This window comes from Mesobacillus subterraneus (assembly GCF_000934845.1).
Taxonomy (GTDB): Bacteria; Bacillota; Bacilli; order Bacillales; family Cytobacillaceae; genus Mesobacillus; species Mesobacillus stamsii.
The window spans coordinates 1-57671 of record NZ_JXIQ01000012.1; the positions used below are offsets into that span (position 1 = coordinate 1).

59 protein-coding genes, 1 tRNA gene, 1 other RNA gene, 2 pseudogenes and 3 riboswitches (1 of these 66 running past the window's edge) are annotated in these 57671 nt (G+C 42.6%); of the genes and pseudogenes, 47 read left to right on the plus strand and 16 right to left on the minus strand.

Annotation, left to right across the window (positions count from 1 at the left end; genetic code table 11):
- Nucleotides 1-107: 107 nt before the first annotated feature.
- The 12 genes from lgt to hisIE all read left to right on the plus strand — a co-directional run bounded on the left by lgt (nt 108) and on the right by hisIE (nt 9787).
- Complete coding sequence (gene lgt / locus UB32_RS00995; protein ID WP_044390579.1) at nt 108-920, plus strand: prolipoprotein diacylglyceryl transferase; 813 nt, start codon at nt 108-110, stop codon at nt 918-920.
- Between the two features lie 40 nt (nt 921-960).
- Entirely contained in the window at nt 961-1905 is a 945-nt protein-coding gene (locus UB32_RS01000; RefSeq protein ID WP_044390485.1) for a nucleoside recognition domain-containing protein, read from the plus strand.
- On the plus strand, nt 1895-2539 hold the full coding sequence (gene ppaX / locus UB32_RS01005) for a pyrophosphatase PpaX (protein WP_044390486.1): 645 nt from the start codon (nt 1895-1897) through the stop codon (nt 2537-2539). The genes UB32_RS01000 and ppaX overlap by 11 nt, the downstream gene beginning before the upstream one ends.
- Nucleotide 2540: 1 nt before the next feature.
- Nucleotides 2541-3083, plus strand: coding sequence for an acyltransferase (locus UB32_RS01010; protein WP_044390487.1), 543 nt, complete (start codon nt 2541-2543; stop codon nt 3081-3083).
- Between the two features lie 197 nt (nt 3084-3280).
- Nucleotides 3281-4456 (plus strand): ATP phosphoribosyltransferase regulatory subunit, encoded by a 1176-nt coding sequence (locus UB32_RS01015; RefSeq protein WP_044390488.1) that lies wholly within the window; start codon nt 3281-3283, stop codon nt 4454-4456.
- Nucleotides 4453-5079 (plus strand): ATP phosphoribosyltransferase, encoded by a 627-nt coding sequence (gene hisG / locus UB32_RS01020; protein ID WP_044390489.1) that lies wholly within the window; start codon nt 4453-4455, stop codon nt 5077-5079. Before UB32_RS01015 ends, hisG begins: the two co-directional genes overlap by 4 nt.
- 26 nt (nt 5080-5105) lie before the next feature.
- On the plus strand, nt 5106-6371 hold the full coding sequence (hisD, locus tag UB32_RS01025; RefSeq protein ID WP_044390492.1) for a histidinol dehydrogenase: 1266 nt from the start codon (nt 5106-5108) through the stop codon (nt 6369-6371).
- Nucleotides 6372-6395: 24 nt separating this feature from the next.
- Complete coding sequence (hisB, locus tag UB32_RS01030; protein ID WP_044390493.1) at nt 6396-6983, plus strand: imidazoleglycerol-phosphate dehydratase HisB; 588 nt, start codon at nt 6396-6398, stop codon at nt 6981-6983.
- A gap of 29 nt (nt 6984-7012) precedes the next feature.
- Nucleotides 7013-7654: an imidazole glycerol phosphate synthase subunit HisH gene (gene hisH / locus UB32_RS01035; protein WP_044390495.1), complete on the plus strand. Its 642-nt coding sequence runs from the start codon at nt 7013-7015 to the stop codon at nt 7652-7654.
- Nucleotides 7651-8382 carry a 1-(5-phosphoribosyl)-5-[(5-phosphoribosylamino)methylideneamino]imidazole-4-carboxamide isomerase gene (gene hisA / locus UB32_RS01040; protein ID WP_044390497.1) on the plus strand — a complete coding sequence of 244 codons (732 nt, stop codon included), beginning with the start codon at nt 7651-7653 and terminating at the stop codon, nt 8380-8382. The genes hisH and hisA overlap by 4 nt, the downstream gene beginning before the upstream one ends.
- Nucleotides 8382-9140 (plus strand): imidazole glycerol phosphate synthase subunit HisF, encoded by a 759-nt coding sequence (hisF, locus tag UB32_RS01045; protein ID WP_044390499.1) that lies wholly within the window; start codon nt 8382-8384, stop codon nt 9138-9140. The genes hisA and hisF overlap by 1 nt, the downstream gene beginning before the upstream one ends.
- Complete coding sequence (hisIE, locus tag UB32_RS01050; protein WP_044390501.1) at nt 9137-9787, plus strand: bifunctional phosphoribosyl-AMP cyclohydrolase/phosphoribosyl-ATP diphosphatase HisIE; 651 nt, start codon at nt 9137-9139, stop codon at nt 9785-9787. The genes hisF and hisIE overlap by 4 nt, the downstream gene beginning before the upstream one ends.
- 652 nt (nt 9788-10439) lie before the next feature.
- Here the strand turns inward: hisIE and UB32_RS19715 are convergent.
- Complete coding sequence (locus UB32_RS19715; RefSeq protein ID WP_128721462.1) at nt 10440-10742, minus strand: hypothetical protein; 303 nt, start codon at nt 10740-10742, stop codon at nt 10440-10442.
- A 318-nt stretch (nt 10743-11060) separates the two neighbouring features.
- Between UB32_RS19715 and UB32_RS01060 the strand changes: the two genes are divergently transcribed.
- On the plus strand, nt 11061-12569 hold the full coding sequence (locus tag UB32_RS01060; protein WP_044390503.1) for a tetratricopeptide repeat protein: 1509 nt from the start codon (nt 11061-11063) through the stop codon (nt 12567-12569).
- A 104-nt stretch (nt 12570-12673) separates the two neighbouring features.
- On the opposite strand, the gene UB32_RS01065 is transcribed toward UB32_RS01060, so the two are convergent.
- The 8 genes from UB32_RS01065 to tenA are packed head-to-tail and all read right to left on the minus strand — an operon-like array spanning nt 12674 to nt 18877.
- A complete protein-coding gene (locus UB32_RS01065) occupies nt 12674-13693 on the minus strand; it encodes a thiazole biosynthesis adenylyltransferase ThiF (RefSeq protein ID WP_044390504.1) in 1020 nt (339 codons plus the stop codon).
- Complete coding sequence (locus UB32_RS01070; RefSeq protein ID WP_044390505.1) at nt 13690-14457, minus strand: thiazole synthase; 768 nt, start codon at nt 14455-14457, stop codon at nt 13690-13692. The genes UB32_RS01065 and UB32_RS01070 overlap by 4 nt, the downstream gene beginning before the upstream one ends.
- A 2-nt stretch (nt 14458-14459) precedes the next feature.
- Nucleotides 14460-14663 carry a sulfur carrier protein ThiS gene (gene thiS / locus UB32_RS01075; RefSeq protein ID WP_044390506.1) on the minus strand — a complete coding sequence of 68 codons (204 nt, stop codon included), beginning with the start codon at nt 14661-14663 and terminating at the stop codon, nt 14460-14462.
- A 13-nt stretch (nt 14664-14676) separates the two neighbouring features.
- A complete protein-coding gene (locus UB32_RS01080; protein ID WP_044390508.1) occupies nt 14677-15276 on the minus strand; it encodes a thiamine phosphate synthase in 600 nt (199 codons plus the stop codon).
- A 56-nt stretch (nt 15277-15332) separates the two neighbouring features.
- Nucleotides 15333-16133, minus strand: a complete 801-nt coding sequence (locus UB32_RS01085) for an energy-coupling factor transporter transmembrane component T family protein (RefSeq protein ID WP_044390510.1) — start codon at nt 16131-16133, stop codon at nt 15333-15335.
- Nucleotides 16117-17577: an ABC transporter ATP-binding protein gene (locus tag UB32_RS01090; protein WP_044390511.1), complete on the minus strand. Its 1461-nt coding sequence runs from the start codon at nt 17575-17577 to the stop codon at nt 16117-16119. Before UB32_RS01090 ends, UB32_RS01085 begins: the two co-directional genes overlap by 17 nt.
- Before the next feature lie 13 nt (nt 17578-17590).
- Complete coding sequence (locus UB32_RS01095; RefSeq protein WP_044390513.1) at nt 17591-18172, minus strand: ECF transporter S component; 582 nt, start codon at nt 18170-18172, stop codon at nt 17591-17593.
- Between the two features lie 15 nt (nt 18173-18187).
- The gene (tenA, locus tag UB32_RS01100) at nt 18188-18877 is read right to left on the minus strand and encodes a thiaminase II (RefSeq protein ID WP_044390581.1); all 690 of its coding nucleotides are present in this window, start codon (nt 18875-18877) and stop codon (nt 18188-18190) included.
- Between the two features lie 108 nt (nt 18878-18985).
- A riboswitch (TPP riboswitch) is annotated at nt 18986-19093 on the minus strand.
- Nucleotides 19094-19369: 276 nt separating this feature from the next.
- Here tenA and trxB point away from each other — a divergent pair.
- The 6 genes from trxB to UB32_RS01130 all read left to right on the plus strand — a co-directional run bounded on the left by trxB (nt 19370) and on the right by UB32_RS01130 (nt 24415).
- Nucleotides 19370-20320, plus strand: a complete 951-nt coding sequence (gene trxB / locus UB32_RS01105) for a thioredoxin-disulfide reductase (protein ID WP_044390515.1) — start codon at nt 19370-19372, stop codon at nt 20318-20320.
- A gap of 412 nt (nt 20321-20732) precedes the next feature.
- A complete protein-coding gene (locus UB32_RS01110) occupies nt 20733-21191 on the plus strand; it encodes an NUDIX hydrolase (RefSeq protein ID WP_044390517.1) in 459 nt (152 codons plus the stop codon).
- Nucleotides 21192-21230: 39 nt separating this feature from the next.
- On the plus strand, nt 21231-22124 hold the full coding sequence (rapZ, locus tag UB32_RS01115) for an RNase adapter RapZ (protein WP_044390519.1): 894 nt from the start codon (nt 21231-21233) through the stop codon (nt 22122-22124).
- A complete protein-coding gene (locus UB32_RS01120; protein ID WP_044390521.1) occupies nt 22121-23104 on the plus strand; it encodes a gluconeogenesis factor YvcK family protein in 984 nt (327 codons plus the stop codon). Before rapZ ends, UB32_RS01120 begins: the two co-directional genes overlap by 4 nt.
- Before the next feature lie 87 nt (nt 23105-23191).
- On the plus strand, nt 23192-24139 hold the full coding sequence (whiA, locus tag UB32_RS01125) for a DNA-binding protein WhiA (protein WP_044390523.1): 948 nt from the start codon (nt 23192-23194) through the stop codon (nt 24137-24139).
- A gap of 18 nt (nt 24140-24157) precedes the next feature.
- Nucleotides 24158-24415: an HPr family phosphocarrier protein gene (locus tag UB32_RS01130; protein ID WP_044390525.1), complete on the plus strand. Its 258-nt coding sequence runs from the start codon at nt 24158-24160 to the stop codon at nt 24413-24415.
- Between the two features lie 46 nt (nt 24416-24461).
- Here UB32_RS01130 and clpP read toward each other — a convergent pair whose 3' ends face one another.
- Nucleotides 24462-25067 carry an ATP-dependent Clp endopeptidase proteolytic subunit ClpP gene (gene clpP / locus UB32_RS01135; protein ID WP_044390527.1) on the minus strand — a complete coding sequence of 202 codons (606 nt, stop codon included), beginning with the start codon at nt 25065-25067 and terminating at the stop codon, nt 24462-24464.
- A gap of 295 nt (nt 25068-25362) precedes the next feature.
- Between clpP and UB32_RS01140 the strand changes: the two genes are divergently transcribed.
- Both UB32_RS01140 and UB32_RS01145 read left to right on the plus strand, forming a co-directional pair.
- On the plus strand, nt 25363-26022 hold the full coding sequence (locus tag UB32_RS01140) for a Fic family protein (protein ID WP_044390528.1): 660 nt from the start codon (nt 25363-25365) through the stop codon (nt 26020-26022).
- 81 nt (nt 26023-26103) lie between these two features.
- Nucleotides 26104-26175, plus strand: a tRNA-Arg gene (locus tag UB32_RS01145).
- Nucleotides 26176-26271: 96 nt separating this feature from the next.
- On the opposite strand, the gene UB32_RS01150 is transcribed toward UB32_RS01145, so the two are convergent.
- A complete protein-coding gene (locus UB32_RS01150; RefSeq protein ID WP_052806903.1) occupies nt 26272-26964 on the minus strand; it encodes an Ltp family lipoprotein in 693 nt (230 codons plus the stop codon).
- Between the two features lie 266 nt (nt 26965-27230).
- Nucleotides 27231-27313, plus strand: a riboswitch (cyclic di-GMP riboswitch).
- A gap of 76 nt (nt 27314-27389) precedes the next feature.
- Between UB32_RS01150 and UB32_RS01155 the strand changes: the two genes are divergently transcribed.
- From UB32_RS01155 to UB32_RS01225, 16 genes are all read left to right on the plus strand, one after another.
- The gene (locus tag UB32_RS01155; protein ID WP_044390531.1) at nt 27390-28106 is read left to right on the plus strand and encodes an EAL domain-containing protein; all 717 of its coding nucleotides are present in this window, start codon (nt 27390-27392) and stop codon (nt 28104-28106) included.
- Nucleotides 28106-28672 (plus strand): PilZ domain-containing protein, encoded by a 567-nt coding sequence (locus UB32_RS18900; RefSeq protein ID WP_052806904.1) that lies wholly within the window; start codon nt 28106-28108, stop codon nt 28670-28672. Before UB32_RS01155 ends, UB32_RS18900 begins: the two co-directional genes overlap by 1 nt.
- Nucleotides 28673-29036: 364 nt before the next feature.
- Nucleotides 29037-30380, plus strand: coding sequence for an RNA polymerase factor sigma-54 (gene rpoN / locus UB32_RS01165; protein WP_044390532.1), 1344 nt, complete (start codon nt 29037-29039; stop codon nt 30378-30380).
- A gap of 19 nt (nt 30381-30399) precedes the next feature.
- Nucleotides 30400-30660, plus strand: a complete 261-nt coding sequence (locus UB32_RS01170; protein WP_044390534.1) for a glutaredoxin family protein — start codon at nt 30400-30402, stop codon at nt 30658-30660.
- Between the two features lie 123 nt (nt 30661-30783).
- Nucleotides 30784-31812, plus strand: coding sequence for a sugar-binding transcriptional regulator (locus tag UB32_RS01175; protein ID WP_044390536.1), 1029 nt, complete (start codon nt 30784-30786; stop codon nt 31810-31812).
- 50 nt (nt 31813-31862) lie between these two features.
- Complete coding sequence (gene gap / locus UB32_RS01180) at nt 31863-32870, plus strand: type I glyceraldehyde-3-phosphate dehydrogenase (protein ID WP_044390538.1); 1008 nt, start codon at nt 31863-31865, stop codon at nt 32868-32870.
- A 186-nt stretch (nt 32871-33056) separates the two neighbouring features.
- Nucleotides 33057-34241 carry a phosphoglycerate kinase gene (locus UB32_RS01185; RefSeq protein WP_044390539.1) on the plus strand — a complete coding sequence of 395 codons (1185 nt, stop codon included), beginning with the start codon at nt 33057-33059 and terminating at the stop codon, nt 34239-34241.
- Between the two features lie 65 nt (nt 34242-34306).
- The gene (tpiA, locus tag UB32_RS01190; protein WP_044390541.1) at nt 34307-35068 is read left to right on the plus strand and encodes a triose-phosphate isomerase; all 762 of its coding nucleotides are present in this window, start codon (nt 34307-34309) and stop codon (nt 35066-35068) included.
- Nucleotides 35061-36608, plus strand: a complete 1548-nt coding sequence (gene gpmI / locus UB32_RS01195) for a 2,3-bisphosphoglycerate-independent phosphoglycerate mutase (RefSeq protein WP_044390543.1) — start codon at nt 35061-35063, stop codon at nt 36606-36608. The genes tpiA and gpmI overlap by 8 nt, the downstream gene beginning before the upstream one ends.
- Before the next feature lie 48 nt (nt 36609-36656).
- Complete coding sequence (gene eno, locus UB32_RS01200; RefSeq protein ID WP_044390545.1) at nt 36657-37955, plus strand: phosphopyruvate hydratase; 1299 nt, start codon at nt 36657-36659, stop codon at nt 37953-37955.
- 125 nt (nt 37956-38080) lie between these two features.
- Nucleotides 38081-38314 carry a preprotein translocase subunit SecG gene (gene secG, locus UB32_RS01205; RefSeq protein ID WP_044390547.1) on the plus strand — a complete coding sequence of 78 codons (234 nt, stop codon included), beginning with the start codon at nt 38081-38083 and terminating at the stop codon, nt 38312-38314.
- Between the two features lie 166 nt (nt 38315-38480).
- Complete coding sequence (locus tag UB32_RS01210; RefSeq protein ID WP_044390549.1) at nt 38481-39227, plus strand: alpha/beta hydrolase; 747 nt, start codon at nt 38481-38483, stop codon at nt 39225-39227.
- 34 nt (nt 39228-39261) lie between these two features.
- Complete coding sequence (gene rnr, locus UB32_RS01215; protein ID WP_044390550.1) at nt 39262-41616, plus strand: ribonuclease R; 2355 nt, start codon at nt 39262-39264, stop codon at nt 41614-41616.
- 117 nt (nt 41617-41733) lie between these two features.
- Nucleotides 41734-42201 (plus strand): SsrA-binding protein SmpB, encoded by a 468-nt coding sequence (gene smpB, locus UB32_RS01220; RefSeq protein WP_044390551.1) that lies wholly within the window; start codon nt 41734-41736, stop codon nt 42199-42201.
- Nucleotides 42202-42351: 150 nt separating this feature from the next.
- Nucleotides 42352-42710, plus strand: a transfer-messenger RNA (tmRNA) gene (gene ssrA, locus UB32_RS19190).
- An 895-nt stretch (nt 42711-43605) separates the two neighbouring features.
- Complete coding sequence (locus UB32_RS01225; protein ID WP_052806905.1) at nt 43606-43854, plus strand: hypothetical protein; 249 nt, start codon at nt 43606-43608, stop codon at nt 43852-43854.
- Nucleotides 43855-43988: 134 nt separating this feature from the next.
- Here UB32_RS01225 and UB32_RS20635 read toward each other — a convergent pair.
- Nucleotides 43989-44828: pseudogene (locus tag UB32_RS20635) on the minus strand (tyrosine-type recombinase/integrase).
- A 609-nt stretch (nt 44829-45437) separates the two neighbouring features.
- Here UB32_RS20635 and UB32_RS01240 point away from each other — a divergent pair.
- Both UB32_RS01240 and UB32_RS01245 read left to right on the plus strand, forming a co-directional pair.
- On the plus strand, nt 45438-46064 hold the full coding sequence (locus tag UB32_RS01240) for a tetratricopeptide repeat protein (protein ID WP_128721464.1): 627 nt from the start codon (nt 45438-45440) through the stop codon (nt 46062-46064).
- 139 nt (nt 46065-46203) lie between these two features.
- A complete protein-coding gene (locus UB32_RS01245; protein ID WP_044390554.1) occupies nt 46204-46443 on the plus strand; it encodes a hypothetical protein in 240 nt (79 codons plus the stop codon).
- A 632-nt stretch (nt 46444-47075) separates the two neighbouring features.
- On the opposite strand, the pseudogene UB32_RS01250 reads toward UB32_RS01245, so the two are convergent.
- Nucleotides 47076-48386 (minus strand): annotated as a pseudogene (locus UB32_RS01250) (IS1380 family transposase).
- A 133-nt stretch (nt 48387-48519) separates the two neighbouring features.
- Nucleotides 48520-48705, minus strand: a complete 186-nt coding sequence (locus UB32_RS01255) for a hypothetical protein (protein ID WP_044390586.1) — start codon at nt 48703-48705, stop codon at nt 48520-48522.
- Between the two features lie 142 nt (nt 48706-48847).
- On the opposite strand from UB32_RS01255, the gene UB32_RS01260 reads away from it, so the two are divergent.
- The 5 genes from UB32_RS01260 (at nt 48848) to UB32_RS19935 (ending at nt 53274) form a co-directional block, all read left to right on the plus strand.
- Entirely contained in the window at nt 48848-49702 is an 855-nt protein-coding gene (locus tag UB32_RS01260) for an alpha/beta fold hydrolase (RefSeq protein WP_044390555.1), read from the plus strand.
- 407 nt (nt 49703-50109) lie between these two features.
- Complete coding sequence (locus UB32_RS01265) at nt 50110-51324, plus strand: MFS transporter (protein ID WP_044390556.1); 1215 nt, start codon at nt 50110-50112, stop codon at nt 51322-51324.
- 73 nt (nt 51325-51397) lie between these two features.
- Complete coding sequence (locus UB32_RS01270) at nt 51398-52144, plus strand: GNAT family N-acetyltransferase (protein ID WP_052806906.1); 747 nt, start codon at nt 51398-51400, stop codon at nt 52142-52144.
- Between the two features lie 103 nt (nt 52145-52247).
- On the plus strand, nt 52248-52847 hold the full coding sequence (locus UB32_RS01275) for a hypothetical protein (protein ID WP_044390557.1): 600 nt from the start codon (nt 52248-52250) through the stop codon (nt 52845-52847).
- 262 nt (nt 52848-53109) lie between these two features.
- Nucleotides 53110-53274 (plus strand): hypothetical protein, encoded by a 165-nt coding sequence (locus tag UB32_RS19935; RefSeq protein ID WP_157841603.1) that lies wholly within the window; start codon nt 53110-53112, stop codon nt 53272-53274.
- A 258-nt stretch (nt 53275-53532) separates the two neighbouring features.
- Here UB32_RS19935 and UB32_RS01285 read toward each other — a convergent pair whose 3' ends face one another.
- Nucleotides 53533-55350 (minus strand): APC family permease, encoded by a 1818-nt coding sequence (locus UB32_RS01285; protein WP_431305954.1) that lies wholly within the window; start codon nt 55348-55350, stop codon nt 53533-53535.
- Nucleotides 55351-55507: 157 nt separating this feature from the next.
- Nucleotides 55508-55649: riboswitch (cyclic di-AMP (ydaO/yuaA leader) on the minus strand.
- A gap of 149 nt (nt 55650-55798) precedes the next feature.
- On the opposite strand from UB32_RS01285, the gene UB32_RS19720 reads away from it, so the two are divergent.
- A complete protein-coding gene (locus UB32_RS19720; protein ID WP_128721466.1) occupies nt 55799-55918 on the plus strand; it encodes a hypothetical protein in 120 nt (39 codons plus the stop codon).
- A 97-nt stretch (nt 55919-56015) separates the two neighbouring features.
- Here the strand turns inward: UB32_RS19720 and UB32_RS19940 are convergent, their stop codons facing one another.
- Entirely contained in the window at nt 56016-56177 is a 162-nt protein-coding gene (locus UB32_RS19940; protein WP_157841604.1) for a hypothetical protein, read from the minus strand.
- A gap of 208 nt (nt 56178-56385) precedes the next feature.
- Between UB32_RS19940 and UB32_RS01290 the strand changes: the two genes are divergently transcribed.
- Complete coding sequence (locus tag UB32_RS01290) at nt 56386-56751, plus strand: hypothetical protein (RefSeq protein ID WP_044390560.1); 366 nt, start codon at nt 56386-56388, stop codon at nt 56749-56751.
- A 370-nt stretch (nt 56752-57121) separates the two neighbouring features.
- Nucleotides 57122-57671 carry the 5' portion of a peroxiredoxin gene (locus tag UB32_RS01295; RefSeq protein WP_044390561.1) on the plus strand. Its footprint extends 110 nt past the window's final position, so the window shows 550 of its 660 coding nt (coding positions 1-550); it begins with the start codon at nt 57122-57124; the stop codon falls past the right edge of the window.

Below are 57671 nucleotides of genomic sequence, written 5' to 3' on the forward strand. Positions count from 1 at the left end.
CAGGACGTGCTGGACCCGACAGCCACAGGACGTGGCGTTTTAGGCGGGCAGCGCTTGTCGGGGCTGACCAAGGGGCTTACGCTTTTCTACATGAAAGGGGAAATGATATGGAACAGAATATTCAGCCGCTTGATCCGATTGCTTTTTCGCTTGGTCCGATTCAGGTGCACTGGTACGGGATCATTATTGGACTTGGAATTGCTCTCGCGTTATGGATTGCTATACGGGAAGCGGATCGTCGCGGTCTGCCAAAAGACATATTTGCAGATTTAATGCTTTGGGCGATTCCGATCGCCATCATCTCAGCAAGAATTTATTACGTTCTCTTCCAGTGGGAGTATTACGCACAGTATCCTGGGGAGATTTTTAAGATCTGGAATGGCGGAATTGCGATTCATGGCGCTTTGATCGGTGCTGTTATCACGACGTATTTCTTTACGAAGGCTAGAAATGTGTCGTTCTGGAAACTTGCGGATATCGCTGCTCCGAGCATTATTCTTGGCCAGGCCATCGGTCGCTGGGGCAATTTCATGAACCAGGAAGCACATGGTCGGGAGGTTACTCGGGCCTTTTTGGAGAATCTCCATCTGCCAGAATTCATCATCAACCAAATGTATATCAATGGCGTCTACTACCATCCTACCTTCCTGTATGAATCCGTCTGGAACTTGCTCGGATTCATCCTGCTTATGTCCTTGCGCAGGATCAATTTGGGCCGCGGGGAAATGTTCCTTAGCTATATCATTTGGTATTCAATTGGCCGCTTCTTTGTTGAAGGCATGCGAACAGACAGTCTGATGCTGACGGACACGCTTAGAATCGCCCAGACGATCTCGATCGTGCTGATAGCTTTGGCAATTGGCTTATGGATCTACAGGAGAGTCAAGGGATACTCGAAGGTAAGATATTTGGAAAACTAGAAAAAGATCGGATTACGGAAAAAGTGGGAGAGATGCTTCGATGGGTTCTTCATTGTCAAAAGGGTTAATGGTTGGTTTGAAAACTACATGGGCACTTGGCAAAGTCATTTTTCCAGTGACCGTGATTGTTTCGATTCTCCAATATACTTCTGTCTTGCCGTGGGTCATCGACTTGATCACACCGCTGATGGCGATGATCGGCTTGTCAGGTGATGCGGCCATTCCGCTTGTTATCGGCAACTTCCTTAATCTTTACGCAGCAATTGGGGCGATATTGACACTCGATTTGACGGTAAAAGAAGTATTTCTCATCGCGGTGATGCTTAGCTTTTCGCACAATTTGCTGGTGGAATCAAGCGTGGCCGTTAAGGTTGGTGTTAAGCTTTGGACGATCGTGCTTGTCCGGCTTGGCCTTGCCTTCTCATCAGCGATCATTATCAATCTTGTCTGGAATGGCGGATCTGAACTTGCAAAATATGGGATGGTTCCGGCAAAGGGAGAACAAATTTCAGGCTGGGGATCCATTCTGCTTGAAAGTGTCACCAAAGCCAGTTTCGGCATTTTCCAGCTGGCAATCATCGTAATCCCGCTAATGGTAGCCGTTCAGATTATGAAGGATAAGCAATGGCTTGCTGTTTTTTCCAGATGGATGGCGCCGGCAACAAAAGCGCTAGGCATGAAGGAAAACACCTCGACGACGATGGCTGCTGGACTGCTGATCGGTCTCGCATACGGTGCAGGCGTAATGATCCAGGCAGTTCAGGAGGATGGAGTCAGCAAAAAGGATGTCACGTTGGCGTTCATTTTTCTTGTTGCCTGCCACGCAGTCGTGGAAGATACATTAATTTTTGTTCCGCTTGGAATCCCGGTGCTGCCGCTGCTATTGATTCGTCTAGGAGTGGCGATCGTATTGACGGCAGCAGTTGCGTTCCTCTGGAATCGGGCAGATCTTGCCAAAAGAAAGGAAACAGCATATGAGCATTAAAATAGATACGGTCCTGTTCGATCTTGACGGGACTTTGATAGATACGAATGAATTGATCATTTCTTCCTTCCTTCACACGATGGAAACTTATTTTCCGGGTCAGTACGAACGGGAGGATGTCCTGCCGTTTCTTGGGCCTTCGTTAAAGGATACGTTCGAGAAATTGAATCCTGAAGGCTACGAGGATATGATCAAAACCTACCGCGCCTATAATCTGGCAAACCACGACCTGCTGGTAAAGAGCTTCGAGGGTGTGTACGAAACGGTTAGGACGCTAAAAGAAAATGGCTTCCAGCTTGGAATCGTTACGACAAAGCTTTCAGATGTTGTGCAAATGGGTTTGAAGCTGACTGGGCTTGATGAGTTTTTTGAAGTGATCGTCGCCCTGGACCATGTCGAAAAAGCTAAGCCAGATCCAGAGCCGCTTTTAAAAGCATTGGATTTGCTTGATTCCTCACCAGACCGTGCTATCATGGTTGGCGATAACCACCATGATATCCTTGGCGGCAAAAATGCCGGTACAAAGACGGCTGCGGTAGCCTGGTCCATCAAAGGCAGAGCGCATTTGGAGCAATACCATCCGGATTATATGCTGGAAAAAATGGCGGATATCCTGCCAATCCTCGGGGTGTAGCATGAGACGGACGACACGCTATCGTGTTGAAGGCGCCAATTCACTGTGGCATGTTTATAAGACCGTCCCGTTCTGGAAGGTCGTCAAGAATTTTATCGTTATCCAGATAGCGCGCTACACGCCATTTCTTGGAATGAAAAACTGGCTTTACCGAACATTTTTACGGATGAAGATTGGTGAACAGACATCATTTGCGCTGATGGTCATGCTCGACGTCATGTTCCCGGAAAAAATATCGGTCGGACGCAATACCGTCATCGGCTATAACACCACGATTCTCGCACACGAATATTTGATCAAAGAGTATCGTCTTGGAGACGTGGAAATCGGCAATGAAGTCATGATCGGAGCCAATTCAACGATCATGCCTGGCATCAAAATCGGGGACGGTGCGATCGTCTCTGCCGGGACACTCGTCCATAAAGACGTCCCCGAGGGTACCTTCGTCGGAGGAAACCCAATGCGCGTCATCTATACGAAAGAAGAACTGGCTGAACGCTCGGCGGTCGATGAAATGTATGCAACAAAAAGCGAACGGAATTGATTCCGCTTCGCTTTTTGTTGTTGCTTGACAGGGAAGCTAATATTTCTTAAGGTTTGAATGAACAAATGGTTGACGAATAATAGAATGAGCGGTACACTACCTATAACTTCAACTTGTTACCATATTAGCGAACTAAAGGATTTCGATAATTTGATGAAAAGCAAACCAACCACATCGGCAACGAGAGGGTGATCATATTGAGTCGATTATTTATGTTCGAAAAACCGCTTGGCATGCGGGATACACTTCCGGAGCTGCATGATGCGAAGGAAAGTGTCCGAAGCTCCATTGAAATGGAAATGAAACGCTGGGGGTTCCAGTTTATTGAAACACCAGCATTGGAATATTACGAAACGGTTGGAATGGCATCGGCGATACAGGATCAGCAATTGTTCAAGCTGCTGGACCAGCAAGGGCATACACTCGTGCTGCGCCCAGATATGACGGCGCCAATCGCCAGAATTGCGGCCTCCAAGCTTTACAAAGAACAGATACCGTTAAGATTAGCTTATTCGGCGAATGTCTACCGTGCGCAGCAGCGTGAAGGAGGCAGGCCGGCTGAGTTTGAACAAATTGGAGTCGAGTGCATCGGTGATGACTCTGTCAGTGCGGACGGTGAGATGATTGCGCTGGCCATTTCTTCGCTGAAAAAAGCTGGATTGGAACCGTTCCAGCTTTCAGTTGGCCATGTTGGCTTCGTTAACGAATTGTTCTTGCAAATCCTTGGCAATGAGGAACGCGCCAGAGAATTAACGAAATTTTTATACGAGAAAAATTATGTCGGCTATCGGGAGCATGTCCATTCATTGCCGCTGTCATCGATTGATTCACAGAGGCTACTAGCCTTTCTGGACTTGCGCGGTGGCCCGGAAGTGATCGGCAAAGCGCTGGAATTAGTTGAAAACGGCAAGGGCAGGGATGCACTGGACGAATTGAAAATTCTCTGGGAGATTATCGAGGATTTTGGAGAGAGCAGCCGAATCAAATTTGATCTGACGATTGTCAGTCATATGAGCTACTATACAGGGATTTTATTCGAGGTATATGCGGGCATGATCGGGTTTGCAATCGGCAATGGCGGCCGCTATGACAAATTGCTCGAGAAATTCGGCAAAACAACTGGCGCGACGGGTTTTGCCATTAGACTCGACCGCCTGCTTGAAAGTCTTGGCGACCTCGAACCACCTGAACCTGTTACCTGCATTCTTTTCAGTCCGGAACGAAGGAAGGAAGCCTATCAAATGGCAGCGGAAAAACGGGAAAATCATGAGCGAATCGTGCTGCAGGATATTCGCGCAGTCCGGAATCTGGATGCCTGTTCCGATGCTTTTGCCAATGTCGTTTTTCTTGTTGGGAAGGAGGGAACGCAATGAATAAACAGCTGACGATCGCGATGCCGAAGGGCAGGATTTTTACTGAAGCAGTCGAGCTGTTGCGCAACGCGGGTTTTGAGCTACCTCCTGAATTCGATGACTCACGGAAGCTGATTATCGATGTCGACGAAGAAGATTTCCGCTTTATCCTCGCGAAGCCAATGGATGTGGCGACATATGTGGAGCATGGCGTTGCCGATCTCGGAATTGCCGGGAAGGACGTCCTGCTTGAGGAAGAACGAGATGTGTACGAGCTGCTCGATTTAAAAATCAGCAGCTGCTACCTTGCCGTCGCAGGGTTGCCTGGTACAAAAATCAATGATGTCGCTCCGAAAATAGCGACGAAATACCCGAACATCGCTGCTGCTTATTTCCGGGAACAGGGCGAGCAAGTGGAGATCATCAAATTGAACGGTTCCATTGAGCTTGCGCCAATGATCGGTCTAGCCGACCGAATCGTTGATATTGTTTCAACCGGCAGGACCCTTAAGGAGAACGGGCTAGTCGAATACGAAACGATTGCTGGCGTGACCTCAAGGCTAATCGTGAATCCGGTTAGCTACCGGATCAAGGACGAGCGCATCAGCGAATTGATCAAAAGGTTGAATGAAGTCATTTACTAGTGGAAACTGAAAGGATTTGATTTTCGGTGGAAATTTTACAGATAGACGATACTTTGTCATTGAAACGAACGGTAGATGGCGGAACGGAAGAACAGCGAAAGGCCGTAAAGGCAATCATCTCCGAGGTCAGGGCGGCGGGAGACCAAGCATTAAGGGCCTTTACCGAAAAATTCGACGCCGTCAAGCTAGATGATTTCCGTGTAACGGAAGAAGAAATTCTGGAAGCTTATCATGCAGTCAGCAGTGCAGTCGTAGAGATCATCACCGAAGCAGCTGCCAATATTCGTACCTACCATGAAAAACAGCTGCGACCTTCCTGGATGACGACTGCAGAAAATGGAACGATGCTCGGCCAGAAGGTGACGCCGCTCGATTCTGTCGGTGTTTATGTCCCAGGAGGAACAGCTGCCTATCCTTCCTCTGTCTTAATGAACGTTATTCCCGCTATCACGGCTGGTGTCGAGCGGATCGTCATGGTGTCCCCGCCCGGGCAAGATGGAAAGCTTCCGCCAGGTGTACTGGTAGCGGCCGACATCGCTGGGGTAAAAGAGATCTATAAAGTTGGCGGAGCTCAGGCAATTGCCGCTCTCGCTTATGGTACGGAAACGATAAAGCCAGTCGATAAAATCACTGGTCCAGGCAATATTTTTGTCGCCCTTGCCAAACGGGAGGTGTTTGGGGATGTCGCGATCGATATGATCGCCGGCCCAAGCGAAATTGGCATCCTTGCCGACGATACAGCGCGCGCCAATGAGATTGCAGCGGATCTGCTCTCACAGGCAGAGCATGATCCGCGTGCGTGCGCAGTCCTAGTAACCACCTCCCGAACTCTGGCCGAAAATGTACTGGACGAGGTGTACAAACAGCTGCCGCACTTGCCGCGAAAGGATATTGCGACTGAGGCGATTGAGAATTTCGGGGCGATTTATGTTGCCGATGATCTCGAGGAAGCGGTCGGAGCGATCAATCAGCTTGCTCCAGAGCACCTGGAGATTGTCACAGAAAATCCAGTTGGATTGCTTGGGAAAATCAAGCACGCAGGCGCGATTTTTCTTGGCAGATATAGTTCGGAACCTGTTGGGGATTATTTTGCTGGACCGAACCATGTCCTGCCGACGAACGGAACAGCGCGGTTTTCCAGTCCGTTAAGCGTCGAGGATTTCCAGAAAAAATCAAGCATCATTTTATACAGCGAGCAGGCAATGAACGAGAACGGAGCAAAAATAGCCGAATTTGCAAGGCTTGAGGGGCTTGAAGCACATGCCCGTGCAGTAGAAGCGCGGCTGAAATAAGACTTTTTCTGGGAGGTATCATTCATGGAACGGATTGCAACAGTGAACAGATATACAAATGAAACAAAAATAGATTTAACGTTTGGCATCGATGGGGAGGGGAAATCATCGCTCGAAACAGGAGTGCCTTTTCTCTCTCACATGCTCGATTTATTCGCGAAGCACGGACAGTTCGACTTGACTGTGGACGCAAAGGGGGATGTTGAGGTGGACGGCCATCACACAACAGAAGACATCGGCATCTGCATCGGCCAGGCACTCCGAGAAGCGCTCGGCGATAAAAAAGGAATCAAACGCTATGGAAACGCATTTGTGCCGATGGATGAGGCCCTTGCACAGGTTGTCATCGATTTAAGCAACCGTCCGCACCTCGAAATGCGCGCAGAATTCCCGGCGCAGCAGGTCGGTACTTTCGATGTCGAGCTTGTCCATGAATTCCTCTGGAAGCTTGCACTTGAAGCGAGGATGAACCTGCATGTGATCGTTCCTTACGGGAAAAACACTCATCATATGATCGAGGCCGTCTTTAAAGCTCTTGGCCGCGCTCTTGATGAAGCAACGACCATCGACCCGCGCGTAAAAGGCGTTCCATCAACAAAGGGGATGCTGTAAAGGCTCTCCACACGAAAGGAAGGGAAACGATGATTGGCATCGTCGATTACGGCATGGGCAATTTGTTCAGCGTCAGCAAAGCGCTGGAACGGCTGGATGCGCCCTATTTCATTTCACAGTCTAAAGAAGAATTAATGGAAGCAGATGCATTGCTTGTCCCCGGCGTTGGTTCCTTTCGTGACGCAATGGACGTGTTGAACCAGACGGGTCTGGCAGAAATGATTCGTGATTTCGCGGCTACTGGCAAGCCTTTGCTAGGCATCTGCCTTGGCATGCAGCTGCTGTTTGAAGAAAGTTCAGAGAATGGCCTGACAGCAGGTTTAAAGCTTTTGCCTGGAAAAGTGGACCGTTTCAGCGGAAAGACAGCAGATGGAGAGTCCTATAAAGTGCCGCATATGGGGTGGAATAAGCTACGGTTTACTGGAGATTCCCCTTTGCTGACTTCGCTTCAGGAAGAGTATGTGTACTTCGTCCATTCTTATTATGTAAAAACGGATGACCAGGACGTGCTTGTTGCAGTCGGAGACTATTATGATATGGAAGTGCCGGCTATCGTTGGCAGAGGGAATATTTACGGCATGCAGTTCCATCCGGAAAAAAGCAGTGACATGGGCATGGGGCTGCTCCGCAACTTTACGAAACTTGCAGCAGAAAGGAAGTCTGAGCAATGAAATTCATAGTCTATCCGGCAATCGACATGCGCGGCGGAAAATGTGTTCGGCTGCTGCAAGGCGATTATGATCAGGAAACAGTGTATGGGGACTCTCCGTTTGAAATGGCGAAAACCTTCGCAGCAGAAGGAGCGGAATGGATACACATGGTGGATCTGGACGGTGCGCGGGATGGCAAGCGCGTCAATGATCCGTTTGTCATTCAAGCAGCTCAGGAGCTTGGCGTGAACGTACAGATTGGCGGCGGAATTCGCAGCGAATCGGATATCAACCATTATCTTGAAAATGGCGTTAACCGGGTGATCATCGGCAGCATCGTTGTTTCCAATCCTGAATTTGCCGAGAAGATGGTCAGAAAGTACGGCACGAAAATCGCAATTGGTCTGGACGCGAAAAACGGCTTTGTCGCAACACATGGCTGGCTGAATACTTCGGAAGTGAGCGCTCTTGAGCTTGGCAAAAGATTCGCTGATGCTGGAGCGGAGACGTTTATTTTTACCGATATTGCAACGGACGGAACGCTCGGCGGACCAAATGTGGAGGCAACCCGCCAGTTGGCATTGGAAACAGGCAAAAGTGTCATCGCTTCCGGTGGTGTCAGCACACTTGACGACTTGGCTGCACTCCGCCAGCTTCGAAAAGATGGCGTCAGCGGTGCAATTGTTGGCAAAGCGATCTATGAAGGGCGTTTCTCGGTATCAGCTGCGCTAGAAATGGGGAATGCCTAATGTTGAGCAAACGAATCATTCCATGCCTTGATGTGAAGGATGGTCGCGTGGTAAAAGGAATTCAGTTCGTCCAGCTCCGCGATGCCGGCGATCCAGTAGAACTTGCCAGATTTTATGATGAGCAGGGGGCTGATGAGCTCGTTTTCCTTGATATTTCCGCATCTGTCGAAGGCAGAAAAACGATGGTCGAGGTGGTCAGGGACGTAGCCTCCGAATTGGCGATTCCTTTTACAGTAGGTGGCGGAATCGATACTCTTGAGGATATGAAGAAAATGCTCCGCTCTGGTGCCGATAAAGTATCACTGAATACCGCAGCTGTAAACAATCCAAAATTGATCACACAAGGGTCTGATTTCTTTGGCGCCCAGTGCATTGTGGTTGCCATTGATGCAAAGTTCGATCCAGAGCTTGGTTCATGGCGAGTGTATACCCATGGCGGCCGCACGCCGACAGATTGGGAAGTCATTGAATGGGCAAAAGAAGCCGTCCGTCTCGGCGCAGGGGAAATTCTCCTTACGAGCATGGACAGCGACGGCGAAAAGAATGGTTTCGACCTGGCATTGACGCGTGCCGTCAGTGAAGCGGTATCCGTACCGGTGATTGCCTCAGGCGGCGCTGGCAATGCGGATCATTTTGTCGATGCTTTTATAGAAGGAAAAGCTGATGCCGCCCTTGCTGCTTCGATTTTCCACTACCGTGAAACATCTGTAACAGAAGTGAAATCCCATCTTCGTGAAAAAGGAGTGACAGTACGATGAAAATAGAAAACTTGAAATTTGCTGCCGATGGACTGATTCCCGCGGTTGTTCAGGACGCTTCCACTCGTGAAGTCCTGACGGTCGCCTACATGAATAAAGACTCACTCGCCAAATCACTGGAAACACGCGAAACCTGGTTTTACAGCCGTTCTCGCCAGGAGCTGTGGCATAAAGGCGCAACAAGCGGCAATACCCAGAAAATTGTCGAAATCAAATATGATTGTGACGGTGACGCCCTCGTCGTTCTGGTAGATCCCGCCGGACCTGCATGTCATACCGGTGCAATCAGCTGTTTTGCCGAGAGTCTCATCAGTGAAAAGTTCACAGAAAAAACCGTGCTAACTGATTTCGCCGTCATGCTAGAATTAGAAAAGACAATCCGCGAGCGAGAACAGGACATGCCAGAAGGCGCCTATACCACTTATCTGTTCGAAAAAGGCGTCGATAAGATTTTGAAAAAAGTCGGCGAAGAAGCTGCAGAAGTCATCATCGCCGCCAAAAACCGCGACCCCGAAGAATTAAAATGGGAAGCAGCCGATTTATTGTATCACCTGCTAGTTTTGCTGCAAGAACAAAAGCTGCCACTAAAAGAAGTACTCGGTGTATTGAATAAAAGGAAGAAACCAAGCGCTGGAGAGAAGTTTTAATAACTACTTGATTATAATCTCACACATTTTTGGAAGAAATGAACTTCAAAAAAATGCGATTCAGATGATTCATACGGACTGTAAGAAAGATGTATGAGCGACTATAGGCTTTATCAACGGTTAGAGAGAAAATATCAACGGTTGTGGCGGTTTTATCGACGGTTAGAGAGAAAATATCAACGGTTGTGGCATTTTTATCGACGGTTGGAGTGGGTTGATCACTTTAACAATAAGAGCCACAGGACAAAATAAAATTGGGATAAAACAACTTGAAAATATTAGGATGTAGATGGAGCTTCTTAGGTGATTTTTCTAAAATTCCAGCGCGTTTTGTAAATGAGTACTAAAAAAGGACATGGAAATCCCGTCGTCAGTTTTCTGTTTTCCAGCTACTGGTAATGATATGTAGATACTATTATATAGATTGTCTTGTCCAACCTTGATAGGGTTGACCTGTTTCTTGAACGGACATATAAGCTAAGGAGTGTGCAGTTAAAATACATCGATCTACGTGAGCCTCATCTGCTACACGTCCTCGTTTGTGAACTCTACACATACTAAGCGGATGCAAACTTGACGTATAAATCCATATTTACATTTATTACCAAATTTACTTTTGTAGTAGGTTTATTTTGTAATGCCCATTTTTCATTTATGATGTGCTTTTACCTTCTTTCAAACTAAGCCATTCTTTTGCCTGTGAGTTGACCCGTTCAATGGCCGTTCTTTCCGCATATTTGGTTTTAAACGATGGAAGATGTTGCGGAAATTCAGGATCTATTTGAGGAGATCGTGTTTGTTGAATCCGAACGGTTCTACCCATTTGGGCTCCACTACAACATTGAATGTGGCAAGCTTCCGTACATGAAAGCCCATCTTGCTTATACTTTGGATCAAATACTGGACATGTCCAAACATATTGTTTTTTGGTTTCATCAAGTCCTTTTAATTTCAATTTATGCCCTCTTAAAAAGAGGAAAAGCAGTCCGAACAAGGGTCAACTTCGGACCGGTTTTGCGGGAAAAGGGGAAAAGCAGTCCGAACTAGGGCCAACTTCGGACAGGTTTTTGGATGAATAAAGATCATTATCAACCGTCTCTAATCATTACTGGCAGAAAATGAAATACACTCCAACCTACAATTTCCCTTCCACACCTTCTCGAATACTCTGTCTGTATGATATAATAAATTAGTTACGGTTGTTTCGATAAAATACGGTATGTGTATTCTTATATAGACTACTTTTTTTACTACAATATAAACGGAGGATCACATGGGTAAAGACTCTAAAGCAACGAAGCAAAAAGGCCAATTGCTGTCTTTCGTTCCTACTGGTGAGTATTATTTCACTAAAGGGGTCAAGGCTTTCCACAGGCAGGATTTAAAAAAGGCGGAGAAGTATTTTCAGCGTGCGATGCATCTAGAACCGGGCGAGCCAATGATTATTTGCCAGCTGGCGATCGTGCAGTCGGAATTGGGAGAATATCAGCCATCTAACCGTCTCTTGCACATGATCCTTGAAGAATTGGATGAAAACATGGTTGATTGCCATTATTTTCTTGCCAATAATTACGCTCATATGGGTTTGTTCCGTGATGCGTTCAGGCATGCGAACCTTTACATGGAAGAAAATGAAGATGGCGAGTTTGCCGAGGATGCACTCGATCTTCTTGAACTTTTAACTATGGAAGCGGAAGAAATGGATGAGGATTATTACGAAGAGGATGACCTGATCGTCAAGCAAGAGGAAGCGCGCAATCACCTCGAAACAGGAGAGTTTCCACTGGCGATTGAAATTTTCACAGAGGTGATCGAGGAGTATCCGGAATACTGGTCCGCATATAACAATCTTGCGCTCGCCTATTTTTACCTCGGAGAAACGAAAAAGGCCAGTGATATCCTGAACGATGTTCTGAAGCGAAATCCCGGCAACCTGCATGCTCTCTGCAATTGGCTTGTATTTATACATTACGAAGGGCAGGAAAAGGAAGGCCAAAAGCTTAAGGAAGCACTGGAAAAAATCTATCCGATTCACGTGGAGCACCAGTTCAAGCTTGGTGCGACATTCGCGCTGATCGGCGAATATGAACTTGCTTACCGCTGGCTGAAGAAGCTGCAAAAATCAGGCTTTGAAGGGGATGGTGCCTTTTATTACTGGCTAGCGAATGCTTCTTACTTTACCGGCCGGGAAAATATGGCACGTTCAGCCTGGAAAAAGGTTCTCGAGCACAATCCAGAAAAAGATGGAATGGAACCGTGGTCGGAAAAGTCCGGCATGAAGTTTGAAGCACAGGTTTCGGTCATCCTCAGCCAGCTGAACAGCGATTACCCGGAGGAACGCCTTTTTGCGCTATTTCTTACATCAGTTTCCGCGAAAAAGAAAGAAATACTTGCAGCGGAAAAGTCGATAGATAAACTGACAGAAATGGAAAAATCCTATTTTGCTTATGTTAGCTCAGGCAATCTGAGCAGTAAGGAAGAAGAAGTAAAAGGCGCGCATGAAACGGCGAAACTATTGTACGATCACCACCAGCCGATTGGCAAAAATGAAGCCGGCGTCTACATTATGTGGTTTTCGGTATTTGAGCAGGCAGCAAAGGCAGGCTACGATTTTAAAAACAAAAAAGCATGGGCAGCGGCAGTCGATTACCTCTGGGATAAACTGAGGAATATCAGAACTACGAAAGCAGCAGTCGCAAAAAAATACGGCTTGTCCGCAGCCACGTTATCCAAATATATCAATTTGGCAAGCGAATTTCTTCATGAAGAAGACAGCATTTAAGGAAGAGCAAGAAGATGCAAGTTAGCATTTTTGATTGGCAAGAATGATAGAGGATCAATACAGAAAAGTCATTGCCAGTGCCCTGGCAATGACTTTTCTTAATATTACCCCAGATAACGATGGTAAAGTGTTTTTGCTTCGGAAATATCTTTGATTCCATGTACGAACACTCTTCCGTCCTTAAAAATTACCAATCTTGCGGTTTCGACCTGAAAAGATAGCAAATATGGGTTGCGCTTAGTCTTTAATCCTTGTCCAGACAGGCACTTCTCTAAATGGTCGAGATTCCTTGTTTGGATTGTCCCCGGCCTGATTTGGACTGTATCCCTTCCGCAGAGCACAGCGGTCTTCGTCTGGTTATCATATGATAGGAACGGGTAAGTCTGTTCTTCTCCGCAGGAAGGGCAGGATGCTTTTTTCAGTGAGGAGACGTTGATGGCTCGAAACTGATTTTTCCATACATCGAATGAGACAAGTTTGCTGTTCAGAGAATCGAAGGCACCTGTCAATATCTTTAGCGCTTCTGCTGATTGATGGGCGGCTACCATCTGGATGGCAGGCTGTATCACTCCGGCGGTGTCACAAGTGATTCCCCCCATTGGCATGGACTCCAATAAGCAGTTCATGCAAGGTGTAGTTCCAGGCAGGATCGTAAAGCTCAGGCCGTAGCTGCCGACACTGCCACCGTAAATCCAGGGAATCTTATGTTTTTGTGAAATATCGTTGATCATCAGGCGAATATCGAAATTATCAGTACCGTCTATGATCAAATCCACCCCCGTGATGAACTGTTCCAGCTCCTGAGCTCCGACATCAGCTATGTGGGGGATGATTTCCACTTGTGAATTTATCGTCCTTAACCTTCGAGCTGCTGCCACTGCTTTTGGCATTCGTTCGCGAGCATCTGTTTCACTAAAAAGCTGTTGCCGCTGAAGATTGCTCCATTCTACATAATCCCTGTCGGCAATGGTCAGTTTCCCAATTCCTGCTCTGACAAGAAGCTCAGCATTTGCAGAACCAAGTGCACCTGCACCGATCATTAAAACATGCTTGCTGCGAAGTCTTTTTTGACCTTCCTTGCCGATTGGCGCAAATAATTCCTGGCGGGAGTATCTGCTTGTCAACTAAAAATCATTCCTTCCGCAGGACTGCTTGCAGCAGCGTAATCCTTTTTCGCGATTCTTCCGGCTTCAAATCCCAATCTCCCCGCATCGACTGCGAGCTTCATAGCTTTTGCCATTTTTACCGGATCCTTTGCGGAGGAAACGGCAGTATTCAACAATACACCGTCCGCTCCTAGTTCCATGGAGAAAGCCGCATCTGCGGGACTGCCGATTCCGGCATCGACTATCACCGGCACCGTTGCCTGTTCCATGATGAATTTTAGATAAAGAGGATTAAGAATCCCTTGTCCTGAACCGATCGGTGATGCACAAGGCATGACAGCATGACAGCCGAGTTCTTGCAGTTTCCTTGCTAGAACAACATCGTCTGAGGTGTAGGGAAGAACAATAAATCCTTCATTTAAAAGAATTTCTGAAGCCTTTAGAGTTTCTACTGGATCAGGGAGGAGTGTTTTGTCACAGCCGATGACCTCAACCTTCACCATGTCACAGAGCCCTGAGGCCTTGGAAAGTCTCGCAATCCGTACAGCTTCGTCTGCAGTCTTTGCTCCTGCGGTGTTTGGGAGTAGTTTGTATTTCTTTAAATCTAGCTGTTCGAGAAAATTGGGCTGGTTTGCTTCAAATATATTCATGCGCCGAACTGCAAACGTAAGCACCTCCGTGCCGGATTCCTCTACAGCTTTCCTTTGGATGTCAAAGTCAGGGTATTTCCCGGTTCCCAGCAATAAACGAGAGTTAAATTCATAAGGTCCTATTTTTAGCATGGTCATCCTCCTCCTACAAAATGTACGATTTCAATTCGGTCACCAGCAGAGAGTGTTGTATCCTGATGCGCATTTTTTGCCACAATAGCTTCATTCAATTCGACGATTACTACCTTTTCTTCAAGCTGAAAAAAATTTAATAACGCTGCAGACGTTTTAATATGGTCGGGAATAGTTACAGCTTCCCCGTTAATGATAAGCTCCATGATCATTCCCCTTTCATGTATGGATTTTTTGTGAATAGCCCCAGGCAGCATGGTAGGGATCTTCTGCGTGAAGAATCCCTGACATCACAGCAGCCCCATCTGCACCGGCCGATAACACCAATTCGAGGTTATCAGGCTTGATGCCACCAATGACCATAACGGGAATCTCTACCATTTTCTTAATCGCTGCTAGTTCGTGCACCCCTTTCCCTGGGAGTCCCTCTTTAGAAAGGGTCTCAAAAACATGCCCATAAAGAAGAAAGTCGGCCCCTCTGTTTGCGGCTTGAAGAGCATCATGGTAGGAATGGACCGAACAGCCGGCTGTAATCCCCGGAAAGTGTTGTTTCACAAGGTTGACAGAAAGGCTGTGATAAGCGAGCTGGACGGAAGTATTATAGGACCAGGCTACATCTGTTCGATCATTGACTACTATTTTTTCGGAAGGTATGCCTTTATTAAGGAGCACTTCGACTCCAGCGGCAATCTCCTTTGCGGTCAGCTTTTTTTCACGCAAATGAAATCTGTCGATGAATGGGTTGATTTTACCGGCGATGTCGGCAAATTCTTTTAAGGAAAGCTTTCCGTCTGATAGGAGGTGCAATTGTTTTTTCATTTAATCACCTGTTTGGCTGGGTTTGTAGACCGATGACGATTAGATCCGCGCATGGATTACAGCGACCGGACATCGACGACAGGGAAAAGCGGATAATGTCCGGAAATGGAAAGGACTAGCAATAGAAACAGTCCGAAATAGGCAATGAAAAGCAAGTCGTACCTGGAAAAATGAAGCTGATAATAGTAGGTCCGCTTTCTGCTGTCCGTGAATCGCTTTGCTTCCATTGCTACCGCGATTCTGTACGCGCGCCGTATGCTCTGAGAAAGCAGCGGGATGGAATAGCCTTTGATCGATGAAAATATCCCGCTGACAGTATAAGTATTTTGAATTCCTCTAACCATCCTTGCGTATCTGATCGCGGTTAGTTCTTCGATCATGATTGGAATCAACCGGATGCCTGCCATGAAGCTGTATGCGTATTTTGGATTGAGCTTCAGCTGTTGCATCAATGAATAAAACAGCAGAACCTGACTGGTCGTCAGAGCGAAGGTGAGACCAAGCATGGCATAAATGATTGCCCTGAATCCAAGGTGCATTCCCCTGTAAAGACTTTCCACGGTAATATCGATCAAACCCCAGTGGAATAGCGTCGTTTCTCCTTTTCCGAACAGAATCATCGACGAAGAAGTCGATAGAAAAATCAACAGGAACGGAATCGAAAAAAGCAGGATCCGCTTGAAAGGATGACCAGTGAAAAAGAGAAACAGTATCGCAGGACCAATGGCAAACAGTACCATGACATTCGGGTTATGGATGAACAGAACTGCGACAAACAGACAGGCGAGCACAACTAGTTTCACACTTGGGTTGATTTTGTGCAGCCAGGTCATTTTATGGTCAAATGAGATAGGCATGGCCGACCTCCACTGGAATTGACATTTCTGCTTCTTTAACAGTCACTTCTCCGTCGACGACATTCCAGACCTTTGTTGCAAAGTGTTGGATAATATGGCTGTCATGGGTTGCCATAATAATGATGTGCCCGCTTAGCCGATAGCTCTCTAAAAGTTCGAGAACAGCAAATGTATTTTTTGCATCCTGGCCAAAAGTCGGCTCATCCAGAAGCAAGATAGCAGGATTTTTGGCAATAGCTGTGGCCACACTAAGGCGCCGCTTTTGACCCATTGATAATTGGTACGGATGGAGCTCCCTTTGATTCGCGAGATGGAATAGCTGCAACAGCTCGGCAACCTTTTTCTCCATGGTTTCTTGGCTTGCATGTGTTTGTCGGAAAGAAATCGCAAGCTCGTCAAAAACAGTATTCGTAACGAATTGAAGTTCAGGATTTTGAAAAACAAAACCGGCCTCGCTAGAGATGTCTTTATTGCTGTGAATGCTCCGTCCGTTCACCTGGTAGGTCCCGGAAGTTTTCAGCAGTTGAATCAGGGATAAAAGCAAGGTGCTTTTCCCGGCTCCATTTTTTCCAGTTACCGCAATCCAGTCACCAGATACTGCTTCGGCATGCTGGATCCTCAGCTTGGTTTGCTTGTTCCGGAAACCTGTAAAGTTTTCTAAAACGATTTTCCGTTTAAGCGGAAAATCTGGCGTTTTAATGGAGACAGCTGTCGATTGATACTGATCCCATACTCCTGGAAACCAAATACCGTATTTCTCGAACTCGGTTTGATGCGATGGAAAAACTTCATCAGGGCTGCCATCTGCGATAATGGTTCCTGCTGCATCAAATACGATAATCCGATCAATGAAGTCAATCACATGCTCGATTTTGTGTTCAACGATGATGACTGTCTTATCAGCTGCGATTCTCTTTACCGTTTCCCAGATTGCGATTGTCCCTTCTGGATCAAGCATTGCGGTCGGCTCATCAAAGAACAGCACCTCTGGATCGAGGGCCAGCACCGATGCAATCGCCAGCCGCTGCTTCATGCCGCCAGAGAAAGTATTGATTCGTGCATGCGGGTCCTTCAGGTCAAGTCCGACTAATGACAACAGCTCGGAAATTCTTTGAGGCATCTGTTCTCGCGGGACTTGAAGATTTTCCAATACAAAGGCAATCTCCTCATCCGCATATGGCATGCAAAACTGGGAGTCTGGATCTTGAAAAACAAATCCCCAGGAATCTGGATAGGTGCAGTCAGCATATTTGAGCGGTACCTCAATCGAATTTGGAATCAACCCTGAAAGTGCCTGTAACAACGTCGATTTGCCGCAGCCTGAAGGACCAAGCAGGAGCACTTTTTCGCCTTTTTCAAAGGATAGGGACAGATCCTCGAATAGCAATTCTTTCGTTCCGGGAAACTTTAGTCTCAGCTTTTCAAATGAAGATACTATTGGCATCCAATCACTCCTGTTAGTGGTTCAATGAATCAAAGTCATCTTGAGAAGTCGGCCGGAGGATAGCCGTCACACCTGTTCGCTCCAGAGCTCTCACGATTCCGATTGCCAGCAGTCCGGAAAAAACAATGGAACCTGCCGCTCTCATGACAATCAATAATACAAGATTCCATGTCGCCAGGTCTTCGATATACCCTTTATAAAAGTCCATGATCAAGGAACCTGTGCATGCAGCTATACTGGCAAGGCTGACAACAATTATACCGGATCGCTTATAGCCAAAAGCCATCAAAACCAATTCTGCAAACAACCCTTGGACAATGCCGTAGATCAGCACCTCCAGACCCCATTCAGAGCCCATCAGGAATTCTCCGGAAGAAGCGGCTACTTCAGCAAGTAATGCAACACCAGGCTTTCTGATTACGAGAAACGCGACGATGGCAGCGATGAACCACATTCCATAGATGAATTGATCAAGGTGAAGCCCAAGTGGTTTGAGCGCATAATAGAGTGGTCCCCAAATTTTATAGATAATCCCGAATGCAATCGAAATGACGACTGTTACTAAAATATCGGTTAGCCTTAATCCCTTTGTCATTTTTCTTCCCCCCTTTTAATGGACCGCTGCTTTCTTATTGGTTATTGACCAGCCTTCCAGCGTATGAGCCATTTCCCAAAACTTGAGCTCATAATGGCAACTGTAGATAAAGTGTTGCTTCATCTTTTCTCTTTCTTTTTCCGAAGCATTTTCAGCAATCGTATCGAGAAGGCTGAGCTGCTCGTTTACAAGCTCGCTGAACCAGTCACTTCCGTATGCAGCAATCCATTCCTGGTAGATCGGTGTTTCAGGGGCTGCGTGTTTAAGCGTCTCGCCAATTTCGTAGTAAATCCAGTAACAGGGGAGCATGGCGGCAATGATTTCTCCAAGGCTACCTGAAGCCGCCACCCTGTATAGATGGGAAGTATAGGCATATGCCGTTGGTGCTGGCAGAAAGCTTTGGAGTTCCTCCCTCGTCACTCCGAGCTGGCCGATGAATTTTTCATGGAGGCTTAGCTCTGCCTGAAAGGTTCCTTGGGCATGGGCTGCCATTTTAGCGGTAATCGACAATTCCTCAGCCCTTGAAGCAGCAATGGCCTGGATGCGGGCAAAATGAGAAAGGTAATACGAATCCTGTAAAACATAGTAGCGGAAGTTTTCAATTGGCAAGCTACCCTTGGCAATTCCTTGAACGAATGGATGGTCCAAATTTGCTTCCCAAATGGCATTTGCTTCTTGACGGATCAACTGGGTAAAAGTAGACATAATTCCCTCCTGGTAAGTGATTTTTAAGATGCTGAATTTTTCCAATAAAAAAGCCACTTTCTGCAGGCAGAAAGTGGCTGTATTGGCAGTAAAAGAAAAGGATACCGCTTTTTACATACTCCACTTCCCTACGCTGGTATCATCCAGATCAGGTTCAAAGGGTCTTAAAGTTTCACTCTAATCTCAGCCTTCACAAAGGCTCCCCTAGCAGGTAAAAAATCACTATTGAATTTATTTTCTGATTTTGATCATATCACTCTTCACGAAATTGTCAATAATTCTGAAAGCTTTTTTAGCAGGAAAAAGGGCAAAAATGAATCGCTATAAGGCTTGTTTCAGGCATTTTAGTAATTTTGGAAAACAAATTCCTCTTTTAAGCATATTTTTGGACTATGCAGCACTTCTTTTATAGGATAGGTTTATGCAGGAAATACTATTTCCGAATGGGTAACGGAAATTGGCGTATTATGATATCCAAAGGAGTTGTACACCATGTCAGAAGAAAAAATTTATGACGTCATTATCATCGGTGCCGGACCAGCAGGGATGACGGCTGCTGTTTATACCTCCCGTGCGAACTTATCGACACTGATGCTTGAGCGCGGCGTGCCGGGCGGCCAGATGGCTAATACAGAAGAAGTGGAAAACTATCCAGGATTTGAGCATATTCTTGGGCCAGAACTATCGACAAAAATGTTTGACCACGCAAAAAAATTCGGTGCAGAATATGCTTATGGGGATGTAAAAGAAGTCATCGATGGCAAAGAATATAAAACAATCAAGGTGGGCAATAAGGAATACAAAGCCCACTCCATCATCATTTCTGCTGGTGCCGAGTACAAAAAGCTTGGCGTTCCTGGCGAGCAGGAGCTTGGCGGCCGAGGTGTGTCTTACTGTGCGGTTTGCGACGGCGCATTCTTTAAAAATAAAGAACTTGTAGTGGTTGGCGGCGGCGATTCCGCTGTGGAAGAGGGCGTTTATTTGACGCGCTTCGCTTCAAAAGTGACGATCGTGCACCGTCGTGACGAACTTCGTGCGCAAAAAATTCTTCAAGACCGCGCCTTTGCGAATGAAAAAATTGATTTCATCTGGAATCACACGATCAAAAAAATCAATGATAAAGACGGCAAAGTTGGCAGCGTGACGCTAATTTCCACACTAGATGGCACGGAACAGGAATTTGCGGCTGACGGCGTGTTCATCTACATTGGAATGGTTCCATTGACCAAGCCATTCGAAGCCCTTGGCATTACAAACAGCAACGGCTATATCGAAACAAATGAGCAGATGGAAACGAAAGTTCCAGGTATTTTTGCAGCTGGAGACATCCGTGAAAAAACGCTGCGCCAAATCGTGACGGCAACTGGCGACGGAAGTATCGCTGGTCAAAACGCGCAGCATTATGTCGAAGAATTGATCGAGGAATTGAAAGCAAAAGCGTAACAGCTCTTATTGATGGGAAAAACCTCACATCGAGGGATAAATTAACAAAAAGTCATCGTTTATTAATTCAACTGTAACAGTAGTGAAACAATCATTGGATATAATAAAAATAGAAATTGACCCCCTTTTAAAAATATAAACCTTGTTGCACAGGTAATCCTGTGCTCTTTTTTTTTATCCATAAAAATGGTACAGACATAGGCAAACGAATAGAACACTTAAAAAATTATCGCTCCTCGATATCATTGTGGGGAAAACCGAAAAATAGTATAATGGAAAGAATAAAAAGTCCGGTAAATTGAAGGCTATGTGTCCGGATTCCATTAAAATAGCAACAAGTGAAAGGTATGCAGGAAAACCGCCTTTTTTGCGGCGGACTTTTCTAATGCATATTGATGAAGAGGTGGACAGAATGCAGCGCGTCACGAATTGTGTTTTGGTGAAAGAGGATAAAATTTTGCTGCTGCAGAAGCCGCGCCGCAATTGGTGGGTGGCTCCAGGCGGGAAGATGGAACCAGGAGAGACTGTGAAGGATTCTTGTATTCGGGAATTCCGGGAAGAAACAGGTATTTACCTGAGAAATCCTCAAATTAAAGGGATTTTCACGTTCGTCATCAAGGAAGAGAACCAGGTCGTATCTGAGTGGATGATGTTCACTTTTTATGCTACTGAGGCAGATGGGAACAATCTCGATGTTACGGACGAAGGGACTATCTCCTGGCACGGGATAGAGGACATCAAAGAACTGCCGATGGCGGCAGGAGATTATCATATTCTCGATTATATGGTCCATGGACAAGGAATCATTTATGGAACATTTACGTATACACCGGATTTCGAGCTGATTCATTACAGGCTCGACCCAAATTAATCCGAAAAATACAAAATTAATTTTTCAGGGGGAAGAGAAATGACTACCGGTTCCATTACTGATACCCAGCTTGTCATCATAACAGGTATGTCAGGGGCAGGAAAAACGGTTGCGATCCAGAGTTTTGAGGACCTTGGCTTTTTCTGTGTCGACAATTTGCCGCCGACCTTGCTGCCGAAGTTCCTTGAGTTGATGAAGGAATCTGGTACTAAAATGAATAAGGTCGCACTGGTCATGGATTTGCGTGGACGTGAATTTTTTGATTCTTTGTTCAAGGCACTGGATGATCTGGCGGAAACTTCATGGGTGACACCCGAGGTCTTGTTCCTTGATGCAGATGATTCGACCCTTGTCCGCCGGTATAAAGAAACGAGACGTTCGCATCCACTTGCTCCATCTGGTTTGCCGCTTGAAGGCATCCAGCTTGAACGGGAGCTGCTGGAAGAACTGAAGGGCAGAGCGCAGCTTATTTATAATACAACCGGGATGAAACCGAAAGATCTGCGCGAAAAAATCCTTGAAGAATTTTCGATTAATAAGAAGACGATTTTCACCGTGAATGTCATGTCCTTTGGGTTTAAGCATGGAATCCCAATCGATGCTGACCTCGTTTTCGATGTCCGCTTTTTGCCAAATCCGCATTATATTGAGCATATGCGGCCAAAAACCGGTCTTGATGAAGAGGTGTCGACATACGTTTTAAAATGGAATGAGACATCCAAATTTCTTGAAAAGGTCACCGATCTGCTGAGCTTCATGCTTCCTCATTATAAGCGAGAAGGAAAGGCTCAGCTGATCATTGCCATCGGCTGTACGGGAGGTCAGCATCGTTCGGTAGCACTGGCGGAGCATATTGCCAAATATTTCGAGAAGGATTACCATACGCGCGTGACCCACCGAGATATCGATAAAAGGAAGGGACTTACGACATGATGACGGAACTACTGCCAAAAATCGTCATCATCGGAGGCGGAACAGGCCTTCCAGTCCTGCTCCGGGGCTTGAAAAAGCATCCCGTCGAAATCACTGCAATTGTCACTGTGGCTGATGATGGCGGAAGTTCAGGCCGTCTGCGTGAGAATATGCAGATTCCTCCTCCTGGCGATATTCGAAATGTCCTCGCTGCCCTATCGGATGTGGAGCCGTTGATTGAGGAAATGTTTCAGCATCGATTCAATACATCCAATGAGTTATCCGGCCACTCGCTCGGAAATCTGATCCTGGCGGCAATGACGTCGATTACCGGCAATTTTGTCCATGCGATCCAGGAGATGAGCAAGGTGCTCAATGTGCACGGAAAAGTCTTGCCGGCAGCAAACAGAAGCGTCATTTTGAATGCGGTGATGGAGGATGACAGCATCGTCAGAGGCGAATCGAAAATTCCATACTCAGGCAAACGAATCAAGAGAGTGTACTTGAACCCTGAAGGCGTAAAGCCATTGCCTGAAACGCTCCAGGCGATCAGAGAAGCGGATTTGATTGTCATCGGCCCGGGAAGCTTATATACAAGCATCCTGCCAAACTTGCTTGTGAAAAAGCTTGGCAAGGAAGTGTGCAAAGCAAAAGCGCGCAAGGTGTATGTTTGCAATTTAATGACCCAGGCCGGCGAGACGCATGATTTTACGGCAAGCGACCATATACAAGCGATCTACGATCATATGGATTGTGCTTTTATCGATACGGTTTTGGTAAACAGTGAGACCATTCCGCCGGATGTGGAGCTTCGCTACAAGGAAGAACGGGCCCAGCCTGTCGTATTTGATCTGGAACGATTGAATTCTTTAGGAGTCGAAGTCGTCCAGGACGAAATCGCAGAACTGGATGGCAATGTCATCCGACATGATACAAAGAAAGTTGCAGAAATTTTATATTCGATGATAATTGATGAAACCAAAAAGAGGCATAACGCGTAAATATAAGAAGCAAGCGTTTGCCTCGATAAAAAAACAGCTGCTGTCCTTTTGTGAGGCGTCAGCACCAGACAATCAGGGGGTGAAGAGGTGTCGTTCGCTTCGGAAACAAAAAAAGAACTCACGAATATGGACGTGAAGGGCTGCTGCGGCAATGCCGAATTGTCCGCTTTGATCCGGATGAATGGTTCCCTTTCCTTCTCTAATCGCAAACTCATCGTAGACGTACAGACAGAAAATGCCGCGATTGCCAGGCGAATCTATACCTTGATCAAGAAAAGCTATCAGATACAGGTAGAGCTTTTGGTGCGAAAGAAGATGCGGCTGAAAAAAAATAATGTTTATATTGTCCGCCTGAATGAATCGGCCAGAGAAATTCTGGAGGATTTAAAGATTTTAGGAGAAGGCATGGAAATTAACCATGAAATTTCACGAGAACTAGTTAAAAAGAAATGTTGTAAGCGTTCTTATTTAAGAGGTGCTTTTCTTGCAGGTGGGTCAGTGAATAACCCGGAAACATCGTCCTATCATCTGGAGATTGCCTCGATATATCAGGAGCATAATGATTCTTTAAGTCAGTTGATGAACACCTTTGGACTGAACAGCAAAACGCTGGAACGGAAAAAAGGCTTTATCACTTATCTGAAGGAGGCGGAAAAAATCACCGAGTTTTTGACCATTGTCGGTGCCCACAATGCCTTGCTGAGATTTGAAGATATCCGGATTGTCCGCGATATGAGAAACTCGGTCAATCGCCTTGTTAATTGTGAAACGGCGAACTTAAATAAAACGATCAGCGCCGCATTAAGACAGGTGGAGAATATCCGATTTATAAGGGATACAGTTGGCCTGCAAATTTTACCGGAAAAGCTGAGGGAGATTGCTCAGCTTCGTGTCGATTATCAGGAAGTCACCCTCAAGGAGCTGGGCGAAATGGTCAGCGGGGGAACGATCAGCAAATCAGGAATCAATCACCGGCTGCGAAAAATTGATGAGATAGCAGATAAACTGCGTGCCGGGCAAACGATAAATAAATAGGGATCAGGAGGAAAAGCAATGGTTGAAAAACAGGTGCAAGTCAAACTGAAGACCGGACTGCAGGCACGCCCTGCGGCATTATTCGTGCAAGAAGCAAACAGGTTCTCATCCGATATTTTTCTGGAGAAGGATGGGAAAAAGGTGAATGCAAAGAGCATCATGGGCTTGATGAGTCTGGCAGTCAGTTCCGGCGTATCGGTGAATCTGATCGCAAATGGAAAGGACGAAGAAGAAGCGATAGCAAAGCTAACTGAATATATTCAGAATGAAAATTAAGCTTAATAAAAAAACTCGCTCTTTTACAAGGGCGAGTTTTCTGCGATTATTTATTCTTTTTTTCTTCGATTATGCTGCGTGTGATGATTTGATCGACAAGACCATATTCTTTCGCACGCTCAGCTGTCATGAAATTATCGCGGTCCGTATCCTTTGAAATGACTTCAAGCGACTGGCCGGTACGTTCGGAAAGAATGGTATTCAGCTTTTCACGAAGGAACAGGATGCGCTTTGCAGCGATTTCGATTTCAGTTGCCTGTCCTTGTGCGCCTCCAAGTGGCTGGTGAATCATGACTTCCGCGTTTGGCAGGGCATAACGCTTGCCTTTTGTTCCGGCTGCGAGAAGGAAGGCACCCATGGAAGCAGCCATACCGATACAGATTGTCTGTACATCTGGTTTGATGAACTGCATAGTATCGTAAATTGCCATTCCGGCAGTGATGCTGCCGCCAGGGCTATTAATGTAGATAGAAATGTCTTTTTCCGGATTTTCAGCTTCCAGGAAAAGCAGCTGGGCTACAATGGAGTTGGCAACATTGTCATCAATGCCGCTTCCCAGCATAATAATGCGATCCTTTAAAAGGCGGGAATAAATATCATATGCCCTCTCGCCCCGGTTCGTTTGTTCAATAACTGTAGGAATCAAGTTCATGTTTGTTTTCCTCCTTTAACGTTAAATCTTGCCATAACTAGGCTGGCATTAAATGGTTCGTTTGCCAAAGTGCCTTATGTAGTTTCATGATACACGCATGGTCAATAAAGGTCAAACAAATCGCTTACAAAGCCAGCAAAAACTGTTCGACAATATTCCCATTTGCTGTACCGTATCCATCTTACCCAAGTTAGTCATTTTTAAACAAACGCTGATAGGGCAGATGTAGATGAGTATTTGATGTTTTAAGGTATGTGGTAAAATAAGAAGAAATCACTGAAAAGGCGTGAGTTTTATGATTGATAAATATAATTTATCAACACGAGAGAATATGTTTCTTGCAAAGAAAAGATTAGTCGAGAACATATATTACACGGCAAAAATAGAAGGAGTAAACATTACTTTTCCACAAACGAAAACAATATTAGAGGGTTTATCTGTAAGCAACTTAGATATGGATGACGTGCAAAAAATCTTAAATCTTAGGAATGCTTGGAGATATACTCTCAACAATATGGAGGCTCCATTTCATTTAGATTTTGTAAAAAAAATAAATGAATTTGTTGCCTATAATGAAAGTATTGATTGGGGAGTTTTACGTAACGGAAATGTTGGTGTATCAGGCGTGGAATATCAACCTACCATTCCAGTTGAAAGTGAAGTTTTAGCTGAAATGGAAAACATTATGAACATATCTTGTGTGACAGAGCGAGCTTTGACTTATATGTTGTGGGCAATGCGAAAACAATTATTTTGGGATGGAAATAAACGCACAAGCATTATTTCAGCGAACAAAATTTTAATTTCACACGGCAAGGGTGTGGTAACAATCGAGGAAAAAAATTTAGGTGAGTTTAACGAAAGGCTCTCTAAGTTTTACGAGACGAACGACTATCGTCATATAATAAATTTTTTGTATGATAACTGTGTATTCGGGATCGATTACATCGGGTAAAAAAGATACGGCAGAAAATCCTTCTTGCAAATGGAGATGACTTATCCTATAATAGTTAAGCGTACTGTCAACTTCAGACATGCCCTCGTGGTGCAACGGATAGCACGTAAGCCTCCGAAGCTTAAAATGTGAGTTCGATTCTCGCCGAGGGCACTACAACATAGAAAAAATAAGGGTTTTCGAGTATTCGGATTAACTGTCCGTATACCTCGAAAACCCTTATTTTATTTACATTAAATAGGTAAAGATTTATTGTAAATTCGCAATAGCAAAATCAGCTTCTGCTTGTGTGAATTTCTCTCCTGCATTAGAAACTAATTGATCTCTTATTGCCTCAGGAGACATACTCATTGTTTCCTGATAACTTTTCGCTTTTTCCAAGGCGTTATTATTATAATCTGCTTTCAAATTGTCAATCGCATATTGCGCTTCTTCTGCGGTGAACTTTTCCCCTGCTTCAGATACCAGTTGATCATATATTCCTTGTTTGGACATAAACATTGTATCTGAATAAGATTCGGCTTTCTTCAAAGCGTTAGACTTCCAATCAAATTCTAAATTATCCATTGCATACTTAGCAGCTTCTGGTGAGAATTTTTCGCCGAATTCTGAGGTCAATTGTTCAGAAATAGCCTTTTGTGACATATTCATTGTTTCTGCGTATGATCCTGCTTTTTTCAAAGCTGACTTGTACTCGTTTGGAACATTATCCTCAGGCTTCGTTTCTTCTTTCTTCGCTGCTGCTGCTTTTGTTTCGTCTTTATTCTCTACTGGTGGAACGGAAGATGATGCTGCTTTTGTGTCTTCAGTGGGAGTTTTTGTTTCTGCAGGTGCAGTAGTTTCTTCTCCTCCCCCAGTTGCAATTGAACCAACAATAATGATTGCTAAAATCCATACCCACCATTTTTTATAAAATGGTTTTCTTACTTTTACTTTTGTCACATTGACTTCCCCTTTTTCTATGTATTTGTATTAATGAAGTCTCCTCCAATAGTACTGATTTAGTCCTAGTACTTTTGCCATATAAAAGATAGCAAAAGTATTCTTGAATACCTTAATTATACAATAACACTGAGTTCTATCCTATTGGAATCTTTTGGTTAATTAAAACTAAAAACCCATATTTTCTTTAAAAAAACCAATAAAATGTAAAATGGTGTAGACTTTTGTCGGAATAAAGTGTAAATTATTCACTATATCGACACTTTATACGAAAAAGGCAAACTTATCGAAAGGTAAGGACGCAAAGCTTCAGACCTAAGGCAATTGCTAAGGTAGCTGGGTTACCGAAGAAAGTGGGAAAGAAAAAAGCACACGCTCCCATTTTTTTGGGAATTTGTGCTTTTTTATATTTATGGAGGTGTAAAATGATTGAATCAGAACAAGGTTTAGAAATGTATCATTTATTTCAACCAATCTACGATGTCCAGAAATGGCACTTGGTTGGTTATGAAGGCCTATTAAGAACCATGCAACGCATCAATCCGGAAGAAAGTTTCAGGATCGCTAAAAAGGAAAAAAGGCTTTATGAATTAGATTCGCGGTCTATTCACAAAGCCTTCGCCACCTACCAATTGGCAGATGATTCAAAAGGACGAAAGAAACTGTTTTTAAATGTCTTTCCATCGACAATTATTAATCCCAATTTCCTGCCTTTTATAAGGAGTATTATCCAGGAAAATCGTTTCATGAGTCAACAGATAATCTTGGAAATTGTAGAAAGTGAGCAAATTAATTTAGAAAAAGTAAAGATGGCATTACCTGAATTAAAGAAACTAGGCTTGAAAATAGCAGTAGATGATTTTGGTAAAGGTTCTACATCGATCAGGATGCTTTTAGAATTACAACCTGACTTTTTAAAGTTAGATCGTTATTTTGTTACAGATTTATTTTCGAATGAGCAGAAAAAAGACGTTATATTTTCTTTGCTTAATTTTTGTGAGAAATACAATTCCGATCTAATTGTAGAGGGAGTAGAAGACGAGATAAGCCTGGCAATTTTAAAAAGCTTAGGTGTTAAATATGCTCAAGGATATCTACTCGGTAAACCTTCACTCCTTTCAAGAACAGGAGTTTGCTTATAATGACTACTGAAATAAGCTTGTTAATTATTTTTTCAATAACATTGATTCATATTCTTATGTATTTGAATATAGCTAATTTAAATAAAAGAATGAAAACAGAAATAACTTCACAGCCAAAAAAGCATTTTCCCAAACAAGTAACAGATAAAGCCCCTTCGGTTGGTACACCTAGGAAAAACAGAAGAAAATGTATAAGGGTACCAGTTGAGAATGAATTTTGTACTGTAAGTTTTTATGAGATAGGAAATCCGAAATTTAGAAGTTTACGAAATAAGAAGATTACTGGTTATATTAAGGATATTAGCTTATCCGGATTGAAAATGACGAGTAATTTTGAACTTCCTGTAAGGTCTGATATTTGTGTAATGATCTCTTTTGAATTGCATGGAATTCCTTTAATCTTAAAGGGGAAGATAGTAAGAAGAGAAGATCATCTTGGGGAAGAATTCGTTGTTTATGGAATTGAATTTCAAAATTTAAGTAGACAAGCCCAATTGGAGTTAAGTAAGTTTATTAACAATAAAACGAAAGTAACTGCTCATCAAGAGTTTGCCGACAGTATTTGATTAAAGAAGCTACGTTCATTCGGTAACTGGTTCGGTTTGGAGGGGAAAGCTGTCCGAAGTTGGCCTTAGTTCGGACAGGTTTTCGTCGCTTCCGGCAAAAGTAGTCCGAAGTTGGCCCAAGTTCGGAGAGGTTTTCGCCTTTTTCCGTAAAAGTGGTCCGAAGTTGGCACTAGTTCGGACAGGTTCCCGTCGTTTTCGGCAAAAGTAGTCCGAAGTTGGTTCAAGTCCGGAAAGGTTTTCGTCATTTCCGGCAAAAGTAGTCGGAAGTAATGTGATGTCGATAGTGGATTTTGATTGTCCTGTCAAATTCTTTCCATACACCAATGCTTGTTTATCATGTAAAATGAATGCAGGGGTGATTTGGATGGATATGAAAGCTAGTTTGGTGCAAAAGCAAACGTTGAAATTGGCGATGACGCAGGAGTTGACTCAGGCAATTGCGCTTTTGCAATATTCTGCACAGGAGCTTGCGGCTTTTTTAGAAGCTAAATCGGTGGAAAATCCCCTGTTGCAAGTTGAATTCAAAAATATTACTCAATTGGACTCCAATATGGACCGAACGAGAAAAAAGCCAAAACGAAGCTTCGATCGAGACGATAGGAACTTGATTGAGCAAATCGGTTCCAATGAGAGCGAGACGCTGGAAGAATACCTTCATTCCCAACTAAATTTCTTAAAAGCGTCGCCGATAGAAAAAGTGATTTTACCTGTGCTGATTGAAAATATAGATGAAAACGGTTACTTAAATCTAGATCGCGAGGAACTAATCAAAAGATTTGCAGTTGATAAAGAAATAATCGATTGCGCTTTCTTTAAGCTGCAATCATTGGATCCGGCTGGCATCGCCGGAAAGGACCTTCAGGAGTGTCTGCTTATTCAGTTAAAAAGGCAGCAGCGTTCACGAGAAAACCAGCTGGCAATCACGATTATTAGCGAGCACTTTCTTCTTTTTGCCGAGAAAAAGTGGAAGGCTCTGGCTAAAATTCTGGGGATTGATTTGAAGGATATCCAGAAGGTCCATGATGAGATTCAGAAGCTTGATCCAAAACCAGGCGCAGTTTTTCAGCGAGAGCAGCCGGCCTATATTGTGCCGGATGTTATCGTGAAACGAGAAGGAGAGAAACTATCCGTCGGTGTCTATGATGCGCTGATTCCGAAAATTTCTTTTAACGACAGCTATTATCGCCAGCTATCACAGCATAAGGATCAAGAAGTCAATAAATTCCTCCAGGAAAAGCAGGGGGATTTCCAGTGGGTTCGCCGCAGCCTTGAACAGCGGAAGGAAACATTGCTTAAAGTATCGATGAAAATCATTGAAAAACAGCCGGACTTTTTCTTGAAAGGACCTTCTCACTTGTCGCCGATGACGATGAGGGAGGTGGCGGATGAGCTGGAGATCCACGAGTCAACCGTTAGCCGGACGGTCCGTGAAAAATATGTGCAGACACCAAGCGGAACCTATGAATTGAAATCGTTCTTTACTAGTGGGGTTGCCACCACCGAAAACGATCATGCCTCATCGCAATCTGTAAAGGCGGCAATCGAGCACTATATAATGGAAGAAGATAAAAGAAAGCCGATTTCGGACCAGGCGCTAGTGGAAATGCTGAAGGAACAGAAAGGAATGATGATATCCCGCAGAACAGTCGCGAAATACCGAGACCAGTTAGGGATCCCGTCCTCCGCCAAACGAAAACGATTCGAATAAGCAGGATAAGGAGCCTGAAATGAAAAAAATAGTCAAACTTTATTCGCGTCCTCGCTGCCACTTATGCGAGAATGCGCACCAGATTCTCGAAGAACTCCAGCAAAACTGGAATTTTACAATAGAAGAAATCAATATTGACGACGATAGCGAGCTTGTCGAAAAGTATGGGATAACCATTCCGGTCATCGAACTGGATGGAGAAGAGCTGCAAAATGGCATTATTAATAAAAAGTTCATAAATGAAGCGTTTTCACGAAAAAACCTTGAGTTTATAAGTTGATTAAGAATTTCACACCTGTTAAAATGGATTCTGTAGCAGGGGTGATTTTTTTTACCACGAGTGGGACATAATATGTCTTAGCGGGACATTTTACGCCCAACACTTATAAAGGAGAATATCAACATGGACTTATCGCTCATTGATATTCAAAAAAGAATATTGCCCGATTTACTGCAAGTTATGCAAAAACGCTCTCTCATCCTCCAATACATAAACGTAATGCAGCCAGTTGGCAGGAGGAATCTCTCGACCAGCCTGAATTTGACAGAACGGGTTTTGCGTTCTGAGGTAGAGTTTTTGAAAGACCAGAATCTGATCTCCATGTCGGTTTCAGGAATGACACTGACAAAAGAGGGTAAAGATATACTGGAAAGTCTTGATAGAGTAATGCGGGACATAATGGGTATAAACACATTAGAGCATCAGCTTGAAAAACGCATGGGCATCCGAAAGGTCATTGTGGTTCCAGGAGACAGCGATCGTTTACCATGGGTGAAAAGCGAGCTGGGCCGCGCGACAGCCGGAAGCATGAAAGAGCTCCTCCATGGCGATAAAAATATCATTGCTGTAACTGGGGGATCGACGATGGCGGCCGTGGCGGAAAGCCTGACTCCTGACTTTGGCGAAAAAGGTTTGGTGTTCGTACCAGCAAGAGGCGGAATCGGCGAGGACGTCAAGAATCAGGCGAATACGGTTTGTGCCATCATGGCGGACAAAACGAAATCCCGCAACCGGGTCTTTTATGTACCGGATCAGGTCAGCAGCGAAGTTTACAGGTCTTTTATCAAAGAACCGCTGATTTATGAAGTATGGAATTTAGTCAAATCAGCAAGCATGGTTTTACATGGGATTGGAGACGCTATTACAATGGCGGAACGCCGCAATACTAGCGAAGAAGATTTGCAAAAAATTCTCGAAGGCAAGGCAGTCGGCGAGGCTTTTGGCTATTATTTTAACGAAGAAGGAGAAATCGTCCACAAAGTGCTAACGATCGGCCTTCAGTTGGAGGATCTCGCAAATATAGGCAATATTATCGCGGTTGCTGGCGGGCAGTCAAAGGCAAAGGCAATCAGAGCCTATATGAAACAGGCACCTTCCTCGACCATTTTGGTCACGGATGAAGGGGCCGCTAAAACATTGTTACAAGGGTAACACCTTAATATAAACAACACCTTTTATAGGAATCAAAGGAGGAAATATTCATGGCAGTAAAAGTTGGTATTAACGGATTTGGACGTATAGGACGCATCGTGTTCCGCGCGGCTCTAAAAAACCCTAATGTAGAAGTGGTGGCAGTCAATGATTTAACAGATGCGAATATGCTTGCACACCTTTTAAAATATGACACCGTTCATGGAACATTGAACCAAGACATTACAGTTGATGGTGACTACCTTGTAGTGGACGGCCATAAAGTGAAGGTGCTTGCTGAAAGAGATCCAGCTCAGCTTGGCTGGGGCGATCTTGGCGTAGAAGTAGTAGTAGAATCAACTGGACGTTTCACTAAGCGTGCAGACGCAGCGAAGCATCTGGAAGCAGGCGCAAAGAAAGTTATTATTTCTGCTCCAGCATCTGACGAAGACATTACGATTGTTATGGGTGTAAACGACGACAAATACGATGCAGCTAACCACCATGTAATCTCTAATGCATCTTGTACAACAAACTGCCTGGCACCATTCGCGAAAGTTCTGAACGATAACTTTGGAATCAAGCGCGGTATGATGACAACTGTTCACTCATACACAAATGACCAGCAAATTCTTGACCTTCCGCACAAAGACTACCGTCGTGCGCGTGCAGCTGCGGAAAACATTATTCCTACAACAACTGGTGCTGCAAAAGCTGTTTCTTTAGTTTTGCCAGAACTAAAAGGCAAACTGAACGGTGGAGCAATGCGCGTTCCAACTCCAAACGTTTCACTTGTTGACCTAGTTGCTGAGCTTGAAAAGGACGTAACAGTGGAAGAAATCAATGCTGCATTTAAGAAAGCTTCAGAAAACGAACTTAAAGGCATCCTTGGATACAGCGAAGAGCCACTCGTATCTAGCGATTACAATGGCTGTACCAATTCTTCTACAATCGATGCGCTTTCCACCATGGTTATGGAAGGCAGTATGGTAAAAGTAATCTCTTGGTATGATAACGAAACCGGCTACTCTAACCGTGTAGTGGACCTAGTTGATTTCATCGCTAAAAAAGGTCTGTAAGCAAATATTGGATTCATAATCCATTTACGACTATAATGTAGTGGGATGAAAGGGGAGCGGGGTAAAAATTCCCTCTCCTCTTTTTTTGGAACATTGTCTAGCTCCAGTGTCTGAGGGCTGACCAAGGCGCTTGCGCTTTTTATGCAAAATCGCGCAATTGCGCTATTTCAAAGGAGGTTTCTAGCTTTGAACAAAAAGACAGTAAAAGATGTGGATGTAAAAGGAAAACGAGTTTTTTGCCGCGTCGATTTCAACGTGCCGATGAAGGATGGACAGGTTACGGATGATACAAGGATCCGTGCTGCACTGCCAACAATCAAGTACCTGATGGATCAAGGTGCAAAAGTCCTTCTTGCAAGCCATCTTGGCCGGCCAAAAGGGCAGGTTGTGGAAGAATTGCGTTTGACTCCTGTAGCAAAGCGCCTGTCTGAGCTGCTAGGAAAGGATGTACAAAAAACAGATGAAGCTTATGGCGAATCTGTAAAATCTGAAATCGACAGCATGAACGAGGGCGATGTACTGCTTCTTGAAAATGTCCGTTTCTATCCAGGCGAAGAGAAGAATGATCCTGAACTTGCAAAAGCATTTGCAGAGCTTGCTGATGTATATGTCAATGATGCATTTGGAGCGGCACACCGTGCGCATGCATCAACAGAGGGGATCGCCAAGTATATTCCAGCTGTTTCTGGCTTCCTGATGGAAAAAGAACTTGAAGTACTTGGAAAAGCATTGTCAAACCCAGAGCGTCCATTCACTGCGATTATTGGCGGCGCGAAGGTTAAAGACAAAATCGGCGTCATCGATAACCTATTGGAAAAAGTAGATAACCTGATCATCGGCGGTGGACTGGCTTACACATTTGTAAAAGCACAGGGCTACGAAATCGGCAAATCTCTTTTAGAAGAAGATAAAATTGAATTGGCTAAAAGCTTCATAGAAAAGGCAAAGGCAAAAGGCGTGAACTTCTACATGCCGGTTGACGGGATCGTTGCCGATGATTTTTCTGCCGATGCAAATTCAAAAATCGTCGCGATTGAAGAAATTCCTGCAGATTGGGAAGCGCTAGATATCGGACCGAAGACTGCTGAACTATACCGGGATGTCATCCAAAAGTCCAAACTGGTGATCTGGAACGGACCTATGGGCGTCTTCGAAATAGATAAGTTCGCCGAAGGAACAAAAGCTGTAGCACAAGCATTAGCCGATGCAGGCGATACATATTCCGTCATTGGCGGAGGGGACTCTGCAGCAGCAGTCGAGAAATTTGGACTGGCTGAACAAATGAGCCACATTTCCACAGGCGGCGGAGCTTCCCTCGAATTTATGGAAGGAAAACAGCTGCCAGGAGTAGTCGCCTTGAATGATAAGTAAGGTTTTACGGACCTAATATATCTAAGGGAAACTTTAAAACAGCAATCTTGAAAGGAAGTGACAGCATGCGAAAACCAATCATTGCTGGTAACTGGAAAATGAATAAAACGCTGCCTGAAGCGAAAGCTTTCATTGAAAAAGTAAGCGGACTTGTACCTTCAAAGGACAAGGTTGAATCTGTTGTATGTGCTCCTGCCCTATTCCTTGGCCAGCTCGTTGATTTAACCAAGCAATCAGATCTTGAAATTGGCGCACAAAACATGCACTTTGAAGAAAGCGGTGCTTTTACAGGCGAAGTCAGCCCGAAGGCATTGCAGGATATTGGTGCAAAATACGTCGTTATCGGCCACTCGGAACGACGCGAAATGTTCAATGAAACAGACGACACAGTGAACAAGAAGACATTGGCAGCATTCCAATACAATCTGACTCCGATTGTCTGCTGTGGCGAAACGCTTGAACAGCGTGAAAATGGCGAAACAAACGAGTTTGTTGGCGGTCAGATCAAAGCTGCGCTCACCGGACTTACGGAGGAGCAGGTAAAACAAACGGTTATTGCTTATGAACCGATCTGGGCGATCGGAACAGGCAAGTCCTCCACAGCTGATGATGCGAACGAAACTTGTGCTCACATCCGCAAAGTAGTTGCCGAGCAATTTTCACCAGAAGTGGCGGAAGCGGTACGGATCCAATATGGCGGAAGCGTTAAGCCAACGAATATCAAGGAATATATGTCTCAACCTGACATCGACGGCGCATTGGTAGGCGGAGCAAGCCTAGAGGCAGATTCCTTCTTACAGTTATTGGAGGCAGGTAAGAATGAGTAAAAAGTCACCAACAGCCTTAATCATTCTCGATGGCTTTGCATGTCGGTCTGAGTCGAAAGGGAATGCCGTTGCCCAAGCGAAAAAGCCGAATTTCGATCGGTATTGGAGTAAATTCCCGCACGCGAATTTAACGGCAAGTGGCGAGGCGGTCGGACTTCCTGAGGGTCAAATGGGGAATTCCGAGGTGGGCCACTTGAACATCGGAGCCGGCCATATTGTTTATCAAAGCCTTACACGCGTAAACCTTTCCATCCGTGAAGGCGAATTTGAAAGAAATGAGACCTTTCTTGCGGCGATCAAGCATGTAAAAGAAAAAGGCAAAGCTCTTCATCTGATGGGCTTGCTATCAGATGGCGGAGTTCATAGCCATATTGAGCATATGTTTGCTCTCTTGAAGCTTGCTGCTGAGGAAGGCCTAACGAATGTTTATGTACACGGATTCCTTGACGGCCGTGATGTTGGACCGCAAACTGCCCCTAAGTATATTGAACAAACGCTAGAAAAAATGAGTGAAATCGGAGTCGGTGAATTTGCCACGATTTCTGGGCGATACTATTCGATGGACCGCGACAAGCGTTGGGATCGTGTAGAGAAATCGTACCGTTCCATGGTATACGGCGACGGACCAACGTATTCGAACCCAATGGAATTGATTGAAGATAACTATAATAATGGCATCTTTGATGAATTCGTTGTTCCATCTGTGCTTGTACGTCCGGACGGTTCACCAGTTGCGACAATCCAGAACGAAGATGCGGTGATTTTCTACAATTTCCGTCCTGATCGCGCAATCCAGATTTCAAACACTTTTACAAATAAAGACTATCGTTCATTTGATCGTGGCGAAGGTCATCCCGAAAATCTTCACTTTGTTTGCTTGACGCATTTCAGTGAGACGGTTGATGGCTATGTGGCATTCAAGCCAACCAACCTGGATAACACAGTAGGAGAAGTGATATCCCAGGCTGGCATGACTCAGCTGCGCATCGCCGAAACAGAAAAATATCCGCACGTAACGTTCTTTATGAGCGGCGGCCGGGAGAAGGAATTCCCGGGTGAACAGCGGATCCTGATCAACTCGCCAAAGGTTGCAACCTATGACCTGAAGCCAGAAATGAGCGCGTATGAAGTGACGGACGCTTTGATCAAGGAAATCGAAGCAGAAAACTTTGATGCGATTCTCTTGAACTTTGCAAATCCGGATATGGTAGGACATTCAGGTATGCTCGAGCCGACGATTCAGGCGATAGAAACAGTGGATGAGTGCCTTGGACGCATTGTAGACCTGATTTTATCAAAAGGCGGAACTGCGATTATCACTGCGGACCACGGAAATGCAGATGAGGTAGTAACCCTTGAAGGCAATCCAATGACGGCGCACACAACAAATCCGGTACCTGTCATAGTGACGAAAGAAGGCGTTGAGCTCAGGGAAGATGGAATCCTCGGCGACTTGGCACCTACTATGCTAGAATTGCTGGGACTGAACCAGCCGGCAGAAATGACAGGAAAATCTTTAATCAAGGCGGATTTCAAATAGATCCAGCTTCATCATCAAACAAACATATAATATAAGGAGAGTGTATTTATGCCATTTATTACAGATGTATACGCACGTGAAGTATTGGATTCCCGCGGAAACCCAACAGTCGAAGTAGAGGTTTATACAGAATCAGGCGCATTTGGACGCGCGCTCGTTCCAAGTGGTGCTTCTACTGGTGAATACGAAGCCGTTGAACTTCGTGACGGTGACAAGAGCCGTTACCTTGGCAAAGGTGTGTTAAAAGCAGTTGAAAACGTGAATGAAATTATCGCTCCTTTCCTTGTTGGCGAAGAGTTCAACGTTCTGGACCAGAACGGCATCGACATGGCGCTAATCGAATTAGATGGCACTGAAAACAAAGGCAAGTTAGGTGCAAATGCTGTCCTTGGTGTTTCTATGGCAGTTGCCCACGCTGCTGCAGACTATCTGGATCTTCCTTTATACCAATACCTTGGCGGATTCAATTCCAAGCAGCTTCCAGTTCCGATGATGAACATCGTGAATGGCGGCGAGCACGCGGACAACAACGTAGACATCCAGGAATTCATGGTAATGCCTGTTGGCGCAGAAAACTTCCGTGAAGCACTTCGCATGGGAGCGGAAATTTTCCACAACCTGAAGTCTGTTCTTCAGGAAAAAGGCTTGAACACAGCTGTAGGGGATGAAGGAGGCTTCGCTCCAAACCTTGGTTCCAATGAAGAAGCACTTCAAACAATCGTGACGGCGATCGAAAAAGCAGGCTACAAACCAGGCGAGCAAGTAATGCTTGCAATGGACGCTGCATCATCTGAGTTCTACAACAAAGAAGACGGCAAGTATCACCTTTCTGGTGAAGGTGTCGTGAAAACTTCTGCAGAAATGGTTGACTGGTACGAAGAAATGGCTTCTAAATACCCAATCATCTCAATTGAAGACGGGTTAGATGAAAACGACTGGGAAGGCCACAAGCTATTGACTGAGCGCCTAGGCGGAAAAGTTCAGCTTGTTGGGGATGACCTGTTTGTTACCAACACGAAGAAGCTTGCTCAAGGAATCGAGCAAGGCGTAGGCAACTCTATCCTGATTAAAGTGAATCAAATTGGTACTTTGACAGAAACTTTTGATGCAATCGAAATGGCGAAGCGTGCAGGCTACACTGCAGTGATCTCTCACCGTTCTGGTGAAACAGAAGATTCAACGATCGCTGACATCGCTGTTGCAACAAATGCTGGGCAGATTAAGACTGGTGCACCATCACGTACGGACCGCGTAGCGAAATACAACCAGCTTCTTCGCATTGAAGATCAGCTTGGCGAAACAGCTCGCTTCAACGGAATCAAATCTTTCTACAACCTGAAGAAGTAATCAGAAACACCGGTTGCATGACGATGCTTCCGGTGTTTTTTTACAACAATTCGGCCAAGTATTGTGTCCATTGCGAAAGTGTGATAAATTAAACTTACTGTTACAGTTTTATCGGGAGGTACGTCATGCATACATTTTTAACCGTTCTGCTAGTGATTGTGAGCATTGGACTTATTGCGGTTGTTGTTCTTCAGTCAGGCAAGAGTGCTGGTCTTTCTGGTGCTATTTCTGGAGGCGCTGAGCAATTGTTTGGTAAGCAGAAGGCAAGAGGGCTGGATTTAGTTCTTCACCGAGTTACGGTTGTTCTATCGGTTCTATTTTTTGTTCTGACAATTGCCGTTACTTATTTTAAACTATAATACAAGCAATTCACCCGGCTTCCAACAAGAGGCCGGGTTTTATTGTGTACAAATAACCTACATATTTACAGGGAATCAGGGTATTTACAAATTAAAGTCTTTTAATTGAATGTTCCATGTATGTTTGTTAAAACTAAGAAAGAGATTAGACAGAGGGAGAAGAAAAATGCGAAAGTTAGTGCCAAGACCTTTTACATTTAAAGCTGGAAAAAGAGCGGTATTGCTGCTGCATGGATTTACCGGCAATTCTGCGGACGTCAGGATGCTGGGCCGATTTTTAGAAGGAAAAGGATATACTTGCCATGCACCTGTTTTTAAAGGACATGGGGTACCTCCTGAAGAACTTATACATACAGGACCTGCTGATTGGTGGCAGGATGCGCTTGATGGATACGAGTTCCTAAAGAGAGAAGGATATGAGGAAATAGCAGTTGCCGGATTGTCACTGGGAGGCGTCCTGTCCTTGAAGCTTGGATATTCCAAGCCGTTAAAGGGAATCGTGCCAATGTGCGCACCGATGCATCTGAAGACGGAAGAGTTGATGTATCGGGGCGTCCTTGAGTATGCGCGCGAATACAAACGACTGGAAGGCAAGCCGGTGGAGCAAATAGAGGCAGAGGTAAAGGCACTCGAACAAAAATCGATGGCCACCTTACAAGACCTCCAGGAACTGATCAAGGAGGTCCGGGGAAGCATAGACCTAATTTATGCTCCGACTTTTGTTGTCCAGGCGCGCAATGACGTGATCATCGATCCTGACAGTGCGAATATCATTTATGACAACATTGAGTCAGAACATAAGAAATTGAAGTGGTATGAAGAGTCAGGGCATGTCATCACCCTTGATAAGGAACGCGATCAGCTTCATGAAGACGTTTATGAGTTTCTTGAAACGTTAGATTGGCAAGAATAAAGAGAAAGAACACTAAATAGAAGGAGGGATTTATATGGATGAGAACATTAAAAGCCATATAGACAGGCTATTGCACCATATGAAAGATGAAGCCTATAAGCCGCTTACCGTCCAGGAACTAGAGAGTGCCTTTGGAATCGAGGACTCCTCGACATTCAAAGAGTTTGTCAAAGCACTTGTGGTTATGGAAGAGAAGGGCCTAGTTGTCAGAACTCGCAGTGACCGATATGGTCTTCCCGAAAAAATGAATTTAGTCCGCGGCCGATTAAGCGCCCATGCTAAGGGCTTCGCTTTTGTCATAACAGAAGAGCCGGGCATGGATGATATCTTTATCCCGCCAAATGAAACGGGCAATGCGATGAACGGGGACACCGTCCTTGTCCGTGTATCGTCAGACAGTTCTGGCCAGCGCCGGGAAGGCACAGTAGTGCGGATTCTTGAAAGAGGTGTCTCACAAATCGTCGGGACTTATACAGAAAGCAAACATTTTGGCTTCGTTATACCCGATGATAAGAAATTCACAAGCGATATCTTTATTCCAAAGGAAGCTGGCATGGGGGCAGTGGAAGGACATAAGGTCGTTGTAAAACTGACGAGCTTTCCTGAAGGACGAAAAAGCGCAGAGGGAGAAGTAATCGCCATTCTCGGCCATAAAAATGACCCGGGTGTTGATATCCTTTCGATCATCCATAAACATGGCTTGCCAATGGAATTTCCAGATGAAGTAATGAAGCAGGCGAATAATGCCCCAGACCAAATCAAGGAGAGTGAAATGGCCAATCGCCGTGACCTGCGCAATGAAGTCATTGTCACGATTGACGGCGCTGATGCCAAGGACCTTGACGATGCAGTTCAGGTGACGAGACTCGAAAATGGCAACTATCAACTTGGCGTTCATATCGCGGATGTCACCTATTATGTAACCGAGGATTCACCAATTGATCGCGAAGCAGAAGACCGTGCCACGAGTGTGTATCTCGTTGACCGGGTCATCCCGATGATTCCGCACCGCTTATCGAACGGTATTTGTTCCCTGAATCCGAAAGTCGACCGACTGACGCTGTCTTGTAATATGGAGATCACTCCAGATGGACAGGTCATAGACCATGAAATCTATCAGAGTGTCATCAAGACGACTGAGCGGATGACATATTTTGATGTCAATCGTATCCTTGTTGATAAAGACGAAGAAACCCGTTCACGATATGATTCTTTAGTGCCAATGTTTGAATTGATGGAGGAACTCGCTGCTATTCTTCGGAAAAAAAGAATGGATCGCGGCGCAATTGACTTTGATTTTAAAGAATCAAAGGTACTGGTCGATGAAGACGGCCATCCAACAGATATTGTGTTAAGAGAGCGTTCCGTTGCTGAAAAACTGATTGAAGAATTCATGCTTGCAGCGAACGAAACGGTCGCTGAGCACTTCCACTGGCTGGATGTGCCATTCATTTACCGTATCCATGAGAATCCGAAAGAAGAAAAACTTAGGAAATTCTTTGATTTCATTACCAACTTTGGATATCTTGTCAGAGGTTCTGCAAATGGGGTTCATCCAAGGGCCCTGCAGGAAATCATTGAGGAAGTCCAGGGAAAGCCGGAGGAAATGGTAATATCAACTGTCATGCTCCGTTCGATGCAGCAGGCGAAATACTATCCGGAGAGTCTGGGCCACTTTGGTCTATCAACGGAGTATTACACTCATTTCACATCACCAATCCGCCGTTATCCAGACTTAATTGTCCACCGTTTGATCAGGACATACTTGATTGAGGGCAGACTGGACCAGGCAACGAAGGAAAAATGGAATGCGGTGCTGCCGGATATTGCCGAGCATTCTTCCAACATGGAACGCCGTGCGGTAGAAGCCGAACGTGAAACAGATGAGCTGAAAAAAGCGGAGTACATGGAAGACAAGGTGGGAGTAGAATACGATGGTATCATCAGTTCCGTTACAAACTTTGGAATGTTCGTTGAGCTGCCAAATACCATCGAAGGTCTAGTACATGTCAGCTATATGACCGATGATTATTACCGCTATGATGAACGCCATCTGGCGATGATCGGCGAGCGAACGGGCAATGTCTTCCGAATCGGTGATGAAATTACTGTCCGAGTCATCAAAGTGAACAAAGATGAACGTTCCATTGATTTTGAAATCGTCGGCATGAAGGGCACGCCAAGACGTGAGCGTCCGGCTCAGCCAAAGATCTTCAAGACCGGCAGCAGCGAGAAAAAGCCGCGTCACGGAAAAGAAGAAGAGAGTAAGCGCGGAGGCCGGAGTTTTGGGAACAGCAAAAACGGCTCAAGCTCAAATCCAAAGAGCAAGAAGAAAAAATTCTTCGAAAACGCACCAGCTGCCAAACGTAAACCGAAAAAGAGAAAATAGGCAATGTTTACTGGAGAGCTCCTGACGAAGGGGCTCTCTGTTGTCCTAGCTCTCTTTTCGTTGTAGAGGAACACTTTATTTGCTAAAATTAGAGAACAGATAAGGGGGAAGTTTTTTATGCCAAAAGGTGAGGGAAAAGTCGTTGCCCAGAATAAAAAAGCAAATCACGACTATTTTATTGAAGAAACGTATGAAGCCGGAATCGTCCTCCAAGGAACAGAGATAAAATCGATTCGCAACGGGCGCGTTCAGCTAAAAGATTCATATGCAAAGGTCGATAATGGGGAGTTATTCTTATATAATCTGCACATCAGCCCGTATGAACAGGGAAACCGATACAACCATGATCCTCTGCGCACAAGAAAACTTTTGCTTCATAAGCGCCAGATCAACCAGCTGATCGGTGAAACGAAGGAAGCAGGCTATGCACTTGTGCCCTTGAAAGTTTACCTAAAAAATGGGTATGCGAAGGTTTTAATTGGTCTTGGTAAGGGGAAAAAGAGCTACGACAAGCGTGAGACATTGAAGAAGAAGGAAGCGGGCCGCGATATTGAGCGAGCATTCCGTGAACGACAGAAAATGTAGGCTTGTCTGCTGAGGAAGAGTGTACCAGTTGAAAAAAGGATTCAGTGTGTTATAATAATAACTGTCACCAACGAGTGACAACTTAACTTAATGCTCGGCTTAACCGAGTTCTCCTAACGTCTGTATCACTGATACAGCAGCCTTTTCTATGGGGACGTTACGGATTCGACAGGGGTAGTTTGAGCTTAGGTGGCGAGTCGAGGGGATCGGCCTCGTTAAAACGTCAACGCCTATAACTGGCAAACAAAACAACAACCTCGCTTTCGCAGCTTAATACTGCATAGCGGTTCGCCCCTCCATCGCCCATGTGGTAGGGTAGCGGACTCACTCTAAGTGGGCTACGCCGGATTCCACCGCCTGAGGATGAAGGAAGAGAACAACCAGGCTAGCTGGCCGGCCGCCTGTCGGTAGGCAAAAGGACCAGCGAAACGCCAATATGCCGACTACACTCGTAGAAGCTTAAGTGCCAATATCTTTGGACGTGGGTTCGACTCCCACCGTCTCCACCAATACATATGTTGGTGGATTTTTTATTTTGTGATTTTACCCATTATTTTGCCAGTATGGCAATGATATGCTTCAATAAACTCTCGGCAAATATATGCTTCATATACTTCAATACTTCAAGAAGACTGTAGTAAATCTACGGTCTTTTTTTTTCCTAATTTCGGTAACCCCCTATAAACTAAATAAATCAAATTGAATATTGGGATTTAATTCAGCGATTTAAAACAATTCTTCATAAACAGTTGCTGGGACTCCCTTATACTTATCATTTACAACATAAAAAAATTCATTAATTGGACATAATGGATCCCAATGCGATTTTAACCCAGCAAAAATGCCATTAAAATGTATCCAAGTTCTATTAGGGCATAACGGACCACATCAAACGCAGCTGTATGCTACTGTAATCTCACTGACTGAGTTCATGATAAAGTCCGCAGCTTGATTTAATACATCATAATCCAAAAAACTTATTTCTTCATTTGGTATAAAAACTATATGTCTATCATGTCATCTTCACATAACTCCATAAATGTAACTTCTAAATTGTTAGACATGAGTTTCAAATAATCTTAATAGTCTTGAAGGATTGAATATTAAAAAAAATAAGCTAAGAGTGGATCGTTTGGTACGGCTTTACCATTTGAAAATTCAAGTTGTGTTTAATCATTACTTTAGAGAGTTTAGTTTGTAACAAAAAAAAGCGTTAGTCATTTGACTAACGCTTTTTCCAATTTAATATGTTAAGTTCTCTCGACGCTATCACAAACACATATGATGCACGCAACCTTTTAAACGACACTTATATAGACAATCCGGATTTTGAAAAAAGTTAAGTTTTAACAATTTGACTCCTGTTTGCGCAAATTGCCGAGCATCAACAAAAACCAAGAGTGGATGTGGCACCTATGGGGTATTGAAAATCCGAATGAAACTAAACTAACAGTCGTTGGTTTTCACAGAGAAACAGGAACTGTTCATCAAATTCTAACAACAGGCTGGACGATAGAGCTCGGGGGAGAGAATAATGGAGCAGATGCACACGCGCCATCAAGCGTTAGCAATTCAATGGCAGGAAAATGGGCAATATTACTTTATGTTGATGGAAAATTATTCGATGTATTAGTCTATAACATAAAGGAATAATTAATAAGTAAGGGGAGGACGTTAATAGAAATGTTAATGTCCTTATTAAGGAAAACTCCTATAGTTTGTGAAGGTTCGTACTTAAACTATAGGGTGCGAGAACACAAAATCGACGCTAACAACGTCGCTTTTGCTTAGAAATATTTTTGGTAAAACTCCTGCCTTAACCTTCCGCTTAGCTGGGCATATATTCGAGTTGTTTCACTCTTCTCGTGGCCCAAGAAGACTTTGTATGACTTCAACAGGGGCTCCGTTATTCAACAAATGGGTTGCATAGCTGTGTCTGAGTTGATGAGGATAAATTTCTTTATCAATGGCTGCACGAGCTGAGATTTGCTTTATGACATATCGCATTTGGGCAATACTCATCTTTGAGGCAACAGCTCTGTCACAAAAATGGCAAGATCGGCATCCTTACGCTCATTGATGTATCGCTTTAGCCAGATTTCTGCTCTAATATTGAAATAGACTTCACGTTCCTTATCCCCTTTCCCCCTTACAATGGCTGAACGGTTGGACCAATTAATACAGTTGCGTTCCAGCGAAACAATTTCGCCAATCCTGCATCCTGTCGAAAACATAAATTCAAACAGGTCTTTTTCCATTGGACTTACGCAAGCCTCACGCAAAAAGCTCGCTTTCCTTTTCGGTTAAGAATTTCGGAATTCGTTTTCCGACCTTGGGTTCCTTTATCTTTACTGCGGGGTTATGTGTCATATGGCCATCTTCGTGGCACCAGCGGAACAGGGATTTCATAAATCGTATCCTGTGTGCCATACTGGACGGCTTTAAGGCCGCCGCTGAATGATTAAGGTATTTCTTCAAATTTGCAGTGCTGATGGAGCCAATTTCTGCATCCTTGAAATACAGAACAAGCAACCTTGCCTGAATGCCATAGGCTTTGATTGTATATGGGGAAAAGCCCTCGATTCGTTTGTCGGCTGATATGTTTCCCACGCCTTTGATAGTAACAACCTAATTCCTCCCATTATTTTCTCTTTTAAAAGGAATTATTGCCTGGTTTATCGAAATATACACTTATTCAACAAAAGAAGCAGGTTAGTGGAATAAAGATATTCTATTTTTTCTAATGGCATAACTTGGAAAAGTTCTAGTAAAAGGAGAAATGATAAAAATGGATAATTGGTTGTTTGTTTTCATCATAACTTTCATTGGGAGTTTTGTTTTGGTATATGGAATTGGATCTATTATTGGTGGAGAAAATATTGAATTCATTTATTTATTTTTGTTTATTGTTCAATTTTCCTTTACCACGACAATACTATTTCAGATTCTTCATAGATTGAAACAGGTAGAAAAAAAAGACTACCATAAAGAGTAATATTTAATTTTTCAAAAAATGTGTGAAACATTCGATTGTTTAATCTTAAGGAACTCCTTGTGGGTTGGTTTAGGAAGAGAAAAGGCACTTTTTCTTAAATTCTTATGGAAGAATAGGTTAGAAAACGGTGCCTAATCTAGCAGGATTTACGCACCGTTTTATTGAATTTCTAATGAAACTAATGGTGCAAATGGAGAAAAGGAAATTTAGTAAGACTCCATATGAGGAAGGTGAAAATAGATTGAGTGGAATAGAATATAGAACTTCCTCTGCTTTTGATTTGTTCGATAAAGGCGAGTATCTAAAAGCTGAAAAAATTTATGATGAATGCCTAAATGAAATAGATAAAAATTCAAGTGAATATAATCAGGTTTTACACGCAATGGGATATGTGAAATCACATCTCAACAAATTTGCAGACGCACGGGATATATACAAGGAATTAAAGAATTTGGCAAAGAATGTCGAGGAAGAAGCAATTGCAATTCATCAAATGGGTATGGTAGAAAGAATGGCTAAGAATTATGAAAAAGCACTACACCATCTTGATAAAGAACATAGATTGTTAAGTGATTACGGTTTGGATAACTACCTTAAACTATCTGCTAATTTTTATGAGCGAGCTTATATTCATTTACTAAATTATGAATTGAAAACTGCGGAAAAATTAATGAATAAGTGCTTGGAATATGCTCAACTATGTGATGATAAAGTTTGCCTTGGTTGTTCTTATAGAGGTCTTGGGGAAGTTTACAAAACTAATGGAAACAACATATTTGCAACAGAATGTTTTGAAAGGGCAATAATGGCATTTAGGGAAGCAAACGACCAAATTGCTGTAAGGGAAATTGAAGCCTTAATGAAATAGTTCTTATACTAACGGGGTAGCAGCCTATATTGAAGCTAACTTTGTGAATAAATGTACTTAAACATAAGGGGCAGGATTATTGAACAAGGAAAATCATCGTAGTATGGAATTATTAAAATTGAAAAAGGGAGGGAAATAAATGAACTTTTATAAGATTTTAGGAATTGTACTTATTATTATATCTGGTTTAATCTATACGTTGGAACGGGGATTTACTGTACTTTCTACCAGTATTGTTCGTGCAGGGTTTTACTCTGGAAGAATGACAGGTGAAGTTCCAAATGTTGAGGCGAGTGGAATCTTAGATAATTTTTATGTTCCACTTTTCCTTGCTTTTGGTGTATTACTTATAATTTATTGGTTTAAGAGGAAAGGATGATTTTCAACCAACGGGTGTGAGTGTTAAGTAGATAGAGCTGCGGCAGCACTTTTTGTTAATTCAACTATAGAAGCAGTTTAGTTGAAGATACGTCCCAATATATTTTCTATAATAAAAATAATTCGGGATATTAATGTTGACTTCTGGGGAATTAATTATTGAATAAACTATTGGTAATTATCAAACAAATGCGATGAAGAGAAAAAGTAAAATGATATTGTTTTTCATCAGAGAGCTTCGGTAGCACTCGTTATCAATGTCACAGTATAAGAGTAGAACTGTTTACTCCGTACTAGCTGAGACAAATGGTGTGAGTCATTTGTGAAATAAGGTGGTATCACGTGGTCATTCAAACCTCGTCCTTAACTATTAAAGTTAAGGCGAGGTTTTTTGTTTTTAATAATAAATTTTATTGGAGGCTTTTATTAATGACCTGAAATATTCATAGCTCCACGAAACCTCATGGGTAAATTTTACAATAGGTGAAATTTTGTAGATTATTTTAAAATTTATACGTTGCCACCAAATTAACTGAATATTTTATCGATAATATTCAAATTTTGGACAGACTCCCCCCTTAACCGAAAAAACTATTTTTTTCAGTTGTGTTGAGCAAAGGCTAATCTAACAGATTATTCTATCTGGAGTTTTTGAATTTGACCCAATACGTTCCAAAAGAATTTCTGATATACAAAACTCGATGATTTTAAAGTGAAATGATCTGCCTGATTTCACTAGTCTACTGGCTACTTTGATTATTCGAGTACGTATGGTATCAATTTGCATCGTCTTTTGCCCTTCTGGAAAGCAAAGGGTTCGTAACCAATTGGTTAAGTTATAACCTAGAAGAGTCAACATCATCTTAACCTCGTTAACCATGTAAGAATGGCTATTCATTTTATCAAAATAAAAGCCATTTTTAGCTTCCTTGATGTAGTTCTCCATCGTTCCTCTTTTTTGATAACCACGGACGATATCTTGAGGGGAAGCCCATTCGAAATTGGTGACAAAAAAGGAGTGGGTAAAGAATAATTCACCCGCAGGTCGCACCGATTGGATAATGACCTTTCTAGGTTTTGACCATGATTTTGCTTGGTAAATGCTTTCTTCAAAAAAGTATTCTGTTTTTGAAACGTCTACAGGTGTAGAAGAAGGATGATATTCTTTCGCTAGACTCTGTAGTTGAGCATTTGATTTTAAACGAATAATGTAATAGACGGATTCCTTTTCGCATAATTCATATAGTGCTGGAACAGCAAATCCACTGTCTCCACGTAGGAACAAACTCGTTTCTGGGAATGTTTCGTTGTAGTGTTCAATCAAGGGTTGTATAAATTCTACAACGCCATTGGAAGTATAGACATTACCAGGACGAAGCTTGGCCTTCAAAAAGTCACCTGTGACACCATCAAAGGCAACTAAAGGATGAAAGCCCATTGTTCCATAATGCGAATTGTAAGATGAAGATTCTTGTTCACCATACGTATCGGAATGGGTAGAATCTAGGTCTATGAATAGCGTCTCTGCTTTTCGGAAGCCGTGAATTTTATCAAGTAATTCTTGGTTAGCTTGATTTAAGTGATCGATCGACTTTTCATCAAACCGAGGGTAAAAACGAGATAAGCTTGGTTGTGAAGCAAGTGCCGGTATACCAATAATTTGTGTAAAAACGGGATCTTTTGTTAATTGGTCCGCAGCGTCATCTTCGGCATACCCAGCAATCATTGATAAATCTTTTGGCGTAACAAGTTTTCGTTTGAATGAAGATAATAAGCTCTTGAATCATTTAGTTCTAAATGTTGAACCAGAGTTTTTGAAAAGCCGATTTTTTCATCAAATTCTCTGAAAAGAAATTCACCCGTGTCGGAGGAAAGAGAACCTCCATCATTTGACAATTTAATTTCACGATTGAAATCAAGCGTTTTTTGCGTTAAAGTAGCCATTATAAGAATCCTTTCTGTGGTTATTTCGTTGTTGTTTTAACCTTATCAGAAATGGATTCTTTTTTCATTTATTTAGTGCAGATTAAATCAGGCAAGAAAGCCTAGAGTACTGGAATTTAAGGCCGATTCTTAATTACTGTGAATAATTCAGGACAAGATATTTCTTTAATCCTTCTGTGTCGACACTATCGATTTTCTGATCATTAAAATAACCAATGAGCAACTTCGCTTGGATTCCATATGCTTTTAAAGTATAAGGTGAAAAGCCTTCTATACGTTTATCAGCTTTATAGGATTTCCACGCAGTTGATAATAACAAACTAATCCCCCACATTTAATTGGAATACTAAAAGGAATTATTGCCTGTTTTATAGAAATTAAGACTCAAGGTATTCAAAAGTATAGAAGATTTATTCCAAGACTATTAGTATAGATAACTAGATAGGTAAGGAGATTTAGAAATGACCTACTGGGAAACGAAAACAATTCATACCGCACGCGGTAACTTTGAGGTCTTTGTAAAAGGAGAGGGTAATCCAATTTGCGTCACTCATCATTATTCAGAGTTTAATCATACTGGTGATTACTTTGCAGATTCTTTGACAGAGAATAATACGGTCTACCTTGTGAATTTAAAACAAGCCGGTAATTCAAGTAAGGCTGATGAGGCTCATGAGTTGAGTATGTTTGATGCTGTATACGACCTTGAAGCAATCCGAGAGGCGTTGGGGTATGCCAAATGGACATTTGCAGGGCACTCGACAGGAGGTATGATAGGAATCATCTATGGCATTCATTTTTCTACGTCGCTTACTTCACTAATAATTGTTGGGTCGGCTGCCAGGAAGTATGCTAATTCATCCTCTGAGTGTATCTATCATCCTGACCACCTACACTTTGAGCGAATGCAGCAACTTATTGAGACTTTAAAACGCTCTGATTTGTCACCTAGTGAAAGAGAGCGTTTCTCAAAAGAGAGAACGCAACTGTCTCTATTTCACCCGGATAAGTATGATGAATACTTTTCTTTAGGCATACATAAAAAGATGTCTGCTCCAAGAATGAACTTTTTTATTAGGGAAGAAATGATCTTTGATGTAACCCGTGAGTTAGAAAAAATTTCAACTAATACTTTAATATTGAGTGGCCGATACGATGTACAATGCCCGCTTTCTTTCTCCGTAGAAATGAATGAGTTAATACCAAAGTCACAACTATTTGTTTTTAATGAAAGCAATCATTACCCTTTCCTTGAAGAAAAGTCGTTGTTTAGACAAGTCATTTCAACTTACTTAAAAGAAACTATTTCTTATTGAGCTATAGGGACAGTTTAGTTCAAAAAGGAAAATACTAATTGTACAAAGGAAAATTCAAACAGTCACTTTAAGAGCTATTCTGTTGACTTTTATGATTAATTAGAATATTTTAATATTAACTGAACCCGCCACGCCTCTTAATAATGCGGACCAAGGGGTCATTTTTTTTTCAAGGAGATAATGTAAATTGGCTCTGGATAAAGATTAGGCTAGCATCAAACCACCTACTACATTTAATGGACAAATGGAGTAGTATAAAAGAAAGAGAAATTATAAAATAACTAACAAACATAAATCTAGTCCTCCAGATTTATTCGATATATGAAAGGTGTAAATAATAATGAACAATCCAATTTAAAATTCCCCTATATAAGACAATTTTCATTTCAGAAATTGGGGGACATGAAATGAACTTGAATAAAAACTTTTCTTTATTACTATTGGGTCAATCGCTCGCTAATATTGGCGATGTATTGTATATGGTCAGTATCATCAGTACGATTTTTGTATTAACGGGCTCGGCAACAGCTTCCTCATTTGTACCATTTACAATTACTTCTTCCATGTTTATATCCAGTCTGTTAACACCACTTTTGGTGGGGAAAGTAAATCTTAAATGGTTAATGGCTGGATCCCAAATTGGAAAGACTATTCTGCTTTTTATTCTGGGGTTTATGTTAGTGGGAGTTACAGCATCAAATTATTATTTGATTTTCTTAATCATAGGATTGATTGCTTTACTAGATGGAAGCGCAAATCCAATAAGGCAGACATTAATTACATACTATGTTAATCCTAGTCAATTAATGAAAGCCAATGGACTTGCAGAAACTGTTACACAGATCATACAAGCAGTGATGTGGTTCATAGGGAGTTTATTCTTAATTATTATGAGCTCACAGCAGCTGGTATGGTTAGCAGGAGGTTTGTTTATAGGAGCAAGCATCTTGCTCAGCCTTTTAGAAAATGTATCTGATAATAGAGTTGAGGCTGCTAAAGGGAAATTTAAACAGATTACGGAGGGATGGGTAACTTTATCTAACACTCCGGTATTAAGAAAGATTGCTTGGCTAGACTTCTTTGAGACAATCGCAGGAACGGTTTGGATAGCAGCCATACTCCTTGTGTTTGTTAACGATGCTTTAGAGGTTGGTGGACAGTGGTGGGGATTTATTAATGGTGCCTTCTTTATAGGATTGATTTTAGGAAGTGTTTATTGTATTAAATATTCTTCTATCATTGAAAAGAAATTGGGGACCTTTATATTTATTGGTTCAATCCTAAGCTCCTTAGTCACATTACTATTTAGCATAAACAGCATACCAATCGCTGCACTCCTATTGTCGCTATTTGTAGGGATTTTTGGTCAAATTAAAGGCATACCTCAACAAACAGTGATACAAACCAGCGTTACAAAAGAACAGTTATCAACGGTTTATACTTCGTTAGGGGCTATCGGCACTGGAATCTTTGGCGTTGGCTCTCTTGTTATGGGACTGTTAGCAGATTTACTGGGAATAAGAATCGTGTTTATGATCTCAGGAATACTCCTTGCAGTTGTCAGTTTAATTGTTTATAAAAGTAAGCACTTGTTTGTTAGGAATATAATCGAATTTGAATAATGAATGATAGAGTGGGACTGCGGATCATCTGTGGTCCCATGCTTTTATATTTGTGCTTTAAGGGGCTGAAAAGATGGAGGTAAAGAATTCACAAAGCAATTCTAATTCATTGGCAAGAATAAAAATTGTAAAAGGAGAAAACTTTGTAACTATAGAAGATACAAAAATTCTGGCGAATCAAGAACTAATTGAACTTATAACATATCTGATGGGACAGTCATTTATAAAAAACTGTAAAAATGTAAATATACTGGTTAATAGTAAATTCAACAAAGAAGTAGACTCTCTTTTAATAGAAAATGGGTTTAAGTTACATGATGAAAATGTTACTGTCCATAAGGTGTTAGATGATTCATCTAAGGTTGAAAACGGGTTCTTACTAAAGGATTTACACGAACTTTCGGTAGCAGAGTTTAAAAGGGTTTGGGAGGAATCTATGAAAGGATCATTAAATGCACCTTCTTCGCTAGATGTTGACGAACAAATGCGTAGTGTAGAGTTGGAATTAGGCCCCAACTATAAGAAATCTTGTATTATTGCTTATGATAAGGGAAATCCAATCGGAGTAATTATGCCCCATATAGAACCTGGGACTTCAGAAGAAGGAAGGATATTTTATTTTGGCATCATTCCAAACGAAAGAGGGAAGGGAAAAAGCAAACTTCTTCATCAGCAAGCATTAGAAATATTAAAAAATGACTTTATGGCCACCCATTATATTGGCTGCACTGGTCACAACAACCTTCCAATGCTTAAAACATTCCGGAATAATGGATGTACAGTTATAGAACAAAATAAGGTTTTCAAAAGGGAAAACTAAAACTTAGTGAAGAGTTAAGGGAGAGTTGATCAGGAAGGATTTATGTACTTTTTTGTTGAATTCCTTATTAAGCTATAGGAGCAGGAATATTTAATAAGGGGTAATGGATTTTTATGGTAAAGTTGTAGTGGGAGAGGTTAATTTGAAACAAAAAACATTATTTTCTATAGTTATTTTATTTATTTTTATTATTATAACAGGTGCATGTAGCGTAAAAGAACAAATTAACGTTGAAGAACAAATTATGAAACGAGTGCCTTTTCCTAAATCCACCAATATTCTTCATATTGAAGACCATAAGGGTGGTAAAATGATTTTATATAAAGATAAAAGTGGTTTTAGAGCTTCTTTTTATAGAGAAAAAGATGATTACTTTCAAGGTACATCAAATGCTGAATTGAACCCACATGATGGATTCGATTGGACAATGAGCAATATGTCAGGTATGGCTATATTTGCTGGAATTATTACAGATGAAAAAATAACAAAAGTGATTGTGAAGCAAAGGACAGTCGAACATCAAGCAGAAATAATTGATATCAATGATGGTAAGAGACATTGGTTTACTACATTTGATGAATTAGAGGAATCGCTAAATGGTGAATCTGATCCACTTAAAATTGAAGCTTATGATAAGGAGGGAAATCTCTATTGGAAATCAGGAGTTTATGGAGATGGTTTGTTTGAAGGAAGAACAAATTAGCTCCTACTCATTACTCGCTAACGGGGGCAATAGTTGAACAAAATTACATGATCGACTGCTCTTTTTCCTATTGTGCTAACGACGCAGAAGAGTTAATAAGGAGGGGAGATTTCTGAAAAAGATATCGTATTTTATTATATTAAGTTTAGCTATTATTCTAGTTCTATCTGGATGTGCTTCTCAAAAGATAACTGAGGATGACATAAAGAATACCGCTATTACAGCTATTATGCAACATGACGATATTAACAAAAATGAAATAATGATTGAAAAAATTGATAATGTTAATGAGGGTGTTTGGCAAATTTTGTTTCAAGAAAAGCTAAATGGTAAATGGGTTTCTGGGGGTAATGGTAACTATTTTCTTGAAATAAAAAAAGACTCTAATGGTAACCTTAAAGCAGACTTTACGGAATATAAAAAATAGTAACGTAAGATGCTTATTTCAAGTGTTTTAATATTTATTTAGTTATTGTTCTTTTTTCATTTTTTCAGTAATGGGTAGTATTAGTTAAAAAGCCAATAAAATAAACACAAAAAGTAGCTCAGCTTGATGTTGGCTACTTTTTATATGGCAGAAGGCACCACATTTTGCGGTGCAATTAGGTATACATTTTAATGTGTAAATAATGGTTTTTGCGATAGGAAACGGAACCCGTTAAAAATAAATGGTCCTTTTCAGATACTATTTTTTTAAATGATAAGGTACTGTAGTAACAACTACGTTCCTGCGGTAAAGCAGGAAGGCGCGAATTAATAAACTTGATTGATTATGAAGTATATTGTGCCATCCCTTCTTAGGAATAAATTGTGGGATGATCACCGTTACTTGATAATTTGCTTCCTTAGCCTTATGTTCAACGGTATCAACGAATTTGGTGAGGGGGTTAATAATACTTCTATAATGAGAGTGTAAAGTCACTAGTCTAATATCAGGTTGCCATTTTTTCCACTTTTCTTCAAACTTCTTTTCATCATCTCGTTCAAAGGAAACATAAACTGCAAGGATCTGGTCAGCAGACAAGGCTTTTGCATAATTTAAGGAGTTCTCCACCACATGCGTTAAACCAGCCACAGGTACAATGATCACATTTCCTTCAATCGGCGAAGAAGGCTCGCATGTCGTTAATCGTAACTGATCTCCAACCGCTTCATAATGTTTTCTAATACGATGAAACAGCCAAATGATGAAAGGCAAGAAAAGTAGAATCGACCATACTTGTGTAAATTTTGTTAAAAAGAAAATGAGAGAAACGATAAAGCTGATGAAAGCACCAATTGTATTAATAATAAATTTCGGCATCCATCCTTTAGGCTTTTGACGAATCCACTTAAGCATCATTCCTGTCTGGGATAAGGTGAAAGGAATAAACACACCTAACGCATATAAAGGGATGAGATGCTCTGTTTCCGCTTGAAAGGAAATAATTAATAAAATGGACGCAATCCCAAGTATGATGATGCCATTAGAGTATCCCAATCGGTCTCCTCTAACAAGAAACATCCTCGGTATGAATTTGTCTTTCGCAAGGTTAACCGCCAACAAAGGGAAAGCCGAATAGCCTGTGTTTGCTGCAAGGATTAATATCAAAGCGGTAGTTCCTTGAATGAAAAAATACATGTAATTCCGTCCGAAAGTCATTTCTGCTATTTGTGAGATGACTGTGACATCTGCACTTGGAATAACTCCATAATAATAGGCTAAATAGACAATTCCTGAAAAAAGTAACGCAAGTAATCCACCCATCGCCATTAATGTTTTCGACGCATTAACAGGGGAAGGATCTTTGAAATTTGGGATTGCATTGGAGATAGCCTCCACTCCCGTTAAGGCCGAACTGCCAGAGGCAAACGCTCTTAAAAGGATGAACAAACTAATTCCTGCGACGGGAGTGCCAATTGGTGAATGTAAAGTGGGCGGAATCTCACCAGTGGCAATATTATAGAGCCCCACAGCAATTAAGATGAATAAAGCGAGAACGAATAAATAAACGGGATAGGCTAAAATGGAAGCAGACTCTGTTACCCCTCTCAGGTTAAGTACGGTAAGGAATATAACAAAAGCAATAGCTATTCCTACATTATGGCCATGTAAAGTCGGGAAAGCAGATGTAATTGCATCGGTACCTGCTGAAACACTTACAGCGACTGTTAACACATAGTCTACCAATAAAGACCCACCGGCAATTAATCCGGGCAACATGCCTAAATTATTTTTTGAGACAACATACGCTCCTCCGCCATGAGGATATGCATAAATGATTTGCCGATAAGATAATATTAACGCTGTTAAAAGGAGTAAGACCCCGATTGCAATCGGAATAGAGTACCAGAACGCTGTCATACCAACAGTAATTAAAACAATTAATATTTGTTCTGGGCCATATGCAACGGATGATAAAGCGTCAGAAGAAAGGATCGCTAATGCTTTCGTCTTGTTAAGTCTCTGTTCTCCTAGTTCAGTAGATTTTAATGGCCGTCCAATTAAAAATCGTTTTAACATAGGTAACACTAAATTCACCCGCCAAATTAAATTTTATCAAATTATTTTACCCTGTTGCGAAACGTTGTACTCTACATCGAGTTTAAGAAAGCAAAAATGCCTACAAGCCATAAGAAATAGACCTGTAGACATGATTTTTTGTCTGCAAGCTCCACTTTCCTTCTCAATTGAACGCTTACGAGGTTAGCTGTCGGATTCGGACCTTTGAGTAGCCCTACCTAAAAAGGATTCACCCCCGGATTCTTTAGAATCCACATAACTGGTTTCCCCGTACCAAAAGGTTTCAGCGAATATAGAAATAGGAAACTGTTGATAATAATACTCCTGCAGAATGTAAAAGTAAATAAAAATTTTAGATTAACTGATCAAGGATCAGGCTATATTTAATACTGTTGATTCGCACTTCTTTTGTCATGTTTTACTATTATAGGATAAGGAGGGAAGCACTATGCTTAAAGAGAATCGTCCTTTATTATCTGATGAATTTTTAGATGAAATTGCCAAGGAAATTAATCAGGAATCTGAGGGTCGAGTGCAGGAACAGAGGGAACAGCCAAACGCTCAGTGAAAAGACGAGTTATAAATTTTGCGCTGTCTGAATTGTGGATTTCATTTATTCCACGTTGTTCGTGGGTTATGGTTCCAAGAACAACGTGGAACTCCTATTACTGGTTTACACCCTCGTCTGTTACCATTTGTTGAATTTCGTTCGTAGTTCCCTTTGTATTTCCTGCATGATTCTGTTTTTCAAGTTCCTTCCGTTGTTGCGTGACGGATGGAGATTCGATTTTGTTGTCGGTCGATTTTTCTGTATAGTTAGAGTCCACCTATTCTTCCTCCATTCTTTTTTTTAAAAAGATTTTCAAATCGGAAAATCAACCTTATTATAAGAAGTTTTATCCTTCCTTATACATAGAAATCATCGGAAATAAAAACCCACTAGTAATTTTTCCCTGAATACTTGCTCTATCGGTGCAGATAATAAGCTTCGGAGCTGTTTTTTAGGCTCTACATCAAATGGAGGAGGGCGTTCACATGTTTCAAACTAATAATAGCACCAGTGTTCAGCAAATTAACCAAAGCCGCCAGATTGCTCAACAGCTAATCCAGCAAACGCAACAAGCAAGCATGGTATATCGACAATTGATGCAGCAAGAACAACAAAACGCTCAAATGCTGGATCATTTACAAAGTCGCGAGAAACAAGCTGTTAAAACAATAGAACAAGCCTTAATTGGACATGATCAAGCGATACAGCGCTGCCAAGAAGTGATTAATCTCTGTAATCAGCTTGAACAGGGAGTAACATCACAGCTTCATACCCAACACACTATGGATCCTATGCATGGATACCAGCCTTATAATCAAAATCAGGCACAAGCTTCTTTTAGACAACAATAAAAAACGAGGAGAAGTTGAACAATGAATAATATACAATACCTTGCACCACATGAAACTTACGAGCTTCATGAGCTGCTTACCTTTAAAAGGGTATTACCATCCAAATAATCTGTCTGAGCAGCTGACTGTAGATTTAGAAGCCGCACAAACCGCTATGAACTAAATCCAAAACAATGGAGCCCCCATCAAAAAAGGGGCTCCATTTAGTGTGCTCGCCAATCATTTGATCGTTTAGGATATCAATTAAAAATTTAGGGTAAAGGTATAATGAGAGAAAATTAATAATAGGGGTTTTCCCCTATGGATTGAATATTAAAACAATGAAATAATAACTAAGTAATAATCATTATAAAAAAGGAGTTGTTATCAAATGGAAGAAACAACAAATTCCGAAAAGGTAATTAGCTTACCGCGAATCGGAGACAAAGCACCAAAATTTAAGATTGAAACTACTCACGGAATGATTTCCAGTGAAGATTATAAGGGGAAATGGTTTATTCTTTTCTCTCATCCTTCCGATTTCACGCCTGTTTGTACAACTGAGTTCATTGCATTCCAAGAGATTTATCCAGAGCTGAAGGAACTTAACACGGAATTGATTGGTTTAAGCATTGACAGTGTCCATTCACACATAGCCTGGGCTCGAAACATTGAAGAAAATTTTCATGTGAAACTGGAGTTTCCCATTATTGCTGATTTAAATAAAGAGGTAGCCGTTAGTTACGGTATGTTAATGCCAGAGGGTGGAAGTACCGAGACGTCAAGAGCGGTATTTGTAGTAGATGGAGAACAAATTGTCCGAGCCATCATTTACTATCCGTTGAGCACAGGACGAAATATGCAAGAAATAGTCCGTCTTGTAAAGGCATTGCAAACAACAGATGAACATCAAGTAGCTACTCCGGCAAACTGGAATCCAG

Excerpts from the sequence above, each read along its gene's own strand:
- lgt (WP_044390579.1), top strand. The coding sequence starts at position 108 with ATGGAACAGAATATTCAGCCGCTTGATCCGATTGCTTTTTCGCTTGGT.
- UB32_RS01000 (WP_044390485.1), top strand. The coding sequence starts at position 961 with ATGGGTTCTTCATTGTCAAAAGGGTTAATGGTTGGTTTGAAAACTACA.
- ppaX (WP_044390486.1), top strand. The coding sequence starts at position 1,895 with ATGAGCATTAAAATAGATACGGTCCTGTTCGATCTTGACGGGACTTTG.
- UB32_RS01010 (WP_044390487.1), top strand. The coding sequence starts at position 2,541 with ATGAGACGGACGACACGCTATCGTGTTGAAGGCGCCAATTCACTGTGG.
- hisG (WP_044390489.1), top strand. The coding sequence starts at position 4,453 with ATGAATAAACAGCTGACGATCGCGATGCCGAAGGGCAGGATTTTTACT.
- hisB (WP_044390493.1), top strand. The coding sequence starts at position 6,396 with ATGGAACGGATTGCAACAGTGAACAGATATACAAATGAAACAAAAATA.
- hisH (WP_044390495.1), top strand. The coding sequence starts at position 7,013 with ATGATTGGCATCGTCGATTACGGCATGGGCAATTTGTTCAGCGTCAGC.
- hisA (WP_044390497.1), top strand. The coding sequence starts at position 7,651 with ATGAAATTCATAGTCTATCCGGCAATCGACATGCGCGGCGGAAAATGT.
- hisF (WP_044390499.1), top strand. The coding sequence starts at position 8,382 with ATGTTGAGCAAACGAATCATTCCATGCCTTGATGTGAAGGATGGTCGC.
- hisIE (WP_044390501.1), top strand. The coding sequence starts at position 9,137 with ATGAAAATAGAAAACTTGAAATTTGCTGCCGATGGACTGATTCCCGCG.
- UB32_RS01060 (WP_044390503.1), top strand. The coding sequence starts at position 11,061 with ATGGGTAAAGACTCTAAAGCAACGAAGCAAAAAGGCCAATTGCTGTCT.
- UB32_RS01070 (WP_044390505.1), bottom strand. The coding sequence starts at position 14,457 with ATGCTAAAAATAGGACCTTATGAATTTAACTCTCGTTTATTGCTGGGA.
- thiS (WP_044390506.1), bottom strand. The coding sequence starts at position 14,663 with ATGGAGCTTATCATTAACGGGGAAGCTGTAACTATTCCCGACCATATT.
- UB32_RS01080 (WP_044390508.1), bottom strand. The coding sequence starts at position 15,276 with ATGAAAAAACAATTGCACCTCCTATCAGACGGAAAGCTTTCCTTAAAA.
- UB32_RS01085 (WP_044390510.1), bottom strand. The coding sequence starts at position 16,133 with ATGCCTATCTCATTTGACCATAAAATGACCTGGCTGCACAAAATCAAC.
- UB32_RS01090 (WP_044390511.1), bottom strand. The coding sequence starts at position 17,577 with ATGCCAATAGTATCTTCATTTGAAAAGCTGAGACTAAAGTTTCCCGGA.
- UB32_RS01095 (WP_044390513.1), bottom strand. The coding sequence starts at position 18,172 with ATGACAAAGGGATTAAGGCTAACCGATATTTTAGTAACAGTCGTCATT.
- tenA (WP_044390581.1), bottom strand. The coding sequence starts at position 18,877 with ATGTCTACTTTTACCCAGTTGATCCGTCAAGAAGCAAATGCCATTTGG.
- trxB (WP_044390515.1), top strand. The coding sequence starts at position 19,370 with ATGTCAGAAGAAAAAATTTATGACGTCATTATCATCGGTGCCGGACCA.
- UB32_RS01110 (WP_044390517.1), top strand. The coding sequence starts at position 20,733 with ATGCAGCGCGTCACGAATTGTGTTTTGGTGAAAGAGGATAAAATTTTG.
- rapZ (WP_044390519.1), top strand. The coding sequence starts at position 21,231 with ATGACTACCGGTTCCATTACTGATACCCAGCTTGTCATCATAACAGGT.
- UB32_RS01120 (WP_044390521.1), top strand. The coding sequence starts at position 22,121 with ATGATGACGGAACTACTGCCAAAAATCGTCATCATCGGAGGCGGAACA.
- UB32_RS01130 (WP_044390525.1), top strand. The coding sequence starts at position 24,158 with ATGGTTGAAAAACAGGTGCAAGTCAAACTGAAGACCGGACTGCAGGCA.
- clpP (WP_044390527.1), bottom strand. The coding sequence starts at position 25,067 with ATGAACTTGATTCCTACAGTTATTGAACAAACGAACCGGGGCGAGAGG.
- UB32_RS01140 (WP_044390528.1), top strand. The coding sequence starts at position 25,363 with ATGATTGATAAATATAATTTATCAACACGAGAGAATATGTTTCTTGCA.
- UB32_RS01155 (WP_044390531.1), top strand. The coding sequence starts at position 27,390 with ATGATTGAATCAGAACAAGGTTTAGAAATGTATCATTTATTTCAACCA.
- UB32_RS18900 (WP_052806904.1), top strand. The coding sequence starts at position 28,106 with ATGACTACTGAAATAAGCTTGTTAATTATTTTTTCAATAACATTGATT.
- rpoN (WP_044390532.1), top strand. The coding sequence starts at position 29,037 with ATGGATATGAAAGCTAGTTTGGTGCAAAAGCAAACGTTGAAATTGGCG.
- UB32_RS01170 (WP_044390534.1), top strand. The coding sequence starts at position 30,400 with ATGAAAAAAATAGTCAAACTTTATTCGCGTCCTCGCTGCCACTTATGC.
- UB32_RS01175 (WP_044390536.1), top strand. The coding sequence starts at position 30,784 with ATGGACTTATCGCTCATTGATATTCAAAAAAGAATATTGCCCGATTTA.
- gap (WP_044390538.1), top strand. The coding sequence starts at position 31,863 with ATGGCAGTAAAAGTTGGTATTAACGGATTTGGACGTATAGGACGCATC.
- tpiA (WP_044390541.1), top strand. The coding sequence starts at position 34,307 with ATGCGAAAACCAATCATTGCTGGTAACTGGAAAATGAATAAAACGCTG.
- gpmI (WP_044390543.1), top strand. The coding sequence starts at position 35,061 with ATGAGTAAAAAGTCACCAACAGCCTTAATCATTCTCGATGGCTTTGCA.
- eno (WP_044390545.1), top strand. The coding sequence starts at position 36,657 with ATGCCATTTATTACAGATGTATACGCACGTGAAGTATTGGATTCCCGC.
- secG (WP_044390547.1), top strand. The coding sequence starts at position 38,081 with ATGCATACATTTTTAACCGTTCTGCTAGTGATTGTGAGCATTGGACTT.
- UB32_RS01210 (WP_044390549.1), top strand. The coding sequence starts at position 38,481 with ATGCGAAAGTTAGTGCCAAGACCTTTTACATTTAAAGCTGGAAAAAGA.
- rnr (WP_044390550.1), top strand. The coding sequence starts at position 39,262 with ATGGATGAGAACATTAAAAGCCATATAGACAGGCTATTGCACCATATG.
- smpB (WP_044390551.1), top strand. The coding sequence starts at position 41,734 with ATGCCAAAAGGTGAGGGAAAAGTCGTTGCCCAGAATAAAAAAGCAAAT.
- UB32_RS01225 (WP_052806905.1), top strand. The coding sequence starts at position 43,606 with ATGTGGCACCTATGGGGTATTGAAAATCCGAATGAAACTAAACTAACA.
- UB32_RS01245 (WP_044390554.1), top strand. The coding sequence starts at position 46,204 with ATGAACTTTTATAAGATTTTAGGAATTGTACTTATTATTATATCTGGT.
- UB32_RS01260 (WP_044390555.1), top strand. The coding sequence starts at position 48,848 with ATGACCTACTGGGAAACGAAAACAATTCATACCGCACGCGGTAACTTT.
- UB32_RS01265 (WP_044390556.1), top strand. The coding sequence starts at position 50,110 with ATGAACTTGAATAAAAACTTTTCTTTATTACTATTGGGTCAATCGCTC.
- UB32_RS01270 (WP_052806906.1), top strand. The coding sequence starts at position 51,398 with ATGGAGGTAAAGAATTCACAAAGCAATTCTAATTCATTGGCAAGAATA.
- UB32_RS01275 (WP_044390557.1), top strand. The coding sequence starts at position 52,248 with ATGGATTTTTATGGTAAAGTTGTAGTGGGAGAGGTTAATTTGAAACAA.
- UB32_RS19935 (WP_157841603.1), top strand. The coding sequence starts at position 53,110 with ATGATTGAAAAAATTGATAATGTTAATGAGGGTGTTTGGCAAATTTTG.
- UB32_RS01285 (WP_431305954.1), bottom strand. The coding sequence starts at position 55,350 with ATGTTAAAACGATTTTTAATTGGACGGCCATTAAAATCTACTGAACTA.
- UB32_RS19720 (WP_128721466.1), top strand. The coding sequence starts at position 55,799 with ATGCTTAAAGAGAATCGTCCTTTATTATCTGATGAATTTTTAGATGAA.
- UB32_RS01290 (WP_044390560.1), top strand. The coding sequence starts at position 56,386 with ATGTTTCAAACTAATAATAGCACCAGTGTTCAGCAAATTAACCAAAGC.